Source organism: Rhodococcoides sp. S146-33 (genome assembly GCF_059489205.1).
On sequence record NZ_JCAJWY010000005.1, the window covers coordinates 228,143 to 281,354 of the forward strand.

Below are 53,212 nucleotides of genomic sequence, written 5' to 3' on the forward strand. Positions count from 1 at the left end.
CGGTGTCGGCACCACGTTCGTTCCGGGTACCGATCCGGCGGATTACGCTGCTGCGATCACCGATTCGACGAAACTCGTCTACGCCGAGATCATCGGCAACCCGTCGGGGGAGATCGCCGACCTCGAGGGCCTTGCCGCCGTCGCCCACGAGCACGGAATCCCGTTGGTGATCGACGCGACGATGGCGACCCCGTGGCTGAGCCGGCCCATCGAGTTCGGGGCCGACATCGTGATCCACTCGGCGACGAAGTTTCTCGGCGGGCACGGTTCGACGCTGGGTGGCGTGGTGGTCGAATCCGGTCGATTTGACTGGGGCTCAGGCAAATTCCCGCAGATGACCGAGCCTGTGGCCTCGTACGGTGGCCTGTCGTGGTGGGGCAACTTCGGCGAGTACGGCTTTCTGACCAAGCTGCGCAGCGAGCAACTACGCGATATCGGTGGTGCGTTGGCACCACAGTCGGCGTTCACTCTGATCCAGGGTGTCGAGACGTTGCCGCAGCGAATGGACGCTCACGTCGCCAATGCCCGGACAGTCGCCGAATGGCTCGAACAGGATCCGCGGATCGACTACGTGAGATGGGCTGGGCTGCACAGTCACCCGCATCACGAACGGTCCGAGAAATATCTGCCCGCCGGACCGGGTGCGGTGTTCGCGTTCGGAATCGACGGGGGTCGCGACGCCGGGCAGGCGTTCGTCGAAAGTGTTCGTGTCGCAAGCCATGTCGCCAACATCGGCGACGTGCGCACTCTCGTGATTCATCCGGCAAGCACCACCCACCGGCAGTTGAGCGACGATCAACTCCGCGGAGCAGGAGTCGGCCCGGAGTTGATCCGCATCAGCGTCGGGCTCGAAGACGTCGACGATATTCTCTGGGATCTGGATCAGGCCCTGACGCTGGCAACCGGAAAGGCACGCTCGTGAGTGGACGCACCTGGCAAGGCCCATCCGCCCAAGAGCGTCAGCGCATTCTGCGGGAAACCAAGACCGTCGCAATCGTCGGTGCGTCCAAGAACCCCTCGCGGGCATCCTATTTCGTCAACCGGTATCTGTCGTCGACGAGCAACTACGAGATCTTTCTCGTCAATCCGACGGTCACCGAGATCGAGGGGACGACGGTCTATCCGACGCTCGCAGACCTGCCGAAGCCCCCGGATCTGGTCGACGTCTTTCGTAAGTACGACGACCTTCCCGAGGTGCTCACCGAAACCATTGCTGTGCAGGCGAAGACGATCTGGCTGCAGCTGGGACTGTGGCACGAGCAGGTGGCCCACGACGCCGAAGCAGCCGGATTGAACGTCGTCATGGATCGCTGTCTCAAGATCGAGCACGCGCGATTCCACGGTGGATTGCATCTGGCCGGATTCGATACGGGAGTGATCGATTCGCGTCGTACACGCGGGTAGGCGCGCCTCACCACGCCAGGACGGTGTCGTCCTCGAATATCAGTCCGGTGGGTCCGTCGGCGTCGAGGGTGGTGAGCCGAATCGCAACGGCTGCACCCTCGTCCGGCGATCGTGTTCCGCGGAATCCATTGAAGTCGGTGGCGACGTGCCCGGGGGCTGCTCCGTTGACCTTGATCGGGGTATCGGCAAGGTCTCGGGCGTAATGAACGGTGAGGGCGTTCAGAGCGGTCTTCGAGCTCGAATACGCCATCGACGGCGTGCCCACCCATGCGCCGTCCTCGCCGATGGAACCGCGCTTGCTGGTGACGTTGACGATCCGACCTGCCGGGGACTTTCTCAATAACGGTAGGAATGCGTTTGTCACATCGACGACGGCAAAGACGTTGACGCCATAGACCTTTCGCAGATCCGACGAATTTTCCTCGGTAGGGCGGTGATACCCGACGTTGACGCCGGCGTTGTTGATCAGCGCGTCGAGGTGGCCCACTTCGGTGTCGATGTGTCGGACGGCCTCGTCGATGTCGTCGGCCGAGGTGACATCGAGCCGAATGGGGCGGATGTCTCCGTCGATCCCGGTGGCCGCTGCGACGCCCCCGGCGAGATCTCGCGAGCCCAAATAGACGACAAAGCCATGGGCGGCGAGGCCGCGGACGATGGCAAGGCCGATGCCTCGGTTGGCGCCCGTGACGAGAGCGGTGTGTGTTGTCATGTCAACACAATGCGCTCGGTTGTGTTGTCATGTCAACAGCAGGGTGGATAGGCTGGCGCAATGACGCTGTTGAACGAATCCGAGATGGCGCTGTGGCACGTATGGAAGCGGGCGCAGGACACCGTGTGGACTCGTGTCACGGCGGCGATTGCGGACGAAACTGGTTTGTCGGACCAGGACTTCGCGGTTCTGACCCGAGTGCACGAGCTAGGGCAGGGGGTGCTGCGGCAGAGCGCCTTGGCGGCGATGCTCGAGTGGCATCGCAGTCGGCTGTCGCATCATCTGACCCGAATGGCCGACCGCGGACTCATCACTCGGCGTCCGGTCGACGGGGGAGTGGAGGTAGTTCTCACTGCGGCAGGACGCGATGCCGTCGTACGTGCTCGGCCCATTCACGCCGAGGCGGTCCGACGGCATCTGCTCGACGCGATCCCGGCCTCCGAGCGAACGGAATTCGAGCGCATCCTCGTCGGTCTCACGCTGTCAGCAGGCGACCGCTGATCATCGTTGTCGGGCCGCACGCTCGTGTTGCGCGACCGTCGACCATTCGACGCGTGGCTCCCCGTTAGGTTGAGTGGCATGACCGAATACGACCTGCAACGCTTCGTGGACGCCCAAGACCCCGTCTGGAATGCAGTGACGAAGGAGCTGAAGGCGGGACGTAAGCAGACGCACTGGATGTGGTTCGTGTTCCCGCAGCTGGCGGGGCTGGGCCGCAGTGCAACTGCCCAGCACTTCGGTATCGCCGATCTGACCGAGGCGGAACTGTACTTGTCTCACGAGGTGCTGGGGCCACGCCTGAACAAGGCAGCTCGGCTGACCGTTGCTATCGAGGGCCGGACGGTCGACGAGATTTTCGGCTACCCGGACAATCTGAAGCTGCACTCGTCCATGACGCTGTTCGCCGAAGCTACCGAGGGCACGTCCATTTTCGACGAAGTGTTGCGCAAGTATTTCGACGGTGAATCCGATGGCAGAACACTCGACTTGCTCGACGAGCGGTACCGCTAGCATCGCACCATGACGACTCCACTCGCCGGATCCATTGCCTTCGTTCACGCCAGCTGGCACCTGGACATCGTCGACCGCGCGCGAGTGGGATTCGCCGCCGAACTCGAGCAGCTCGGTCACGATGCCACGGTCGACGTTTTCGAGGTGCCCGGCGCGTTCGAAATCCCGCTGCACGCGCAGCGGCTCGCCAGAACTGGGAAGTACTCGGCGATTGTCGCCGCCGCACTGGTTGTCGACGGCGGAATCTATCGACACGACTTCGTCGAGACCGCAGTCATCGACGGTCTCATGCGGGTGCAGCTCGATACCGACGTCCCGGTGTTCTCGGTGGTGCTCACTCCCCACCATTTCCACGAGCACGCCGACCACAACGCCTTCTTCACGGCGCACCTCGAAACCAAGGGCGCGGAGGCGGCGAGAGCTGTCGTCAAGACCCTGGCGTCGCTGGGAACCATCGGCTGAGCTGGTCGCCGCTCTGCTCCGCGGCTTCGTTCTTTACTCGCGGAACTCGAAGTGCAAGAACCGATCTTTCATTGCCGCGAGTGCGGCACTATGCGCGAAGACTTCGAGCGCCTGTCGGTCCTCGAGGATCGGTACTCGTCCGACCCCAACGCTCGGCTCGACTGGACTCGACGCGTGATGTGTGACGGATGGGCCGACCAATACCACGGACTGCCGACAGGTTTGCTTTCCCGAATCTTTATGCAGGGCAATAGTTTTCGATTCCACTATCATTGCCAGTCGAATACATGTTCGATACACTTCACCTCATGACCACCGCGATCTGGCAACTGAGCGAAGCAGAGCTCCTCGCCGCCGCCACCGCGGCCTCCCATGACATTCAAGTGCTCGAAGCCCACCGGATCGCGCTCGTCGCCGAAATCGACACCCGCGTCTCACGGGAGAAGCTTGGCTTCCCCGGACCCGCCGGCTGGCTCACCTCCACCACCCTGCTCAGCCCCGGTAAAGCCACCAAGATCGTCGCCCTCGCCCGCGGACTGAAGAACTTCCCCGACATCGCCGACGCCGTCAACACCGGCAGCATCTCCATCGACCACGCCGCCCTGATCCTCACCTTCGCCGAAACCCCACCGAAAAACCTCCCCCAAGAAGGCCAGGACCTCGCCCGAGCAGCACTGCTGACCGCCGCCACCGGACCCGAAGCCCGCACCGGACCACTGCGCGCCGCGATCACCACACTCCACGACACCTACGGCGACAAGAAACCACCCGACGACACCGACCGCAACGAACTCTTCGCCTCCACCACCCTCAACGGGCGTCTCGTGGCGAAGATGGATTTCGATGCGATCACCGGAGAAAAATTCCTCACCGCCCTCTCGCCGTTGACCGAACCTCGCCCCGCCACCGACGGCACCCCCGACGAACGCAGCCCCGCGAGGCGCCGAGCCGACGCCTTCGCACACATCCTCGACCGCTACCTCGCCTCCAGTAACCGGCCGACCGAGGGTGGAGAGAAGCCGCACGTCAACCTTCACATCACATTGCGCGACCTCACCAACCTGCGCCGCACCATGAACACCGACACCGACACCGACACCGACAGCGACTCTGACTCGAACTACGAGAACGACAGCACCGCAACCGAACCCGACTGCAGCGGCAGCGGCGGCGGTGATGATGATGATGGCGACGGCAGCAGCAGCGATGATTGCGGCAGCGGCAGCGGCGATGGTTGCGACAGTGGCAGCGGCAGCGGCGATTTTTGCGGTGGCGATGGATGCGACAGCTCGACCGGCCCCTCAGCGGACCGTGGCGCGTATCGCGACTTGTTCGGTGACGGCACCACCGTCGGATGGCTCCCCTGGATGGGACCGCTCTCCCGCGAGACCTCCCGCCAACTGGCCTGCGACTGCATCCTGACCGCCATTGTCATGGACGAGAACGGTTCCCCGATCAACCTCGCCCGCACCGCCCGCACCGTCAACGCGAAACAGAAACGCGCCCTCACAGCCCGCGATCACGGCTGCGCCTTCCCCGGCTGCGGCAAACCCGCCGCCTGGACAGAGGGACACCATATCTGGCACTGGACCGACGGCGGCCCCACCGACATGAACAACCTCGTCCTACTGTGCGGATTTCATCACCGACTCATCCATCACAGTGACTGGGAGGTGTTCATCGGTACCGACAACCATCCCTGGTTCATACCCCCGGCGACCGTCGACCCGTACCGACAACCCCGACAATCCCACGCTCGAGCCGGCCCCCACATCGCGTGAGACCACATAAAACAATTCAGGCCCGCACCGAGAACACGGTGCGGGGCTGGAAGAGGCTAGCGGTCAACCGATTTCGAGACCTAGCTCTCAGTCGTTGGCGTGCAACGCCGCATTCAGCTCGACGCCGGTGCCCTTCCACGGCACCACCTCGACCGCACCCGACAGCGAGTTGCGACGGAACAGTAGGTTGGACTTCCCGGTCAGCGTCGCCGCCTTCACCACAGTTCCATCCGGTCCGCTGACCTTCGTTCCCGCGGTGATGTAGAGACCCGCCTCGACGACGCAATCGTCACCGAGGGAGATGCCGAGTCCGGAGTTGGCACCGAGGAGGCAGCTCTTCCCGACAGAGATGACGTTCTTGCCACCGCCGGAGAGTGTGCCCATGATCGACGCGCCGCCGCCGACGTCGGAACCGTCGCCCACCACCACGCCTGCCGAAATCCGTCCCTCGACCATCGAGTTACCGAGCGTGCCTGCGTTGAAGTTGACGAAGCCCTCGTGCATGACCGTCGTTCCGCTGGCCAAATGGGCACCGAGGCGCACACGATCGGCGTCGGCGATACGAACTCCGGTGGGAACGACGTAGTCGACCAGACGCGGGAACTTGTCGACGCCGTACACGGTCACGTGGCCGCGTGCGCGAAGCTTCGCGCGCACCGTCTCGAAGCCGTCGACCGCCGCGGGGCCGAAGTTGGTCCATACAACATTGGCGAGCAGGCCGAACACGCCGTCCAGGTTCTGCCCGTGCGGCTGAATCAGCCGGTGCGAGAGCAGATGTAGTCGCAGATACGCATCGTGCGCGTCGATCGGGGCGTCGTCGAGGGAGGCGATGCTGGTGCGAACCGCAACGACCTCGACGCCGCGCGCGTCGTCCGGTCCGACGAGCGATGCGAACTCCTCGGGGATGTCGGCCCCCTCGAGCCGAGTGGTGCCGGTCTCGAAGCCCGACCCGAGCTCGGGGCTCGGAAACCAGGTGTCCAGAACGACACCCGACGTCGTGATGTTGGCAATACCTACTGCTGATGCTCCCTGTGCGCTCACGGCAGGAAGAATACGCGGTGGGTCTGGCGCGCGGGTTCACCCGTCGTCGCGGGTACGCGGACTGTTTCCGGATTCCGATCCTGATGCGGCGTCGGTTCGTTACCGATTCGACTGTCGAGTGTGATCGCATCGGGATACCGATGCCAGGGAAGGCGGCGGGGGAGCTGACAGAGTTTCACCGGTGATCACCCGTACCGGCTCGCGCAGCCGTGGAGCCGCCGCGGTGATGGTGGACGGCGTTTCCTTCACCGGATTGGTGACGACGCTGGCCACGACGATCATCCTCGGAGTCGCCCTCGGTTTGGTTGTCGCAGGCGCGTGGTAGACATGCCCATCGGCTGACAGGGGGTTGCCGAGTCTGGGGGGACGTCATGGGTTCGATCAAGTCCACACGTACGCGTTCGGCAGTGACGGTGATCGCTGCTGCGCTGATCGCCGCGAGCAGTGCCATCGTCGGTTCGGGCACCGCTGCCGCCGATCCCAACTGCGCCGGAGCCGGCGGTTCGTCCGCCGTCGTCGCGCGGATTCCCGGCGCAGCTCTCGAAGGCCTGGCCGTCGACGGGTCGGGACGCGCCTACGTCACCGACATCGTCTCCGGCCGCGTGTATCGCATCGATGCGCCAGGCCTTCCCGCGTACCCCATCGCGAAGGTGCCGAGCGGCGGCGGCGGAGCTCTGGCATGGATGCCCGACGGCACCCTGCTGGTCGGCTATGGCGCCGACCCTCGCGTCTTCGTGGGAGACGTCGTCAAGGCCGCGGGAATTGTGCGGCTCGACGTGAACACCCTTACCGTCACTCCTTTCGCGAAGGGTCTGAGTGCCGCCAACGGACTTGCCGTAGCCGGGGACGGAACCGTGTACGCCACCAACGACTTCGGCTCGCTCATCGGTCGAATCAGTCCCAGTGGATCCGTCGACCCGGCGTGGGCGCGCTTTCCGAGCGCGAACGGCGCAGTCCTCGATGCGGCCGGCCAGTACCTCTATGTCTCGCGAACCTTCAGCAACCCGGGAGTCAGCCGGATTCCGATCGCCAACCCGTCGGCACCGGAAAGCCTGCTCGACCTATCGGGACTGGGTTCCTTCGGAGCCCCGGACGGTCTGACACTCGATGCCGCCGGACGCCCCGTGGTACCGCTCAATGCCGGTGGTTCGGTCGTCCGCATCGATGCGCCGGGGGTCACGTGCGTCATCGGCACCGGTACCCGGTTGACCAGTGTTGTCGTCTACGGGCGCTCCGAACAGGGTTTTTCGAGCGGCCGATTGTTCGGCGCAGGCTTCGACGGCGTGGTCCGCGAGATTCCGGGACCCAAAGCCTAGGGTGGTCGGCGTGACGCTCGAACTGCATGCCGACCCGATAGATCTGACCGCTGCCCTGGTGGATATCCCCAGTGTCAGTGAGGACGAATCGCGCATCGCCGACGAGGTGGAGCAGGCGCTCCGCGAGCAGACCACGGGCTTCGAGATCATTCGGAGTGGCAACGCCGTTCTGGCCAGAACCAACCGTGGGCTGGGATCGCGGGTGATGCTGGCCGGCCATCTCGACACGGTTCCCATTGCCGACAATGTCCCCTCGCGGCGCGAGCACGACAGTGCCGAGGGGGACATTCTGCACGGGTGCGGAACCGTCGACATGAAGTCGGGTGACGCGGTGTTCCTGCATCTCGCGGCCACGATCGACAACCCCGCGCACGATCTGACGCTCGTCTTCTACGACTGCGAAGAGATCGCGGCCTCACGAAACGGTCTCGGCCGCATCGAGCGCGAACTGCCAGAATGGCTGAACGCCGACGTTGCGATCCTGGGCGAACCGTCCGGCGGTTTCATCGAGGCCGGGTGTCAAGGGACGCTGCGGGTTCGACTGACGGCGTCGGGAACGCGGGCGCACAGTGCCCGTTCCTGGCTCGGAGACAACGCAATTCACAAGTTCGGTGCCGTACTCAACCGGCTCGCTGCCTATCGAGCCCGCACCGTCGATATCGACGGCTGTGTGTATCGCGAAGGGCTGCAAGCAGTTCGGATCTCCGGCGGGGTTGCGGGAAACGTCGTTCCCGACGCCGCCGAACTCGACGTGAACTTTAGGTTCGCACCGGACCGCAGCGTCGACGAGGCCGTCGGGCACGTTCGTGAGGTCATCGACGGGCTCGATCTCGGTTTCGAGGTCACCGACTCGTCGCCGGGTGCCCTCCCCGGCCTGAATCGGCCCGCGGCTGCTGCGCTGATCGAGGCCGCAGGCGGGCAGTTCCGGGCGAAATACGGCTGGACCGACGTGTCCAGGTTCTCGGCGCTCGGCATCCCGGCGGTCAACTACGGTCCGGGCGATCCCAACCTTGCCCACAAGCGGGACGAACGCGTCCCCGTCGAGCAGATCACCCACGTCACACAGGTTCTCCGGGGCTACCTCTCTGCCGGATAGCCTGACGACATGAACAGTGATCAGGGTCCAGGTGGTGTCGAGGAGCACGGCACCGACAAGCCGGCCAAGCACAAGGGATCCGTCGTACTGCGGCGGGGCCGAAACACCGAGACGTCCACCTCGGATCAGCGCCTGCTCGACGAGCGAGGTCCAGGGAACTGGATTCACTCCGATACCTGGCGCGTGCTGCGTATCCAGAGTGAATTCGTGGAGGGATTCGGCGCGCTCGCCGAGGTGCCGAAAGCTGTGACGGTATTCGGCTCGGCCCGCACCCCCGTCGACCATCCCGAGTACGCACGAGCCCGGCAGCTCGGAGCCTCTCTCGCCGAGGCGGGCTTCGCCGTCATCACCGGCGGGGGCCCGGGCGTGATGGAAGGTGCCAACCGAGGCGCGAGCGAGGCCGGCGGCTACTCGATCGGATTGGGCATCGAATTGCCGTTCGAGCAAGGCCTCAACGAGTGGGTCGATCTGGGCATCAACTTTCGATACTTCTTTGTCCGAAAGACCATGTTCGTCAAGTACTCCCAGGCGTTCGTATGCCTGCCCGGTGGCTTCGGTACGCTCGACGAACTGTTCGAGGCCCTGACCCTGGTGCAGACCGCAAAGGTCACGAAGTTCCCGATCGTGTTGTTGGGCAAGGACTTCTGGTCGGGATTGCTCGATTGGATCAAGACGACTCTGGTGAAAGAAGGCAAGGTGTCCGAGAAGGACCTAGACCTCATCCACTGCACCGACAGCGTCGACGAAGCCGTGCGCATCGTCCGCGAGGCCCAACAGTGAGCGAGGATGCGTCGACCTCACGCCCGCTCAGCGTGTGCGTCTATTGTGCGTCGGGTCCCGTCGACTCCTCGTTCATCGAACTCGCTCGTGACGTCGGTACCGAGATCGGCCGACGTGGCTGGCAGCTCGTCTCGGGCGGCGGCAACGTCTCGATGATGGGCGCGGTGGCCGCGGCGACGCGAGCGGCAGGCGGGAACACCGTCGGCGTCATCCCGAAGGCGCTCGTGCACCGCGAGGTAGCCGACGTCGACGCAGACGAGCTGATCGTCACCGACACGATGCGCGAGCGCAAGAAGATCATGGAGGATCGCGCCGACGCGTTCATCACGCTGCCCGGTGGCATCGGAACACTCGAGGAACTGTTCGAGACGTGGACTGCGGGCTACCTCGGCATGCACAGCAAGCCGATGGTGATGCTCGATCCGTTCGGACATTTCGACGGGATGATGCAGTGGATCGACGGTCTGCGGGAAACCGGATTCGTGCAACAGCGAGCCCTCGACGCGCTGGTCAGGACAACGACGGTCGATTCGGCTCTGGATGCGTGCGCAACGTTGTGACAGGTCACGAACCTCGGCCACGGAGTGAGCTGCTCAAAGTTGTTACTCTCAAGTAGGGTAAGAAATCTCACACTGTCTTCGAAGGGGAGTTCATGGCTGTCGATGCCCGTCAGAAAATTGGAGTGACCGACCTCGCGGTCGCGTTGCCGAAAATGGTGACGGAGGTGCCGAGCCTGCTCAAGGGCCTGGCGGGATTCACCCGCAAGCCCGACCACAAGGTGTCGATCGGCCTGATCTTCCAAGAGGCCGCTGCCAAGAACAGCAGCCGCCCGTTCGTTCGGTTCGAAGGCGAGTCGACCTCGTACAAGGACGCCAACGAGCTCGTCAACCAGTACGCCGCAGTGTTCGCCGACCACGGAGTCGAGCGGGGTGACGTCGTCGGCGTGCTGAGCAAGAACCGTCCGGAGGCGCTGTTCGCCGCTCTTGCCGCCGTCAAACTCGGTGCCACCGCGGGCATGCTGAACTACAACCAGCGCGGCGACGTGCTCGAGCACAGCCTCGGGATTCTCGACGCGAAGGTGCTCGTACTGGACGAGAACGCGCAGGAAGCTCTCGATTCGCTCGACGGGGAGCCGAAGGTGGGAGCGGTGCTGCCACTGAAGAAGCTCACCGAACTCGCGGCATCGGCGTCCACGGCCAACCCCAAGGTCACCGCGCAGATCCAGGCCAAGGAGAAGGCGTTCTACATCTTCACCTCGGGCACTACCGGTATGCCGAAGGCCAGCCTGATGAGCCATTTCCGCTGGCTCAAGTCGATGTCCGGTCTGGGCAACATGGGTGTCCGGTTGCGCAGCAACGACGTCATCTACTGCTGCCTGCCGCTCTATCACAACAACGCGCTGACGGTGACGCTGTCCTCGGTGCTTGCCGGCGGTGCCACCATGGCCATCGGCAAGCAGTTCTCGGTGAGCAATTTCTGGGACGACATCCGGGTCAACAAGGCCACCGCGTTCACCTACATCGGTGAGCTGTGCCGCTACCTGTTGACGCAGCCGAAGAAGAGTTCCGATCGCGACAACTCGGTCAAGCTGATCGTCGGCAACGGACTTCGTCCGGAGATCTGGGAGGAGTTCACCGAGCGGTTCGGTATCTCCCGCGTCGCCGAGTTCTACGGTGCCAGCGAGTGCAACATCGCGTTCATCAACGCTCTCAACATGAAGAAGACCGCAGGCATCTGCCCGCTTCCGTACGCCGTCGTGCAGTACGACGAGGAGTCCGGCAAGGCCAAGCGCGGCCAGGACGGCAAGCTCCGCAAGGTCGGCAACGGAGAGATCGGACTGCTGCTGTCCAAGATCACCGATCGGGCACCGTTCGACGGCTACTCCGACGACAAGGCCACCGAGAAGAAGATGGTGCGCGACGGCTTCAAGGACGGAGACGCCTGGTTCGACACCGGCGACCTGGTCCGCAAGCAGGGCTGGATGCACGTCGCGTTCGTGGATCGTCTCGGTGACACCTTCCGCTGGAAGGGCGAGAACGTGGCCACCACCCAGGTCGAGGGTGCCCTCGGCGGACACTCCTCGGTCGATGGTGCCGTCGTCTACGGCGTCGACATCGACGGAACCGACGGTAAGGCCGGCATGGCGGCGGTCACTCTGCGTGAAGGCGAGACCTTCGACGGCAAATCGGTCGCCGAGCACCTCTACGACAAGCTGCCGAGCTACGCAGTGCCGTTGTTCGTGCGCGTCGTGGACAGCCTGGAGCAGACGTCGACGTTCAAGAGCCAGAAGGTGGCCTTGCGCAAGCTCGGGTACGAGGAAGACAGCGACAGCGATCTGTACGTGCTGCGCGGTAAGTCCGGTGGCTACGAAAAGGCGTACGACGGCTACGTCGACGAGGTCGCTGCAGGTAAGGCCCCCAAGGGCTGAGCACTCGAAATCCGCGGGCGTGCCACTATTGATTTCATGAGTACTCTCTGCGGCAAACCGGTCGCCGACGATCGCGCTCTGGTGATGGCCATCGTCAATCGCACCCCCGATTCGTTCTACGACGGGGGTGCGAACTTCACCGACGATGCCGCGATGGCGTCGGTGCATCGGGCCGTGGCCGAAGGTGCCGACATGGTCGACATCGGCGGTGTGAAGGCCGGTCCGGGCACCCTCGTCGACGCCGACGAGGAGATTCGCCGTGTCGTTCCGTTCGTCGAGGCGATCCGCGACGCCTATCCGGAACTGCTGATCAGCGTCGACACCTGGCGCAGCGAAGTCGCCAGGTTGGCCTGCGGAGTGGGCGCGGATCTGATCAACGACACCTGGGCCGGGGCAGACCCCGAGTTGGTGCGCGTCGCAGCGGCCGAGGGTGTCGGCATCGTCTGTTCGCACACCGGTGGTGCCGTTCCGCGAACCCGTCCGTATCGGGTTCGCTACGCCGATGTGGTGGCGGATGTGATCGCGGAAGTCACCGCAGCTGCCGAGAATGCTGTCGCGGAGGGGGTGAAAAAGGATTCGATATTGATCGATCCGACGCACGATTTCGGGAAAAACACCTATCACGGGCTCGAGTTGTTGCGGCGCGTGGACGATCTTGTAAACACCGGGTGGCCTGTGCTCATGGCGCTGAGCAACAAGGACTTCGTAGGCGAGACTCTAGGGGTAGAGCTCGCCGACCGGTTGGAGGGAACATTGGCAGCGACAGCATTGGCCGCAGCAGGCGGAGCCCGAATGTTCCGGGTGCACGAGGTTGCGTCGACCAGAAGAGTCGTAGACATGGTGGCAGCGATCCAGGGGCTGCGAACCCCGGCGCGGACGGTCAGGGGTCTGGCATGACACTCGCAGATCGAACGGACGTGACCATGGCATGGTCCGAGACCAACAGCTGGGACGTACCCGACTGGACCATCGCCGAACTGGAAGCCGCGAAGGCGGGCCGGACGGTGTCGGTGGTACTCCCGGCACTCAACGAGGAACAGACTGTCGCCGCGGTCATCGACACGATTCATCCCCTGCTCGGGGGACTGGTCGACGAGCTGATCGTGTTGGACTCCGGTTCGACCGACGAGACAGCCGTCCGCGCGACGGCAGCAGGCGCACGAGTCATCAGCCGAGAAGAGGCGGTCCCGGGGATCGACCCGGTGCCGGGCAAGGGCGAGGTGCTGTGGCGATCGGTCGCGGCGTCGACCGGTGATCTCATCGCCTTCGTCGATTCCGATCTGATCAATCCCGATCCGGCCTTCGTCCCGAAATTGCTCGGCCCTCTGCTGATGGGCGACGGTATCCACCTCGTCAAGGGTTATTACCGTCGTCCCTTGCGGGTCAGCGGGACCGAGGATGCCAACGGTGGTGGACGTGTCACCGAGCTCGTGGCCAGGCCACTGCTCGCCGCACTGCGGCCGGAGCTGACGGGTGTCATTCAACCGCTCGGCGGGGAGTACGCGGGCACTCGCGAACTGCTGTCCGCGGTGCCGTTCGCGCCGGGCTACGGAGTCGAGATCGGGCTGTTGCTCGATACGTACGACAGGCTCGGCCTGCAGGCGATCGGTCAGGTCAATCTCGGTGTGCGCAAGCACCGCAACCGTCCGCTGGTAGAGCTCGGGGCGATGAGCAGGCAGATCGTCGGAACAATGCTGAACCGGTGCGGCATGGTCGATTCCGGTGCCGGGCTGATGCAGTTCCGGGTCGACGGTGACTCGTTCGAGGCGTTCTCGACCGAGGTGTCGCTGATGGATCGACCGGCGATGAACTCGCTGAAGTAGGCGTGTCGTTCGGGCGTGACAAGATCGTGGCATGTTGACGCTGCTGATCTACGTTGTCGTCATTGCCGTCGTCGCTGCTGCATTGTTCTTCGTGGCGTCGGCGGTGTTCGGTCGCGGTGAGGAACTGGGCCCACTGGCCGAGGGAACCACCGCGACCGTGCTACCCGCGGAGGGTGTCACCGGTACCGACGTGCGCTCGCTGAAGTTCCAGCAGACTCTGCGGGGGTACAAGCCGAGCGAGGTCGATTGGGCACTCGAACGGCTCGGCGGCGAAATCGACATGCTTCGGTCCCGGTTGTCTGCCGCGGAGGCCGGGGAACGGTTGGGGTCGCAGTCTTCCGCAGTCCCGAAGCCGGGTGTCGCCGAACCGGACCAGCAGTGAGTGCTGTCGCCGGGCCGGACGGCAGGTTGCGCTGCCCGTGGGGTGCCACCGACGACGAGCTCTACCGGAATTACCACGACATGGAGTGGGGACAGCCGCTGCACGGACGCAACGAACTGTACGAGCGGCTGTGTCTCGAGGCGTTCCAATCCGGCCTCGCGTGGATCACGATCCTGCGCAAGCGCGAGAGTTTCCGCAGCGCGTTCGCCGGTTTCGACCCGGAACGAGTGGCCCTGTTCGGCACCGCCGATGTCGAACGGCTGATGAACGACGCGTCGATCGTGCGTAACCGCCTCAAGATCGACGCTGCGGTGAACAACGCTCGGGTCATTGTCGAACTGGACGACACCGACCTGGACACTCTGCTCTGGTCCTATGCGCCCGAACCCAGGCCCGCGCGGCTGACCGAGTCCTCCGACGTGCCTGCCTCGACCTCCGAGTCGAAGGCTCTGGCCAAGGAGCTCAAGCGTCGAGGGCTGCGGTTCGTCGGTCCGACGACGGCGTACGCCTTGATGCAAGCCACTGGAATGGTCGACGATCACCTGTCGGAGTGTTGTGTGCAGGTCACGAATACAGACTCCGTTTCCCGGTATCGAGGTCGATAGGGAAGAATAGGAGTCAACACCCGTCGCCCCGCGACGAATTTATCTTTTAGGCCGAGGCGCCGAGTTGGTGGGCGCAGATCTGGAGGGAGCAGAGGATGGCGGCGATGAAGCCCCGGACCGGGGACGGTCCCCTCGAAGCAACCAAAGAGGGACGAGGAATCGTCATGCGTGTCCCGCTCGAGGGGGGCGGCCGATTGGTCGTCGAATTGACCCCCGATGAGGCCGCAGCACTCGGAGACGAACTGAAGGGTGTCACCGGCTGATAGTCACATGGGTCGCTCGTCGCTCAGCCCCGCTCGCCGTACCGGCAAGCGGGGCTTTGTGTTGTGGCGACGAGTGTTGTGGCGACGAGTGTTGTGTCGACCGGTGGCGTTCGTTCCGGTGTGAGAGAGGTGCTCGATGCTGATCGATGTCGTCGATCTGCTGATCTGTCCGCAGTGTCGGGCGCGCGACGTCGAATCCGGCGTGGACTTCGGCGATACCGATCGCACGCTGTTGTGCGATCGAGGACATTCGTTCGACGTGGCTCGTCAGGGCTACGTCGGTTTGTCGACCGGAGACGGTGGCAAGTTCACCGGTGACTCGGCGGAGATGATCGCCGCTCGCGACGCGTTCCTGGGGAAGGGGCACTTCGACTCGATCGCGGCAGCGGTCTCGCACGCTGTCCCGTCGGACAGTGAGGTGGTACTCGACGTCGGTGTCGGCACCGGTCACTATCTTGCAGCGGTGCTCGACGCCCGTCCCGATGCGCGGGGCATCGGCGTCGACGTCTCGAAGTTCGCTGCGCGCCGTGCCGCGCGATCACACGCGCGTCTCGGGGCCGTGGTCGCAGACATCTGGAGTGGACTGCCGGTGCGGACGGCGAGCGCGTCTGCGGTGACCTGTGTGTTCTCTCCCCGCAACGCCGGAGAGTTCAGTCGAGTCCTGGGCACCGACGGCGTGCTCGTGGTCGTGACACCCACGGCGCGGCATCAGCACGAACTGCGGGGCCCGCTCGGCCTCATCGGAATCGAGGAGAACAAGACTCGCAGGCTCGGAGAATCGCTGTCCGGCCTGTTCGAGCCGGTGGCGGAATCTCCGCTCGAGTACTCGATGACGCTGTCGCGCAACGACATCGAGACGCTGATTGGAATGGGCCCGTCGGCGCGACACGGTGACCCCGAGGCGCGATCGGCGGCGCTGGCGCAGCTACCGGACGGCATCGAGGTCACCGCGTCGGTGACCGTGTCGACCTATCGTCGACGGGCCAACGCTGCTTCGTAGACCGCGAGGGTCTGCTGCGCAATCGATGCCCACGAGAACTCGGCGACGGCGCGCTCGCGTCCTGCCTTGCCCATTGCCGTCGCGAGTGTGGGGTCGAGGGCGACTGCGTTGACGGTGTCGGCCAAGTGTCGCTCGAATACGTCGGGTTCGTAGGAGTTGTAGTGCACCAAGCGCCCGGTGCGGCCGTCGTCGACCACCTCGGGGATTCCGCCGACGTCCGATGCCACGACGGCGGTTTCGCAGGCCATTGCCTCGAGATTGACGATGCCGAGCGGCTCGTATACCGACGGGCACACGAATACCGCTGCTGCAGTCAGTATTTCGCGGATCTTGTCGGTGGGAAGCATGTCCTTGACCCAGAAGACGCCGCCGCGCTGTTCGGCGAGCAGTGCCACCGCGCGCTCGGTTTCCGCAGCGATCTCGGGGGTATCGGGCGCGCCCGCGCACAGGACGAGCTGGATGGACGGATCGAAGTGGTGAGCGGCTGCGATCAGGTGTCCGACGCCTTTCTGCCGGGTGATGCGCCCGACGAAGGCGACGATCGGCTTGCTTCGATCCACGCCGATCTCGTCGAGGGTCGAGGTGCCGTGATCGGCAAACCAGCGCTCGGTGTCGATTCCGTTGCGCACCACATGAACCCGGCTCTTGTCGAGTCGCGGATAGGCGTCGAGCACATCTTTGGCCATGCCCTCGCTGACAGCAATGACGGCGTCGGCGTATTCCACGGCGTTGCGCTCGGACCACGACGAGATGCGGTATCCGCCGCCGAGCTGTTCGGCCTTCCACGGCCGGCGCGGTTCGAGCGAGTGCGCGGTGAGGATATGGGGAACGTCGTACAGCTCGGCCGCGAGGTGACCCGCGAAGCCGGTGTACCAGGTGTGTGAATGCACCACGTCCGCGCCCGATGCCGCGTTCGCCATCCGTAGTTCGGCAGACAACGTCGTCAACGCAGCGTTGGCTCCGGCGAGAGCAGGATCCGGGTCGTGCACCTGCGCAGTGTCGCGGGGCGCGCCCATACAGTGGATGTCCACGTCGCACAGCGATTTCAGCTGCGCGGACAACTCGGTGACATGAACTCCTGCGCCACCGTAGATCTCCGGGGGATATTCCTTGGTCATCATTGCTACGCGCACGTGAACGAACCTACATTCCCCAGCAGTTGTGCGTGTACTGCTCGCAAGGTTCTCTCGGTGCGGATAGGTTGAGTGGGTGAGGACACAACCGCACGTACTAGGGATCGTGCTTGCCGGCGGTGAGGGTAAACGTCTGTACCCGATGACCGCCGACCGAGCCAAGCCGGCCGTTCCCTTCGGGGGCGCCTATCGACTCATCGACTTCGTGCTGAGCAATCTCGTCAACGCCGGTTACCTCCGGCTCTGCGTGCTCACCCAGTACAAGTCCCATTCACTGGACCGCCACATCTCGCAGACGTGGCGGCTGTCCGGGTTCGCCGGGGAGTACATCACTCCGGTGCCGGCGCAGCAGCGACTCGGGCCTCGGTGGTACACCGGCAGCGCCGACGCCATCTTCCAGTCACTGAACCTGGTCTACGACGAGGACCCCGAGTACATCGTGGTGTTCGGTGCCGACCACGTGTACCGAATGGACCCCGAGCAGATGGTGCAGCAGCACATCGATTCCGGTGCGGGCGTGACCGTGGCGGGCATCAGGGTTCCACGCAGCGAGGCATTCGCGTTCGGCTGCATCGACTCCGACGCCGACGGCAAGATCACGCAGTTTCTCGAGAAGCCCGCGCAACCGCCGGGAACACCGGACGACCCGGACGTCACCTACGCCTCCATGGGGAACTACGTGTTCACCACCAAGGTGCTCGTCGACGCCATCAAGGCCGACTCCGAGAACTCCGACTCGGATCACGACATGGGCGGCGACATCATTCCGGCGCTCGTCGAAGCGGGCGTCGCGTCGGTCTACGACTTCAACGACAACGTCGTTCCCGGTGCCACCGAACGTGATCGCGGCTACTGGCGAGACGTAGGCACCATCGACGCGTTCTACGACGCCCACATGGACCTGGTGTCGGTGCACCCCATCTTCAATCTGTACAACCGCCGCTGGCCCATCCGTGGATCGGCCGAGAACCTGCCACCCGCAAAATTCGTTCAGGGCGGCCTGGCTCAGGAGTCGGTGGTCGGTGCCGGCTGCATCCTGTCGGCGGCCACCGTGCGCAACTCGGTGCTCAGCTCCAACGTGATGATCGACAGCGGCGCGACGGTCGAGGGCAGTGTCCTGATGCCCGGCGTCCGGATCGGCAAGGGTGCCGTCGTGCGGCACGCGATCCTGGACAAGAACGTCGTCGTGGGCGACGGGGAGATCGTCGGTGTCGACCACGAACGCGATCGTGAACGATTCAACGTCAGCGCCGGGGGAGTGGTCTCGGTGGGTAAGGGCGTCTGGATCTAGAGCCTGCGGCATGTGACTGGTAATTCGTAGCCCGCTACGAATTACCAGTCACATGCGGCGCAGCCGCTCAGGCTCTCGACGCGCAGATCAAACCGTCGCCGAGGGGCAGCAGCACCGTCGTGAGCCGTTCGTCCTCGGCGATCGCCCGCGCGGCGGAGCGAACGGCCACTGCTGTGGCGTCTCGTTGAGTCGGATCGGCAACTCGTCCGCCGAGCAACGCGTTGTGCAGCACCAGAACTCCGCCGGGTCGAAGCAGACGCACACTCTCGGCGACGAAGTGCGGGTGGTCTGCCGGACTGGCGTCGATGAACACGAGATCGTACGTATCGTCGGCCAATCGGGGGAGCACGTCCAGTGCCCAGCCGTTGATCAACCGGGTTCTCGAGGGCGCAATTCCTCCGGCGCGGAACGCTTCTCGCGCTGCGCGCTGGTGCTCCGGCTCGGTGTCGATCGTGGTGAGAACGCCATCCGCGCGCATCCCGTCGAGCAGCCACAGGCCGCTGATTCCTGCGCCCGTTCCGATTTCGACGACCGTCTTGGCCCCGAGCATCTGGGTGAAGATGCTCAGGATCGCCCCGACCGACGGCGGTACCGGGGCCGCACCGAGATCGATGGCGCGCTCTCTGGCTGCGATGAGAACCTCGTCCTCCTGAGCGGAGTCTTCGGCATAAGCGAGCATCTTCTCGGCGTTGGTCGGCACGCCCCGAGGTTATCGTGCCGAGAGCTGGATCTCACGCGCACATTCTCAGGTGGGCCTCAGCTGATTCATACCGCACCCACACGCGGGTCGGTCAGGCTATGGAGGAATCGAAGGTCCGTCTCGATTGCGAAGTGTGAGCTGGAACATCCGAGGGTAGTCGTCGGTTGAATCAGAAGGACGTACGCAGTCCTGAGCAGGAGGATCCAGCTATTTACAAGATCAACGGCGATCGCGACACCGCGCGTCTACCCGAGTCCGTACCCGCGCCCGAGGACCTCAGCGGAACCGCAGTGTTCGATGCGACCGGCGAGGACTCCACCATGCCGTCCTGGGACGAGCTGGTTCGTGAGCACGGCGACCGCGTCTACCGTCTGGCCTACCGCCTATCCGGCAATGCTCAGGATGCCGAAGACCTGACTCAGGACACGTTCATCCGGGTCTTCCGCTCCCTGTCCAACTACCAGCCCGGCACTTTCGAGGGCTGGCTCCACCGCATCACCACGAATCTGTTCCTCGACATGGTCCGTCGCCGTAGCCGCATCCGCATGGAGGCACTGCCCGAGGACTACGACCGCGTCCCCTCCGACCGGCCGAACCCCGAGCAGATCTACCACGACGCGCGCCTGGACCCCGATCTGCAGTCTGCGCTCGACTCGTTGGCACCCGAGTTCCGCGCCGCAATCGTGCTGTGCGACATCGAAGGACTGTCGTACGAAGAGATCGGTGCGACACTGGGCGTCAAGCTCGGAACAGTCCGCAGTCGCATTCACCGTGGACGCCAGGCGCTACGCGAGTACCTTCGAGTGCACGGGAAGGTCGACTCCGGTCACGCAAGTGTCCACTAGCTACGAGGAGGGTTGGATGACGCAGGCGCGCAAGCCCCGGCAGTTCAGCTCCACCGAACATCTGGCCAGTGAGGCCGTTGCGGCGTACGTGGACGGCGAATTGCGCATGCCCGCGTATCTTCGTGCTGCCCACCACCTCGCAGAGTGCCCGGAATGCGCAGCCGAAGTCGAAGCGCAGCAGCAGGCGCGTCGGGCATTGCGCGGGGCGGGCGAGATGTCGATGCCGCACTCACTTCGTGGCCTGCTCAGTCAGATCCCCTCCTGCGCCGGCGAGGATCGGCCGGCCCACACCAAGCGAACCTTCATGTCGTCCGTCGCCGCTGTGCGTCGTCGCCGACGCTGATCGCACCGAGATCCGGCCGACGTCTCACCTGCATCGAGCCGAGCCGACCGCTCGAGTGATACTGAACTCTCACACCGACGTATGCGAGGGGTAACCGGACGCGTGACATCGAATTCGACCAGCACCGAGACCGCAGGCATCGACCCGTCGGATTTCGAGGCCGCGCAGAACGGTCCGGATGGTCCGCGGTTGCCACCTCGCCCGGTGTATCGGCCCTCCGTCGATCCGGTGTCGGCCTCGGTGTTCGGACGACCCGACGACGTCGACGGCTCGTTCTCACCGCGCCGATCCGGCGAGCAATTGCCGTCGCGGGTATCGGTGCGACCACCCGATCCGATCCTGGCCGAGGCATTCGGACGTCCGGAAGACGCGCAGGAATCGATCCAGCGTGACCCCGACGCCCAAAACGACAGTGACACCGCCGCGTCGGAACCGGCCGATCCGTGGCGCGATCCCGAGTCCAGAGTGTCTCTCGGCAGCGCAGCGGTCGACTCTCCACCGCCCCCTGTACTTCCTCCCGGAACCAAGCTCGGTGTACGCGACGTGTTGTTCGGACGGTCGGTATCGACTCGGGCCCTCGTTGTACTCGGTGTCCTCGCGCTCGTCATCGGGCTGGTCGGTGGCCTCTTCGGCCGCCTGACCGCCGAGGTGACCGGCGCACTGACCAGCCAGAAAGTGACCCTGACCCAATCCAGCGGTGACGACATCCCGCGCGGGCAGATCAGTAAGGTCGCCGACGCCGTACTGCCGTCCGTCGTGTCGATCCAGGTGACGCTCGGGGAGACCGGGGGCACGGGCTCGGGCGTCGTGATCAGCGGTGACGGCTACATCGTGACGAACAACCACGTGATCTCCCTGGCCGCATCCGACCCCGACAACTCGACACTCGAAGTCACCTTCTCCGACGGCACCAAGGTGCCCGGCCGCATCGTCGGCCGCGACACCAAAACCGACCTCGCCGTCCTCAAGACCGAAGTCGGCAACCTCACCGAGGCTCAGCTCGGTAGCTCCGGCGACGTTCGCGTCGGCCAGGATGTCATCGCCGTCGGATCGCCCCTGGGATTGAACAAGACGGTCACCTCCGGCATCGTCAGCGCCCTCGACCGTCCCGTCGCGCTGTCGGGTGAGGGCACCGACACCGATGCCGTCATCGACGCCGTGCAGACCGACGCCGCCATCAATCCCGGCAACTCCGGCGGCCCGCTCATCGACTTCGAGGGTCGCGTCATCGGGATCAACTCGGCGATCCGAAGCGAGAGCGGTGGATCGGTGGGCCTGGGCTTCGCGATTCCGGTCGACGTGGTCACCGAGGTGGCACAGAGTCTCATCCGGGACGGCGTCATGAAACACCCGGACTTCGGTATCAACGCCCGCTCGGTCATCAACGACACCTCGGCCGGTGCCGAAGTCGCCAACGTGCGCACCGGCGGTCCGGCTCAGCAGGCGGGAATTGTCGAAGGGGACGTCATCACCAAAGTGGGCGATCGCGCAGTGGGAGATGCAGACGAGCTGGTGGTCGCGGTGCAGGAGACCACGATCGGCCAGGCGGTTCCGGTGCAACTCGTCCGTTCCGGACGGCTGGTGGACGTCTCCGTCACGCCGGTTTCGGACTGACGACGTAGGCTGGCAGGCGTGTTCGGCAACATTGGTTGGGGAGAGCTCGTCATTCTCCTCGTAGCAGCTCTGGTCATCCTCGGCCCGGATCGCCTTCCCGGCGCCATCAGCTGGGTGTCCAAGTCCATCCGCCAGGTGAAGGACTACGCCAACGGCGCGAGTCAGCAACTCAAGGACGAGCTGGGTACCGACTTCGAGGACCTTCGCAAACCGCTCGCCGACCTCAACCAGCTCCGGGGAATGACCCCTCGAGCAGTCATCACCAAGCACTTGCTCGACGGCGACGATTCGATCTTCAAGAACCCCTTGGACGACACCTTCAAGGGCAAGCCATTCGAGACGAAGCCGAAGAACCTCGGCGGACCGACGCCGCAGACCGGTACTCCTCAGGGTGGGGTGTCGATGAGCAAGGACGCACCGAAGCTCGCGGCGGGCGATACTCCGCCGATCGACGCCGACGCCACGTAAGTACATCCGTCAGCCGGCCTTCAGGCCACCCCGACTGCTGGTACCACCCTCCCGACCCCGCCTCCGCCGCGGATGAATGCGGGATTCAGTCGCTCTGAGTGCAACAAAGGCGCATTCATCCGGGACGGGTGTAGCTGGGGGCGCGGGGCTAGAGCACCTTGTTCAGGAAGTCCTGGGTACGGGGGTTCTGTGGATTACCGAACAACTCGTCGGGGGTTCCCTCCTCGACTATGACTCCCTCGGCCATGAAGATCACTCGATCAGCGACTTCGCGTGCGAAGCCCATCTCGTGGGTGACGACGACCATCGTCATACCGCCCTTGGCGAGGTCGCGCAGCACCTGCAGTACCTCGCCGACCATCTCGGGGTCGAGTGCGCTGGTGGCCTCGTCGAACAGCATGATCGACGGGCTCATGGCCAGTGCTCGCGCGATGGCGACGCGCTGCTTCTGCCCGCCCGAGAGGTTGGCGGGCTTGTAGTCCGCACGCTCGGACAGGCCGACTTGTTCGAGCAACTGCGCAGCTGCTTCCTTTGCCTGCGACTTCGACATCTTCTTCGTCTCGACGGGTGCGAGCATGACGTTCTCGAGGGCGGTCATGTGCGGGAAGAGATTGAAGTGCTGGAACACCATGCCGATGTTCTGGCGCACCTTGTCCAGGTCGACGTTCTTGGCAGTGAGGTCGGTGCCGTCGACGACGACCGATCCGGCGGTGATGTCCTCGAGCTTGTTGAGGCAGCGTAGAAACGTACTCTTGCCCGAGCCCGAGGGGCCGATCACACAGACCACTTCACCGTTGGCGATCTCGGCGTCGATGCCTTTGAGAACTGTGTTGTCGCCGAACGCCTTCTGCAGGCCCTTGATCGAGATCTTCGTTCCCGGACCTTGGTCGACCGGCAGGTCCTTGGTCAGTTCGGTGCTCATTTGTTGATCCTCTTCTCGAGCCGGTTCGACAGCTTGGTGAGAGCCATGATGATGATGAAGTACAGGACGCCGACGATGAGCCACATGTTGAACGACTCGAAGTTGCGAGCGATGATCAGACGACCCGTCTGCGTCAGCTCGGCGAGGCCGATGACCGAGAGCAGCGACGTGTCCTTGAGCGTGATGACGAACTGATTGATGTACGACGGGATCATCGTGCGAATTGCCTGTGGCATCACCACTTTTCGCATCGACTTGAGGTAGCTGATGCCGAGGCTGCGCGAGGCCTCCATCTGTCCCTTGTCGACGGCGAGGATGCCGCCGCGGACGATCTCGGCCATGTACGCACCGGCGTTGAGCGAGAGCGTGATGATACCGGCGGTGAACGCCGACATCTGGAAGTTCAGCGCGGCGGGTACGCCGAAGTAGATGAAGAATGCCTGCACCAGAAGCGGTGTGCCACGGAAGATGTCGACGTAGGTGGTACCGATGCCGCGCAGCACGATGTTGGTCGAGACGCGGAAAAGACCGAAGATGCCGCCGAGTACCAACGCGATGGCGATGGAGATGACGGTCAACACGATGGTCAGCCACAAACCCTCGAGCAGCAACTGCCAGCTGCTGGCGATCAGGCCGGGGATGGACGTGTCTGCGGTGGAGGCGTCGGCATTGAGATAGGTGTCGAGAATTTGGTCGTATTGGCCGTTGGCGCGCAGGTTCTCCAGCCCGGTGTTGAACTGCTCGAGCAACTGCGCGTTGGTGCCCTTGGCGACGGCGAATCCGTAACTGGCACCGGCCTCTTTCTCGGTGACGGTCTTGAACCCGTTGCCCTGGGTGATGCCGTAGGCGAGCACCGGGTAGTCCTCGAAGGCGGCCGCCGAGTTGCCGGTGCGCACTTCCTCGAACATGGTCGCGGAGTCGTCGAAGCTGCGAATGGTGAAGCCGTACTGATCGGCGATCGACGCGGCGAAGGTAGCGCCCTCGGTTCCGTTCTTGACCGCGACCGACTTACCGCGGAGATCCTCGTAGCCCGTGATCTCGTCGTTGGAATCCAGAATTGCCATCTGGACACCGGAATCGAAGTACGGCTCGGAGAAGTCGAAGGTGGCCTTGCGCTCGTCGGTGATCGACATGCCGGCGATCATTCCGTTGAACTGGCCGCTGGTGACGCCCTGGAGCGCGGTATCGAAACCGACCTGCTCGACGGTGTACTCGAACCCCTGGTCGACGGCGATGGCCGCGAGCAGGTCCATGTCGATTCCGACGAGTTTGCCTGTCTCGTCCTGGAATTCGAAAGGCGCGAAGGTGGTGTCCGTCGCGATCGAGTAGTTCTGCGCGGGCGGGGCGGGTTGTGCGGACGCCAGGGCGGGACCGAGTACGGATCCCAGCAGGGTCATCAGCAGTGCGATCAGAACCGGAACGACGACCGGCCTGATCCGATGCGGCTTCTTCATGAAGGCCACTCTCTATCGACAGTAGGATTGAAGGCAAATCCTAAGGCTTCGACCCTGTTTCCCGCGTCGTTTATCGGGTATAAGCGCGTGCCTTACAGTTTCCGGGCCGTGTCGATTCCCAGCGACATTCCCACCAGCCCGCGCTCGCGCACCGCCAGCTTTCCGGCGACTGCCTCCAAGGCTTGTGCCGCAGGCGATTCTGGGTTGCTCAGCACGATCGGCGTCCCGGCGTCACCACCCTCGCGGACGGCGGTGTCGAGCGGAATCTGGCCGAGAAGGGGAACGCTGGCACCCACTGCCTTGGTGAGTCTGTCCGATACGTCCTGTCCACCACCGGATCCGAAGATGTCCATACGGGTGCCGTCGGGTAGTTCGAGCCAGGACATGTTCTCCACCACGCCGGCAACACGCTGACGGGTCTGCAGAGCAATTGCTCCGGCTCGCTCGGCCACCTCGGCCGCTGCCTGCTGCGGAGTGGTGACGACGAGGATCTCCGCGCTCGGAATGAGCTGTGCGACAGAGATTGCCACGTCTCCGGTGCCGGGGGGAAGGTCGAGCAGCAACACGTCCAGGTCACCCCAGAAGACGTCGGCCAGGAATTGCTGTAATGCGCGGTGCAACATCGGTCCACGCCAGACGACCGGGGTGTTGCCCTGCGTGAACTGGGCGATCGAAATGAACTTCACGCCGTGCGCCTGCGGCGGCATGATCATCTTCTCCACCTGGGTGGGCCGCGCATCGTTGCCGAGCATGCGTGGCACGGAGTGGCCGTAGATGTCGGCGTCGAGCACGCCTACCGACAGCCCCCGCGCAGTCAGTGATGCCGCGAGATTGACCGTCACACTGGACTTGCCCACGCCGCCCTTGCCCGACGCCACCGCGTATACGCGCGTCAGCGATCCGGGTTGCGCAAAAGGAATGATCGGCTCGGCAGAATCGCCGCGCAGAGACTTGCGTAGTTCGGTGCGCTGCTCGTCGTTCATGACGTCGAGCTCGACGGTCACGGTGCCCACACCTGCGACGTCGGCGACGGCGTTCTTCACACGATCGCTGATCTCGGTCTTCATCGGGCAACCGGAGGTGGTGAGGTAGATGCCGACACCGACGGAACCGTCGGCGGATACATCGATGCTCTTGACCATCCCGAGGTCGGTGATGGGCTTGCGGATCTCGGGGTCGATGACCTTCGTCAGCGCGGTCCGAACGTCGGATTCGGTCAGTACAGCCATTGCTTCATGCTAGGCGGTGCGCCGACTCCCGATGAACAGCAGGGCAGCGCGATCCAGTGCTGCGTCCGATTCGGTGCAGTGTTCGATTCAATGAATGCGCGGCAGCTGGTCCGACGTCGGGATGATGCCGGTGGCGTATCCGGCCGACCATGCCAGCACGTTCGCCACGTAGGCCATCGAGTTGTTGTAGCGCAGGATCGCTCGGGTGGTCGAGGCCAGGTCGCGCGCATTGGTGCCGTCGTCGCACAGGTACATGCCGGTGGCCAGGGCTGCGTCGTACAGGTTCTGTGGGTCGGAGACTCCGTCGCCGTTACCGTCGGCGTGATAGAGGTTCCACGTCGAGGGCAGGAACTGCATCGGTCCCACTGCGCGGTCGTACTGGGTGTCGCCGTCGAGAGCGCCGCCGTCGGTGTCACGGATCACCTGATTACCGGCGAGAGTGCCGTTCAGAACCGGTCCGAGGATGGGCTCGTGCAATTCGCCCGAGTCGTCGACCTTGCCGTTGTTCGCGTGGGTGGACTCGACGCGGCCGATGCCGGCGATGACGGTCCAGCTGATGCCGCAGCCGGGCTGCTGCTGGGCCAGGATCCGCTCGGCGTTCTTGTACGCGGCGACGTTGACCACCGGAATCGCGATGGGACTGACGGCCAGGTTGGTAGGGAGCTCCGGTGTGGGCGGGATCTCGGGGACCGGGGCGGGTGCGGGGACCGGGGCCGGTACCGGAAGCTCGGCCTGAGCAACCGGCTGAGCCTGCTGGTCCTGGGCGATCGGCTGCGGGGTCTCGACCACCGAGTTCGATTCCTGGGCTGCAGGCGAGGTTTTGGCGCTCACGAAGGGGATGTATTCGGTGGCTCCGGCGCTGGTGGCGGCGGTGACGAGTCCTGCGGGGACGAGACCTGCCAGAGCAATCACCGAATTCCGTCGAACCTTGGAAGTCGATGCTTTTCTGTGACGACCCACGCGTGCTGTACCTCCTGATTTCCCCGGACGACGTCCGAGGCCCGACCTGATGACCGGGATCGAGGGTACCTGATTCGAGACTGTTCTGTTATCGGGCTGTTACCAGCGGGGATACCGTGCGGTCAGGACAACGGATCGATATCGGACGCGTCCGGCACACCGCCGTCGTCCTGCACCCGCGCGGCTGCCTTCTTGCGCGCTTTCTTCGGTGATGTGACCGGCTGACCCGTCGCCTGCTCGAGCAGTGCCTTGATCTCGTCGAGTTCGCGGCGCAGGTAGTCGCGGGTGGCGACCTCACCGACGGCGATGCGCAGCGCAGCGAGTTCGCGGGCCAGGAATTCGGTGTCGGCCTTGGTCTGTTGGGCGCGGGAGCGATCCTCCTCGAGGGAGACGCGGTCGCGGTCGTCCTGCCGGTTCTGGGCCAACAGAATGAGCGGCGCGGCGTACGCAGCCTGCGTGGAAAACGCAAGGTTGAGCAGGATGAAGGGATACGGGTCCCACTGCAGATTGACCGCAACGACGTTGAGGAAGATCCACACGATGACGATGCCGGTCTGAATGGCCAGATAGCGCCCGGTGCCGAGGAACCTGGCGGCCTTCTCGCCCGACTTGCCGAGATCGAAGTCGAGATTGACGTTGAACATCCGCGATCCGCGCGGAGTGTCCATTCTCTGGCGTGCTGTTTCTTTCACTGTCCGGCCACTTCCTGATCTCGCCAGTCCTCGGGCAGCAGGTGATCGAGGACGTCGTCCACGGTCACGGCCCCGACCAGGTGGTCCTCGTCGTCGACCACCGGGCCACAGACGAGGTTGTACGTCGCGAAGTATCGCGTCACGGCGGTGAGGCTGTCGTCGGGAGACAACCGTGGAAGAGCGCTGTCCACGACTCCGCCGACCAGGCTCGCCGGGGGTTCTCGCAGTAGCTGCTGCAAGTGGACGCAGCCGAGGTAAGGCCCGGTCGGTGTCGCGGTCGGCGGCCGCACGACGAACACCAGTGATGCCAGCGCAGGCGTCAGGTCGGGGTTGCGCACCCGAGCGAGAGCCTCGGCCACGGTCGTCGATGCGGTGAGCACGACCGGTTCGGGTGTCATCAGACCACCGGCAGTGTCGGGGGAGTGCTCGAGCAGGCGTCGGACAGGCGCGGAGTCTTCCGGATCCATCAGGCGCAGAAGCGATTCCGCTTCGGTCTCGGGCAGCTCGCCCAGGAGGTCGGCAGCGTCGTCGGGGTCCATGGCCTCGAGCACGTCGGCACCACGGTCGACACCGAGGTAGTGCATCAACTCCACCTGATCGTCGTCCGGTAATTCCTGGACGACGTCCGCGAGCCGCTCGTCGTCGAGAGCCCGTGCCACCTCCATGCGGCGTTTGACGGGCAATTCGCGCATCGCGTTCGCCACGTCGGCCGCGCGAAGATCCTCGAACTGCATGAGTAGCTGCGCCACACCCTGATCGGGCATCGACAGCTCGTTCTGGGTGAGTCCCTGCACGTGCTGCCAGTCCACGACGTGGATAGCGCCGCGGCGCGCGAGCCGTTGACGCTGCTTGCGCACAGCTACCCGGGCCACCACCCAATCCCGTGTTCGGGTGAGCTCGAGACCGAGGTCGACGACGATCGAATCGGCGTCGTGCAGCTCGTCGAGCTCGGGGTCGTCGACGCGCACCTTGGAGTCGAGGATCTGCGCGAACACCAGGATCTCGTTGGCGCGCTGGGTGAATCGACGCAGACTGACGTTACCGGTCGTCAGTTGAACGGAGTTGGGCTCGATGCTGGTCACGCGGAGCATCGGCACGAAAATTCTTCGGCGAGTTGCCAATTCGACCACCAGGCCGAGGACTCTCGGTTGCGCTCGGCCGACGCGCATCGAGATGACCACGTCGCGAACCCGGCCGATCGATTCGCCGTCGGGGCCCAGGACGCCCAGGCCCGCGAGCCTGGCCGCGAATACCTTGCTCAGTGCTGCCATGATGGCAAGGTTAGAGGCTGGGCAATACAGAACATGAATCAGACAGGGGTTGTGCTGCGGTGAATGCGTCGGGCCTACGGCGATCGGTACTGGCTGTTCCGGGTAGTTCGGACAAGATGATCGCCAAGGCCAAGCGTCTGCCGGCCGACGCGATCTTCCTCGATCTCGAAGATGCCGTCGCCCCGATCGCGAAAGTCGAGGCTCGGGCTCGCATCGTCGATGCGCTGAACTCCGACGGTTGGGGCGATCAGATCAAGGTCGTGCGCGTCAACGATTGGACGACGCAGTGGACGTACGGCGATGTCATCGACGTCGTCTCGGGCGCAGGCCGCAATCTCGACGCGATCCTGTTGCCGAAGGTCGAGTGCGCCGCGCACGTTCAGGCGTTGGATCTTCTTCTCTCTCAGCTCGAGAAGGAACACGGTCTCGATGTCGGCGGCATCGGGATCGAACCGCAGATCGAGAGTGCACGCAGCCTGCGCAACATCGACGAGATCGCGACCGCGAGTCCCCGGGTTCAGACGTTGGTGTTCGGGCCTGCGGATCTGATGGCCAGCGTGAACATGCGCACCCTCGTCGTCGGCGAGCAGCCGGTGGGATACGACACCGGCGACGCCTATCACCACATTCTGATGACCATTCTGCTCGCTGCACGGACCCACGGACTGCAGGCGATCGACGGCCCCTACCTGCAGATTCGCGATCTGGACGCCTTTCGTCGGGCCGCCGGCCGCACGGCCGGTCTCGGTTTCGACGGCAAGTGGGTACTGCATCCGACGCAGATCGAGGCCGCCAACGAGATCTTCGCGCCGCGCCAGTCCGACTACGACAAGGCCGAGATGATTCTCGACGCCTACGAGTTCCATACCTCCGCGGCGGGCGGAGGTCGCGGCGCGGTGATGCTCGGCGACGAGATGATCGACGAGGCGAGCCGCAAGATGGCGCTTGTGGTCTCTGCGAAGGGGCGTGCGGCCGGTCTGACACGTACGACGACGTTCGAGCCGCCCACCTCCTGATCCACGCCGTGTTCGCGGACAGGACAATGGGTGTGACCGTGTCCGTTTCGGGGCACAATGGAGCCATGACCAATCCCCTCTCACAGCCAGGTCGCCCAGGGCAGGGACTGCCGACGCCGCCCTCCGGTTGGCCCATCGGTTCGTACCCCACCTATGCCGAGGCGCAGCGCGCCGTCGACTATCTCTCCGACGAAGAGTTCTCGGTGCAGGACGTCACGATCGTCGGCGTCGACCTGATGCAGGTCGAACGTGTACTCGGCCGCCTCACCTGGCCCAAAGTCATTGGTGGAGGCATCGTTTCGGGTGCGTGGCTGGGTGTGTTCCTCGGCCTGGTGCTCGGCATCTTCAGCGAGAACATCTTCGGAGCGCTGCTCATCGGCGTCGGCGGCGGCATCATCTTCGGTCTGATCTCGGCGTCCATTCCGTACGCGGCCACCAAGGGTCAGCGAGATTTCGCGTCGAGCATGCAGTTGGTGGCGGGCCGATACGACGTCATCTGCGAGCCTCGAACTGCCGAGAAAGCGCGCGATCTGCTCGCTAAACTGTCGATCTGATCACACCTGCTGGACGACCAGGCAACCGGCAGGTAACGGAATAGCCCCAAATCGCCCTCGATGCCAGTGAGTTCGGTTACGTTTCTTTCGTGCACGGCAGTCCCACACAGTGTGCTGCGCGAGTAACTGAACGTACGGAGGCGGAAAGTGCCGAGACATCGTGGTCGTAGGCGTCAAAGAGCGACGAGAATAGGGGTGTTGGCAGCAGCGGCTCTGGTCACGAGTCCGTTGCTCGCAGCGTGTGGTTCGTCCGACAGTTCGGTTCCGGTTCTGAGTTTCTACACCGCCGCAGACGGCGCAGAGCAGTACGCCGCTGCGGCACAAGTGTGTTCGGATGCCTCGAATGGTCGATACCGCGTGGAGCAGCGGACTCTTCCCAAGAGTGCGAACGATCAGCGTCTCCAGCTCGCGCGGCGGCTTGCCGGAAACGACAAGACTCTGGACCTGATGACGCTCGACGTGGTGTGGACGGCCGAGTTCGCCGAGGCCGGATGGGCATTGCCCGTCCCGGAGGACCTGTCCGCGAAGTTGCGCGACGGCTCCACACTCGAAGGGCCGCTCGCCACCGCGGAATGGCAGGACCAGCTGTACGCCGTTCCGCTCAACTCGAATACTCAGTTGCTCTGGTACCGGCCGGACGAGGTGCCGGGCGGCACCCCGCCACAGACGTGGGACGAGTTGATCGACGAGGCCGAGGCCAATGCGGCCGCGGGTAAGCCCGCCCAGATCGGCGTCCAGGCCAAGCAGTACGAGGGCTTCATGGTGTGGTTCAACTCGTTGCTCGAGAGCGCGGGTGGGTCGGTCGTCGCGGAAGACGGAACGACGGTGACGCTCAACGACACTCCCGAGCACCGCGCCGCCACCGAGAAGGCCCTCGAGATCATCAAGCGGGTGGCCACTGCCGACGGCCACGATCCGTCGGTCTCCCAGAGCGACGAGGCCACGGCCCGGCTCGGCATGGAATCGGGACGGATGGCTTTCCAGGTCAACTACCCGTTCGTGCTACCCGGTCTGAAGGAGAACGCCATCGCCGGTGCCGTCTCGTTCCTGAACCTGGCCGGTGTCCCTGCCGATCAGCAGGACGCGAGGATCGCCGAGGTCTTCCGTAGTGCTCCCTATCCGGAGGTGAATCCGGGTGAGCCCGCCAAGGTCACCATCGGCGGGTTCAACATCGGCGTCGCGAAGACCACCCAGCACGAGGACCTCGCCTGGGAGGCCGTCGAATGCCTCACCAATGAAGAGAATCAGCGCAACAACGCTGTCAACGGTGGTGTGCCGCCGGTGCTGAAGTCGCTGTACTCCGACCCCGAGTTCCAGTCCGTCTATCCCGCATGGGAAGGGGTTCTCGGTTCCATCGAATCGGCGGCAGTTCGACCTGTTTCGCCTGCGTACCAGAGTATTTCGATTCTGCTGACCGATGCGCTCAACCCGCCGCAGGACATCGATCCGGTAGCCGACGTGGACAAGCTCGCAGATCTGGTCACCAAGGCCGTCAATTCCGAAGGGTTGATTCCATGAGTGCTCCTACAGAGTCACAACCCCAGTCGCAGCCTGTGGACAAGCAGGCAGCCCTGAAGAACGTCTCCGACGGCAAGAAGGCAGAACGTCGCCTGGGATTGCTGCTCGTCGCACCAGCGGCGATCCTGATGATCGCGGTTACCGGCTACCCGATCATCTACGCGTTCTGGCTCAGCCTTCAGAAGTACAACCTCGCGTTCCCCGAGGACCGTGAATTCGTCGGCATCTCCAACTACGTCACCGTCCTGTCCGACGGTTACTGGTGGACGGCGTTCAGCGTCACGGCGGGAATCACGATCATCTCGGTCATCATCGAGTTCATCCTCGGTCTCGCGGTGGCACTGGTCATGCACCGCACCATCTTCGGCCGTGGACTGGTACGCACCGTCGTGCTCATCCCATACGGCATCGTGACCGTCGCCGCCGCGTACAGCTGGTACTACGCGTGGACTCCCGGCACGGGTTACCTCGCGAATCTGTTGCCCGACGGTAGTGCTCCACTCACCGAACAGTTCCCGTCACTGGCGATCGTCGTGTTGGCCGAGGTGTGGAAGACGACGCCGTTCATGGCGCTGTTGCTGCTGGCCGGTCTGGCTCTCGTGCCGGACGACCTGCTCAAGGCGGCCGAGGTCGACGGTGCAGGTGGCTGGACCCGGTTGATGCGCATCACGATCCCGTTGATGAAGCCGGCCATCCTCGTCGCGGTGCTCTTCCGCACTCTCGACGCGTTCCGCATCTTCGACAACATCTACGTGCTCACCCGAGGTAGCAACGAAACCGGATCGGTCTCGATTCTCGGTTACGACAACCTGTTCGGTGCGTTCAACCTCGGACTCGGGTCGGCCATCAGCATTCTGATCTTCTTCTGCGTCGCGATCATCGCGTTCGTGTTCATCAAGTTGTTCGGTGCCTCGGCACCGGGATCCGACGACGGAGGCCGCAAGTAATGACCACTGTTACGCCTCGCAAGAAGGTCGGTTGGACGGTAGTCAACGTCCTCGTCCTGCTCTACGCACTGGTTCCGCTGCTGTGGATCATCAGCCTCTCGTTCAAGTCGACGGCCACCATCGCAGACGGCAACTTCATCCCGCGCGCATTCACGTTGGAGAACTACAAGGGCATCTTCTCGACCAATCAGTTCACCTCGGCGCTGGTCAACTCCATCGGCATCGGTCTGATCACCACGGTGATCGCCGTGGTGATCGGCACGATGGCCGCGTACGCCGTCGCTCGCCTGGACTTTCCGGGAAAGAAAGCTCTCGTCGGCGCAGCGCTGCTGATCGCGATGTTCCCCCAGATCTCCCTCGTCACACCGCTGTTCGACATCTCCCGTTCGCTGGGGCTGTTCGACACCTGGCCGGGTCTGATCATTCCGTACATCACGTTCGCGTTGCCGCTGGCGATCTACACCCTCTCGGCGTTCTTCCGCGAGATTCCGTGGGAGCTCGAAAAGGCAGCGAAGATGGACGGGGCTACGCCCGCACAGGCATTCCGCAAGGTCATTGCCCCGCTGGCCGCGCCCGGTATCGTCACCGCCGCCATTCTGGTGTTCATCTTCGCCTGGAACGACCTGCTGCTCGCCATCTCGTTGACGGCAACGGAACGTTCGGTCACCGTCCCGGCGGCCATTTCGCAGTTCACCGGTAGCTCTCAGTTCGAGGAGCCCACGGGATCGATTGCGGCGGCAGCAGTCGTCATCACGATCCCGATCATCATATTTGTGCTCTTCTTCCAACGACGTATCGTGGCGGGCTTGACGTCCGGCGCAGTGAAGGGATAACCGTCATGGCCGAAATAGTTCTCGACAAAGTCACCAAGCTCTACCCCGACGGCGCGGCTGCAGTCAGCGACGTCGACATCACCATCGCCGACGGCGAATTCATCATCCTCGTCGGGCCGTCCGGTTGCGGAAAGTCCACCACCCTCAACATGATTGCCGGTCTCGAGGACATCTCCTCGGGCGAGCTGCGTATCGCGGGGGAGCGCGTCAACGAGCGCGCACCGAAGGATCGCGACATCGCCATGGTGTTCCAGTCCTACGCGCTGTACCCGCACATGACGGTGCGGCAGAACATCGCCTTCCCGCTCACGTTGGCGAAGCTCTCGAAGTCCGAGATCAACACCAAGGTCGAGGAGGCAGCCAAGATCCTCGACCTCAGTCAGCACCTCGACCGGAAGCCGGCCAACCTCTCCGGTGGTCAGCGACAGCGAGTTGCCATGGGCCGCGCCATCGTTCGTACTCCCAAGGCCTTCCTGATGGACGAGCCGCTGTCCAACCTCGACGCGAAGCTGCGCGTGCAGACGCGCGCCGAGATCTCGCGGTTGCAGAAGCGGCTGGGCACCACCACCGTGTACGTCACTCACGATCAGACCGAGGCCATGACGCTCGGCGACCGCGTCGTGGTGCTGCGCGGCGGATTGGTACAGCAGATCGGTTCCCCGCAGGAGCTCTACGACAAGCCGCGAAACCTGTTCGTGGGCGGCTTCATCGGATCGCCCTCGATGAATTTCGTTCCCGGACAGCTCACTTCGAACGGAGTGTCCACCGCGCTCGGTGAGATCGACATCCCGCTCGAGCGGATGGACGCGATCAAGGCCAAGAACCCGGGCCGTGAGGTGGTCGTCGGCATCCGTCCCGAGCACTTCGAGGACGCGGCCCTGATCGACGGCTACCAGAAGATGAGCGGTGCCACCTTCACGGCCACCGTCGACGTGCTCGAGTCGATGGGCAGCGACAAGTACGTCTACTTCACGCTGAAGGGCGCCAAGGTCGAGTCCAGCGAATTGCAGGAGCTCGCGGCCGACGCGGGTATCGCCGATCTCGGTGGTGCACAGGTGGTCGCACGACTGGCCGCCGAGTCCAAAGCAGCCGAGGGTGGTCAGGTGGAACTGTGGTTCGACCCGGCGAAGATCTCGGTGTTCGACCAGGCCTCGGGTGCCAATCTGACGCTGTAGAGCGCTACGCGCATGTGAGCGGAACTTCGTAGTGGGCTACGAAGTTTCGCTCACATGCCGCAGGCTCAGAGTGGCACGTTCGACGTGGTGTTCGGTTCGGACTCGGCCACTTTCACCGAGTCCCGACTGGCCGGCGTGCTCCTGATGGCCAAGGCCGCGAGTACGACGACGAGGCAGGCCACCGCCCCTGCGACAAAGGCTGCGGTGTACACACTTTCGCGCGCAACAGCTGTCCCGTCGCTGGTGAACATGGCGAGAACGGTGGACAGCGTGGCGCTGGCAATCGAGGTACCGACCGTCCGGACGATCGAGTTGACGCTGTTCGCCACCCCGGTGTCCGATGCGCTGACCTCGGCCATGAGCAGGTTCGGCAGGGCAGCGAACGCGAGGCTGACGAACATGTTGATGACGATGCCTGCGGTGATCAGCTGCCAGGTGTGATCGTGAGCGAGTGCGACGAAGACGAATCCGACCAGCCCGATGACGGCTCCCGCGATCAGCACTCGGCGCGGTCCGAACGACCGGATGAGGCGGCCGCTGACGACGGCCGCTACTACTCCTACGGCGGCACCGGGTAGTAGATAGACGACGCTCGCTTCGAGAACGTTCGCGGTGAAGCCGTAGCCGGCCACGGCGCGTGGTGTCTGCACGAAGTACGAGCAGGCGAGGAAGTTGACGAACATCCCGATGCCGACGAACAGGGTGGCGACATTGGTGGCGAGCAACGGTCCGTGGGTGAGCATGCGGGGTGCGACGAGCGGCTCGCCGACGCGCTTCTCGAAGTTCCACCAGACTGCACCCGCAACGACACCTACGACCGCGCAGCCGATGGTGGCAATCGAACCCCACCCCCACGTGCGGCCCTGGGTCAGGGCGAGGAAGAGCAGCAGCAGAGTCACTGCGAGCAGAGCAGCTCCCCACCAGTCGACGGTGCCGCCGCTTGTTCTCGGACGCGCCGGTACGCCGAACCAGGCGATCGCGAGGGCAATCACGACGAACGCGACAGTGAGCCAGAACACGCGGTGGTAGTCGGCACCATTGGCCGTCAGCAGCCCGGTCAACACCAGCCCGAACCCGCCGCCGACGCCCAATGTGCCGGACAGGACGGCCATCGAGCCGACGAGTTTACGAGGAGGCATCTCGTCACGAAGGACGGCGAGCGCGATGGGGAACAGTGCGTAGGACACGCCCTGCAGGACCCGTCCGACGATCAGCCACAGCAACGAGTCGGTCAGGGCTGCGAGTAGCGATCCGGCAAGGACCACGGTGAGCACACCGATCAGCACCGGACGCTTGCCGTGCAGGTCGGCGAGCCTACCGATGACCGGGGTGGCGATCACTGCTGCGAGAAGATTGGCCGTCAGTACCCATCCGGCGGCGGTGGTGCCGACTCCGAGTTGGGTGCCGATTGTCAGCACGATGGGGACCACCATCGTCTGCAGAACGGCGAGAGTCATGACGATGAAACAGAGTCCGGGCAGCAGGATGCGGCGGGTGGACATGGAAGAACTACCTCGTTACGTATCGACTATGCGGTGAAACCGAAGAATTAAAATGATGAACGCATCTAATTAACTATCAGACATCGGTGCACCAGGGAAGTGAGCCTGGGCCGCCGCGGCCGCCGAGCATCGACGCGGGCTCTACTGCGGCCGGATGGGTTTGCCCAGAGCCTTCTGCCGGAGTTCGCTGACGATCTCGTCGTTCCAGACGTGTTCGCGTACCAGGCGGTAACGCTCCCGGCTCATCCAGAGGTACGCCTCGGCGTCCGTGCGATCTTCGAGGATTTCGGCCGCGCGCACCATGCGCACCACGGGCAGGTACTCCTCACCGAACCAGCGCCGCGCGACGGTACCGCGGTCGACGAATTCGCCCACCTCCTGCATCAAGCGAAAGCCCCAGGCCTCCACCGATTCACTGAGCTGGGCGTAATCGAACGGATCGGTCACCTTCACGGCCTCGCGGGCCTTGCCCACCAACGGCACACGACCGAGGAAGATGCGGCGGTGATCCTTGATCAGCAGATCGCCGCGTCGGGTGATGCCCTCGGGGGAGATGCGCGTGATGATCTCGGTGACAACTGCGTCGATCGACGTTCGGTGCATCGCGAACGCGATGGACACCCGATGATGGCCGTCGACGACGAAGTGCATGCCCCCGATGCGGTACACCTGGATCGGGGGCATCGCCTCGCCGCGGCGTTGGGCGGCGGCCAGTCGCTGCCAGCGTTCACGGATGCGCGCCGACGTCGGACGAAAGAAGCGATCGAAATCCCGCGTACGGTCGACGCTGCCTACGATGGTCTCGACGCGAATGACCTGCAGGCCGAGGTGACGCTCGCCCACCTTGCCGAGCGCGGCAACCACCTCGTCGAACGGCAGGATGGTGTTGACGTCGTCGGGTTGACGCCGGAGCCATCCGACCAGACGGGCGACGTCGGCGCGTCGACGCTGGCGGGTGAAGTCGTTCTCCGCATCGGCGGCCGGAAATCCGGTGTCACGTGCCATGCCTGCGCCTCACGATCCTCGGTGCCTCGAATTCGGCTCTCTGTCCGCCCGGTTCGATCTCGAGCAGCGTGTACCCGACGGTGTTGATCACCGCTGCGCCGTGCAGTGTCAGATCCTCCGGCGTAGCGCCGTGCGGATGAATATGGCCGTGCACCAACAACTGTGGGGCGAGTCTGCGCGTCACTTCGTCGAGGCAGTCGAAACCGATGTGGGCAGGGTCGGTGTCGTCTCCGACACCGAGCGGCGGACTGTGGGTCAACAGAATGTCCAGGGGTCGAGAGTCGTTGCGGACGTTGCGATGCCACGCGAACGTCCGGGTCAGGGTGCGTGAACGCCGACGCTGCTGCCGCTGGGTCCATTGGTTGGGCCCACCGTTGTAGCGGATGGACCCGCCGAGGCCGGCAATCCGCAGGCCCGCAACCGAGACGATTCGGCGGTCGGCGTTGACAGCACCGACAGGTCCGGGCCAGGTGGTGGGGAGCCCGGCGCGCATCCATCCCGCACGTCCGGCCGAGTAGCCGGTGAGGTCTGCGTCGTGGTTACCGGGCACGAACACGCACGGCGCGTTCAAAGCATCGGTGAGGTATTCGAGGTAGTCGAACGGCAGGTCGCCTGCGCCGAGAACGAGGTCGACTCCGAGCGACTTCACCTGCGGACTCCACAGGGATTCGATCGTTTCGTCGGACACTGCAAGAACGGAGACCACGGGTACGACGGTACCTACCTCCGTTGCGTGGCACCTCCGAACGGACTTCTCGGGCATCGGTGGTGTTGGATGGATCAGGTGAGCGACAGTGTTGGATGGACCTCGTGAGCGACAGTGTCATTGCAGCGGTACGCGCACACCTGCTGACCGAGATCGGCGACGAGAACCCGTCGTCGGCGTCGGTGACGTTCCTCGGCCTCGAGCCGTTGGACGTCTTGAGATTCGGCGCGCACTCCGACGTGGTTCGCTACGTCAGTCTCGGCTGTTCTCGTCATCCCATGGCCGACCCCAACGAACTCGTCGCAGATCCCTCGCGCGGCCCCCGGGCCGAACTGGTGCTGACTCTCCGAGGTGGTGCAGGCGTGGCGTCGGGCGTGCACAAGAGCGTGGCCGTCCTCGCTGCGTCACCCGCGGTGGAGGGCGTCGTACTGGTCGAGGACGCGCTGCTCGATCTGAGTGAGCCACTGTGGACCAACGCGCCGTTCACCGCCGTGCTGCTCGGGGAGAGTGACATCGCAGAACTGACACTGCCCGAGCCCTACGATCCGGTTCGCTTTCTGGCCGCCGTCCCGCTCACGGGCACCGAGGCGGCCTGGGTGCGGTTGCGCGGAGCCGACGCGCTGCGCGAGGCATGGACAGAAGCGGGAATCGACGTCCGAGACCCGAACCGGTCCGCAGCCAGCCTCTGATCCGGCGCTACCGCGCATAGGACGCCAGCTCGGGTTCGGCGTCCACCGAGTCGTTCTCGAAATGTTGGGGAACACCGAGGCCGTAGGCAAATCCGGAGATCGACGATTTCAGTGTGTAGCGCAGATTCGGCATCGTCGTGGTGAAACAAAGGTTCTTCGAAATACGTTGCCGCACAGCGGGTCCGTCGTGCTCTAGGGCATCGAGCACGATGTTGTACGCGACGTTGTCACCGAGAATGCCGAAGTGCTCGACCGGCCGCAGCGGACAGACGTCCTGCACTGCGATGTTCGCGGCCCCTTCGAGGGTGCTGGCGCGAGGCTGCGGATAGATCAATTCGTCGAATCGCGTGAAGATCGACGTGTAGCCGGGACCCTGCGGTAACGGACGTGCGGAAAGCGCAGTGAGGAAGTGCGACCCGGTTGCGATCTGCCAGTTCGCCGGCGGGCACTTCTGCGCGTCGTCACATCCCGAGCGCGCCGAGTCGGTCCCGTTGTACGGGGTGGCGAGCGAGATGACATCCGACACCAGCGCAGGCAGGTCCGGCCAGAACGTCAGAGCCCACAGTTCGTCCAAGGGGCCGTGCTGGTGGCCCATCATGACGACCTTGCGGCCACTGTCGGCGGCCATCGTCCGAACTGCGTGTACGACGTACTCCGCCGAGATCTGTAGGTCTCCGTAGCCCTCGTCGGGGAACGACAGGCTGCACACCGGGATTCCGATGGCAGGCAGCGACTGCAAGTAGTTCCAGCCGAACGATTGCTGATCGGTGGCGAAAGCCGGGGTGAGCAGAACCGGATCGCGGGTGGCGTCGTGCAGATCCGTGGTGCATGTCAGCGCCTTGTCCAGATCGGCTTGCGCGACGGTCAGCGGTGGGCCGGTGGGATCGGCGTGAGCAGGCTCAGCCGACGCCGCCCCCGGTGCGGACGAACAGATCGCGGCGGCGACGACGGCCAGTACCAGTGTGCGGATTCTCATCGTTACCTTCCGAAATGAACTGCAGGTCTTGTGCAGTGTCATCCGGTCAGGGCCGGTGGGCTCAACACCTGTGGAGCTTCGGGGGAATCACCAACGATCGCGTCCGCTTGTTGGGCGATGTCCAAGGTGCCGTGTGGCCGCTAGAGCCAATTGTTCTTGTGGAACGTGCGCCACATGCCCACGCACACGCAGGCCACGATCGCGACGATCGTGTGATAGCCGTACGTCCAGTGCAACTCGGGCATGTTGTCGAAGTTCATGCCGTAAATTCCGGCCACCATCGTCGGCACGGCGGCGATCGCCACCCACGCCGAGATCTTGCGCATGTCCAGGTTCTGCTGCATCGTCACCCGGGCCAATGCGGCATCGACCAGCGAACTGAGTACTTCGTCGTATTCCGAGATCCGCTCGGCCACGGTGGTGTGGTGGTCCTGTACGTCGCGCAGATACCGTCGTACGGCCTTGGGCACACTCGGTTCCTGCACCAGACGGGCCAGCGGCGTCGACAGCGGCGTCACCGATCGGCGTAGCTCGACGACCTCGCGCTTGAGCAAGTAGATGTTCTCGATGGGCACGTGATGGTGCGGAGAGAAGACTTCCTCCTCCATACCGTCGACGTCCCGCTCGATCGACTCGGTCACCGCCAGATACTCGTCGACGACGTGGTCGGCCACCGCGTGCAGCACCGCCGACGGCCCGAGTGCGAGCTGCTCCGGGTTCGCTTCCAGGCGCTGCCTGACGCCGGCCAAACCCGAATGTTCCCCGTGCCGGACGGTGATGACGAAGTCGCTGCCGACCATCACCATTATCTCGCCGCTCTCGACGATCTCGTTGGCGGTGGTCACCGACTCGTGCTCTACGTACTTCACCGTGCGCAGCACCAGGAACGCGACGTCGTCGTAGCGCTCGAGTTTCGGTCGCTGATGTGCGTGCACGGTGTCTTCGACCATCAATTCGTGCAACCCGTAGCACTGCGCGATCGCGTTCATCTGATGGTCGTCGGGCGCATGCAGGCCGACCCACACGAAGCCTTCGCCGCGCGAACGCACCTCCGCGATCGCCGAGGTGTGAGTGAATCTGCCGGGCAATCGGGAGCCGTCGACGTACACCGCGCAATCGACGATCGCACGCGCCGTGGGCACCGGAATTCTCGGACCGGCATCGGGTGCGGCCTTGGGTCCTCGTCGATGCAGTGACGGTAGCGACGGTCGAGGTGGAAGGGACGGCATGGCGGGCAATCGTACGCCAGCAAAACGACGAGAGGGCGAGCCTGGAACACTGTCGAGGTGCTCATCGATCTTCATACCCACTCGACGGCGTCCGACGGTACCGACAGCCCGGCCGAGCTGGTCCGTGCAGCGTCGGCGGCGGGGCTGTCGGTGGTGGCGCTGACCGACCACGACACCACCTCGGGCTGGGACGAAGCGGCTGCGGCCGTTCCTCCCGGTCTGACGCTCGTGCGCGGTATGGAGCTCTCCTGCACCGGACGAGGTGAGGACGGCGAGCCGGTTCCTGTGCACCTGCTCGCGTACCTCTTCGATCCCGAGAACGAAGCGTTCGCGGCGGAGCGCGCGCGTCTGCGCGGCGAACGGGTGACGAGGTTGCGAGCCATTGCCGAGAAGATGGCGGCCAACGGTTTGCCGATCGATCCCGACGCAGTCTTGGCCTCGGCCGGGGCCGCAGCCGGGCGTCCCCATCTCGGCCGTGCACTGATCGATGCCGGCTACGTCCCGGACATGAACGCCGCGTTCGCCGGGCCGTTGGCGACCGACGGCAAGTACTACGTGGAGAAGGTGGACACTCCGCTCGAGTCCGCGGTACAGATGATCGCGGCAGCAGGCGGGGTGAGCGTGCTCGCGCATGCTCGGGCCCGCGCGCGCGGTCGCATCCTGGACCTGAACCAGATTCGGGAACTGACGCCCTTGGGGTTGGGCGGAGTCGAGGTGCATCACATGGACCATTCGCCGGAGGACACTGTGGTGATGGCCGATCTCGCCGCCGAACTGGACCTGATCGTCACGGGCTCCTCGGATTACCACGGGACCAACAAGACGGTGCAACTCGGCGAATACACCACCGCCCCGGAGCACTACGACCGAATAGTCGCGGCGGCTCGCTCATGACCTTCGATGTGACGCTCTACCTGACGGTGCTCATCACCCTGTTCGTCATCATGGATCCGCCGGGCGCTATCCCGGTGTTCCTGTCCCTGGTGGGCCGCAAGAGCAAGGAAGCTCGCAACAAGGCCGCGTGGCAGGCACCCGCCGTCTCGTTGACCGTCATCTCGGTGTTCGCCATCGGCGGTCAGGCGATCCTGAGCTACCTGCACATCGGCATTCCCGCTCTGCAGGGCGCGGGCGGATTACTGCTCCTGCTCATCGCCCTGTCGTTGCTCACCGGCAAGGGTGCGGGCGGGGACTCCGCGGCGGAGGACGTCAACGTGGCCCTCGTGCCGCTCGGAACTCCGCTGATGGCAGGTCCCGGCGCCATCGCCGCAGTGATCGTCTACGTCAGCCAGGCCGACGGTGATGCGAGCTCCTTGCTGGCGATTGCGCTGGGCATCATCACCATTCACGTGCTGTTCTTCCTGGTCCTGCGATTCTCGACAGTGTTGATCCGTCTGCTCGGCGAAGGTGGCATCTCGCTGCTGGCGCGCATCGCAGGTTTGCTGCTTGCCGCCATCGCGGTGCAGTTGATCGCGGATTCGGTCCGCGGATTCGTGGCCGGCGGATGAGCGGGGCCGGAGCGGGAGCGGGGCTCCGCTTCCTGCGCGGGTTCAGTGGTGTCGTCACCGCCGGACTGGTGGTGCTCGCGATCGGTGTGGCCGTCACTCAGTATCTCGGGCACTCCCGCGGCTTCCCGGGGCCCGGGGCTCTGTCCGTCGCTGCACACATCGCCGCCGCCGTGGTGGCCGTCGTCGCCCAGCGCATCGCAGATCATCGGCGTGGCTTCTCCGCGTTCGCCGGTGCACTTGTCGTCTTCGTCGTCACGGCCCTCGTGCTGTGGACGCAATGGTGGCAGTGAGGACACTTCTGACTCTGTGGTCAGGTAGCTGGGCGGTGTGGCACACTGGGGCCACCGATCGGGCTACAGCCCGTCGCTGACCGTGTCGGCACACCCGCCGCACCTGCGAGACACGCTTTCGGCAGTTTGCAGCCAGCACTGGCGCACTCCGAGCACTCTCGATTCCCAGAACCACTCACTTCGTCGACACGCGTCGCCTTGCTGGTCGAGGTCGACAGTGCAAGGAGCTTTCACCGTGACGGCAGTCGAAGACACCACAGCACCGAACTCGGCAACGGCAGTGCCGGCCGCGATCACCGACGAGGAGATCTTCGCCGGCCATCTCGGCGGAAAGCTGTCGGTCGAGTTGGCCGCGCCGCTCGAGACCCAACGGGATCTGTCCATCGCCTACACCCCCGGGGTAGCCCAGGTCAGCCGCGCCATCGCGGCCGATCCGTCGCTCGCCAAGCGCTACACCTGGACCGATCGCCTCGTCGCCGTCATTTCCGACGGTTCCGCAGTGCTCGGCCTGGGCGACATCGGTCCTCGCGCATCGTTGCCGGTGATGGAGGGCAAGGCAGCACTGTTCAAGAAGTTCGCGGGCCTCGACTCCATCCCGATCGTTCTCGACACCAACGACGTCGACGACATCGTAGAGACGATCGTGCGGCTGCGGCACAGTTTCGGTGCCGTGAACCTCGAAGACATCTCGGCCCCGCGCTGCTTCGAGATAGAGCGACGCGTCGTCGACGCGCTCGAGTGCCCGGTCATGCACGACGACCAGCACGGCACCGCCATCGTCGTGCTGGCCGCGCTCAACGGGGCCGCGAAGGTTCAGGGCCGCAGTACCGCAGAACTGAAGGTCGTGATTTCCGGAGCCGGGGCAGCAGGCGTGGCGTGTGCCAACATGCTCCTCCTGGCCGGCACCCGGGACGTGATCGTGCTGGACTCGAAGGGGATCGTCTCCGCTGATCGCCAGGACCTCACCAGCGTGAAGACCGATCTCGCGGCGCGCACCAACCCCCGTGGGCTGTCCGGCGGAGCGGGCGACGCCCTGGCCGGTGCAGACGTGTTCCTGGGTCTGTCCGCGGGCAAGGTCGACGAGGCCTACATCGCCTCCATGGCCCCGGAGGCCATCGTGTTCGCGCTGTCGAACCCCGATCCCGAGATCCACCCGGAGGTGGCGAGGAAGTATGCCGCCATCGTCGCGACCGGACGTAGCGATTTCCCAAACCAGATCAACAATGTTCTCGCCTTCCCCGGTGTGTTCAAGGGCGCGCTCGACGCGGGTGCCCGCCGCATCACCGAAGGCATGAAGCTCGCCGCTGCCGAGGCAATCCTCTCGGTTCTCGGCGACGAGTTGGCTGCGGACAAGATCGTGCCCAGCCCACTCGATCCTCGTGTCGCCCCGGCCGTTGCGGACGCAGTAGCGGCAGCAGCGCGAGCCGAGGGCGTCGCGTAGGTAAACGGAAGAAACACCGGCGAACCCAGCCCCACCCGGGCCAGCGGTTCGCCGGTGTCTTTCGTTCGAAGGCTTCTTCGCTCTGGTCGGTCAGACCTTCGCCAGTCCGGTCGGCATCCGCCGCAGCCGGCCGGTTCCCGGAACCGATGTCCAGACCGCAAGAGCGAGCAGACCGTCGACGACGAGAGTCAGCACGGCTACCAGAATTGCGCCGACCAGCACCCGTTGGTAGTCGTACAGCGCCAGGCCGTCGAAGATGTAGCGGCCGAGTCCGCCGAGGTTGACGTAGGCGGCGATCGTCGCAGTGGCGATGATCTGGAGAGTGGTGTTGCGCAGCCCGCCGAGGATCAGGGGGAGTGCGTTCGGAATCTCGACCCGAAGCAACACCTGGGTTTCCGTCATCCCCATGGCACGGGCGGCGTCGACCACGTTCGCGTCGACGTTGGCGATGCCGGAGTACGTCCCGGCCAGTAGCGGCGGAATGCCGAGCAGCACCAGCGCGATGATCGGCGGCACCAGTCCCAACCCGATCACCAGAACCAGGAACACCAGGATGCCGAGGGTGGGCAGCGAACGTAATGCGTTGACGAGGCCCACGATCACGGCTTCACCGCGTCGTAGATGGCCGATCAACAAGCCGATGGGTATGGCAATCGCTGCCGAGACCAGTACTGCCAACAGGCTGTACCACATGTGCTCGATCAGTCGTGCGCCGATTCCCGTTGGGCCGGACCAGTTTCCGCCGTCGAAAATGTACGAGAACGCCTCCGAGAACAGATTCATGCGCGTGCCTTCTTGTTCGACGAGCCCGTGCCGAGGCGCGTCCACGGGGTGAGTCGACGACCCAGCAAGAACAGGGCTGCGTCGAACACCAACGCCAGGAACACGATCGAGATGATGCCCGCGAATATCTGGTCGGGATAGTCACGCTGGTAGCCCTGCGTGAACAGTTGACCGAGGCCGCCGATACCGATCACCGAGCCCACCGAGACCAGTGAGATGTTCGTGACCGCGACCACCCTGATGTTGGCGATGAGTACCGGAAGTGCCAGGGGCAGTTCGACGGTCACTGCTCGTCGCAGTGTCGAGTAGCCCATGGCCTCGGCGGAATCGACCACGGCAAACGGTACCGAGTCGAGTGCCTCGGGTACCGCGCGCACCAGCAGTGCCGTCGAGTAGACGGCCAGAGCGATCACGACGTTCAGCGGATCGAGAACGGGGAGACCGATCACTGCCGGGATGGTGACGAACAGCGCCAGCGACGGAAGGGTGAACGCAATACTGGCCACCGTCAACGTGATTCGACGAACCCAGCGGGTGTTGCGAATGACGGTGCCCAACGGGATGGCGATCAGCAATCCGACGAACAATGGAACGAGCGAGAGATACAGGTGTGTCTTCGTGTAGCCGAGTACGACATCGAAATTGTCGAACAGCCAGGTCACTGGTCGTCCTTGCCGAGCGTCACAGGATTGTCGGGGCGATGTGCCTCGAAGTGGTGCCGGTTGCGCTCCGCGTCTTCCGACTTGCGTTGTACGGCAAGGTTTTCGAGTATTTCCGCGCCGTCGACACTGCCGACGGCCGCCCCGGACGAATCGACCGCGACGCCGATGCCCGACGGCGACGAGATCGCGGAGTCGAGTGCCTGCCGCAGATCACCGCCCTCGAGGAACAACGACCCGCCTGCAGCTGTGCTCTCGTCGATACTGCGGCCGTCGCGCACTTTCTCGACGCCGGTTGCATCGATCCATCCGAACGGACGTCGTTGCGAATCGACCACCAGAACCCACTGACCCTGGTCGAGCCGAAGACTGCTCACCTCGTCCTGCGTGGCCGTCTCGATCGGGTGCATCGTCACCGATTGCGCCGAGCGGAACTGCAGACCTCGGTAACCGCGGTCGCGACCGACGAAACCGGCCACGAACGGCGTGGCAGGTGCCGCGAGGACGGTCTCGGGCTTGTCGTACTGCTGCAGGCGGCCCTGTGGTCCGAAGACCGCGATGTGATCACCGAGCCGAACGGCTTCGTCGATGTCATGGGTGACGAAGACGATCGTTTTCTTCAGATCGGCCTGCAGGCGCAGCATCTCGGTCTGCAGTTCCTCGCGAACCACCGGGTCCACGGCGCTGAAGGGCTCGTCCATCAACAGGATGGGCGGGTCGGCGGCCAAAGCTCGCGCCACGCCCACCCGCTGTTGCTGCCCACCGGACAGTTGCGCCGGATACCGCGAGGCGAACGCCGGGTCCAGGCCGACACGTTCGAGGACGTCGAGTGCAGCCGTGCGTGCTGCGCGACGAGATTGGCCGTTGAGCACGGGCACAGTGGCGACGTTGTCGACGACAGTGCGATGCGGGAGCAAACCGGCACTCTGAATGACGTAGCCGATTCCTCGGCGCAATTTCACGGCATCGATGTCCGCGATGTTGCGACCGTCCACCGTGATCACGCCCGAGGTGGGTGTGATCATGCGGTTGATCATCCGCATCGAGGTGGTCTTACCGCAGCCGGACGGCCCCACGAACACGGTGAACGAGTGTGGCTCGATCACCAGGTCCAAGGAGTCGACCGCCGTGGTGCCGTCCGGATAGGTCTTGTTGACGTGCTCGAAGGTGATCATCAGCTGACCGGCTGGTCCAGACCCTTCTCCTTGACCCAATCCGCCGCTGCTGCCGCGGGTTCGACCTTCTCGTCACCGGACACTCGCGTGTTCAGCGCAATCAGTTCCTCGGTGGTGATCTGCGCCGACACGGCGTCGAGCACCTGAGTGAGCTTGTCCGACTGCTTGGACGTGCGCAGCACCGGAATGATGTTCTGCGCAGCGAAGTTGTTCTCCGGATCCTCGAGCACGACGAGATCGTTCTGTGCGATCGAGGGCGCGGTGGTGAAGATGTCCGCGGCGACGACCTGACCGGAAACCAGCGCCTCGACGGTGGCCGGGCCGCCCCCGTCGGAGATCGGGATGTAGTTGCCGGGCGAGATGTCCAGACCGTACTTATCGCGCAGACCGGGCAGGCCGCCGGTGCGTTCCTGGAATTCCGGGGTACCGGCAAAGGTCACCTCGGAGGAAAACGGAGCGAGGTCGCCGATAGTGGTGAGGTTGCGCTCGGTGGCTGTCTGGCGAGTGACGACGACGGCATCCTTGTCCTCGCCGGGGGCCTGCGCCGTCACGGCAAGGTCGTCGCCCAGTGCCGCAGGCAGGGCCGCGAGGACGTCCTCGGAGGACGTGGCCGTCGCGGACTCGTCCAAGTACTGCAGAAGGTTGCCGGTGTAGTCGGGGATCATGTCGATCGACCCGTCCCGCACGGCGGGAATGTAGGCCTCACGGCTACCGATGTTGAGCTTGGTGCTCACCTCGAAGCCATTGGCGCGCAGAGCCTCGGCGTAAATGTTCGCCACCGTCTCGGACTCGGGGAAGTTGGCGGAGCCGACGATGATGGAGTTGGTGTCGCTGTTGGTCTCGCCGCCACCGCTCGAGAGTGGTTCCGAATTGCCGCCGCAGGCGGTCAGAGCGGTGACCGAGAGAGCGAGCGCGGCAACAGCTGCCACTGCCCTCGGAGCGGAGAACGCACGCGTGAGTCGGGAGGTGGTCATGGTGTCCTTCCATCGGTTCGGGCACAGTCCTACCCATCTCCGCCGATCGGCCCCGGGGGCATCGGCAGAACCAGGACTCGGGCTGCTCGGGATGGTAGTCGAAATAGCCGTGCCCATAAGGTTGGTTCGACTACCGTCTCGTTCGCACTAGTGCCCCGCGGTCGGGATCGGTAAACCACACGGGCAATGAACAGGAGAAAATACAGTGCGCTCGTCGGTTCTGGCCACGGCTGTGGTGGTGTCGATCGCCGGACTCCTCGTCGGCTGCAGTGCCGTGACCGAGCCTGCTACCGGTCCTGTCGTCGTCGGATCCGGCAGTTCGGACATGTCCCGGTTGCTCGCGCAGATCTATGCCGGTGGCCTGCGGTCGACGGGAGCGGACGTCGAGGTGAAGGAAAACCTGGGCGACCGTGCCGACTATCTCGGAGCGCTGGACCGCGGTGAGGTGACGATGGTTCCCGACCTGACCGGAGACCTGTTGCGCACCTACGACACTCTGTCCGCGGCAACCGAGGCCGAGGACGTCTACACGGATTTGAACCGCTCACTGCCCGCCGGACTGTCGGTCGGGGACTACGCGACGGCCGAGGATCGAATCGCCATCGCTGTGGCGTCGGGTGGTGAATCGGACGACGAGACGGTGACGGAGTTTCTGGGTCGTGAGGAAAGAACGGTGGGTATCGTCGACGGCCAGGTCGATCCGATGGACGTCTTTGCGCAGGGTATGAGGAGTCCCACGTTCACGGGGGCGTCGTTCACCGATGTGACCCCGTACGCCGATGCGCAGGCCGCCTTCGACGGGGTGAGTGCCGGGGAGGTCGACGTGCTGGCGATTCGTACCGCATCGTTCGGCCCGCTGGCGAAAGATCTGACAACCCTGCCCGACGACGATCACGTCTATCCAGCGCAGAACGTCGTTCCGCTCTACCGCAACGGAGTGATCGGCGATAGTGCCTCGAGGTCGTTCTCGGTGGTGGCGGGGGAGCTGACGACAGCGGACCTCGCCGACATGATCGGCGAGGTCCGCAGTGGTGCTTCGTCAGGCGATGTCGCTGGCCGCTGGCTCGGTGAGCACAACCTGTGAGCCGCTGTTCGCAGAGGCCCTGACCTTGCGGCCCAGATACGCGCCCATGTGCTGGACGGCCTGAGCGGCCTCCCGCAGAATCGACGCCTGCAGATGAGCCACGTGCCAGAGCTTCTTGTACTCGACGTGTTCGAGTTCTGCTCCGGACAGGCGCAGCTTGTCCGCGAACGCGGTGATCTGTGCGTACAGGACCTCGTCGGTGCCGACGTGCATGACGATCGGCGGCAGGCCGTCCAGGTTTCCCAGGAGCGGCGCAAAGCCCTGATCCATCGGATCGCCCGCGCCGAGGTAGGCGTCGGCCGAGCTGTAGGACCAGCCGGTGTTGACCACCAGATCGCGGTCCTTGGGAGCGTCCCGTGCGCCGGGATCGACCCACGGCGAGATCAGTCCGAGGGCGGCAGGGCTCGTTCCGTCGTCCACCAGACGACGGGCGGTAGCCACCGTCAGACCGCCGCCGGCCGAATCGCCCGCGATGGCGATGCGATCGGCAGTAAAACCGTGTGATCGGACCAGCTCACGGAATGCGGCCACCGCGTCGTCGAGTGCGGCCGGGTACGGGTTTTCCGGTGCCAACCGGTAGTCGAGGACGTAGACGGCACTCGCCGATTCCCGGGCCAGGTGCGCAGCCAAGGAGCGGTGCGTGTTGATCGATCCGATCGTGTAGGCACCGCCGTGGAGATACAGAATCGCGGTGTCGCGTTCGGTCGCACCGACGGTGACCCGCTCGGCTTTGCGGCCCGCGAGGGTCATCTTCTGCGCGACGGTTCCGTGCGGAAGCGTCTGCGCCGGAGCCGCGGCCTCGAGGAAGCGGCGCTGCATCCGAAACGACAACCGCGGATTGAGGGCGGCTCGGTAGAACGGCTTGAGCGCTGCCGCAACGATGGGCAGGGGAACGTAGAAGGACTTCATGGTCGGTGCTCGCCTACTTCTTCGTTCGCGGCAGCGCGCGCTTGGACACTGCGGCGATCAGGCCCTGGTAGCGCGAACCGGTGATGCGCTGCAGCAGATCCAGGGCAATGGCGTCGGAGCCGATGAGTACTCGGCCCTTGCCCTTCTCCACGCCCTTGAGGATCGTTTTGGCCGCGTCGATCGGGGTGGTCTTGGCGAGCTTGGTATCGAAGAACTTGGCGAAATCGGCCTGGTCGTAGTTCTCCGCGACGGTCGCGTTGCGGGCGATTGCGGTCTTGATGCCACCGGGGTGCACCACGGTCACCTTCACCGGAGCCTTGGAGATCAGCATCTCGATGCGCAGGGATTCGCTGAACCCGCGAACGGCGAACTTCGCCGCGTTGTACGCCGACTGTGAAGGGATGGCCAGCAGGCCGAAGAGGCTGGAAATGTTGATGATGTGGCCGTCGCCGGAGGCCTGGATGTGCGGTAGGAAAGCCTTGGTGCCGTTGACGACTCCCCAGAAATCGACGTCGACGATGCGCTCGATGTCCTTGAACGAGGACTTGTCGACGTCACCGTGGTACGCAATACCGGCGTTGTTGTAGATCTGGTTGACCTTGCCGAAGTGCGCAACGACGGCCTCGGCGTAGTCCAGCACGGTCTCGCGCTGGGAGACATCCAAGAAATCCGACTTGACCTCGGCACCCAATGCCTCGACGCGTCGGACCGTCTCGTCGAGTCCGGCGGTGTCGACGTCGGACAGTGCCAACTTCGCTCCTCGGCCGGCCAGCTCGAGAGCCAGTGCCCGGCCGATGCCCGAACCTGCGCCGGTGACGACGGCTACCTTGCCAGTGAATGTGCTCATCGAGCGGCCACCTTGTCTGTGTTGTTGCCCGCGGTCTTCGCCGAGGTTCCGGAAGTGATGTCTGCCGTGGCGACGCTACGGTACGCATCGAGATCGAACTGCTTGGTGATTCTGCGGAACTCGAAAGTGAAGCCCGGCCACAATGTCGTGTTGTTGCCGTGCTTGTCGAGGTACCAGCTTGCGCAGCCGCCGTTCATCCACACGCTCTTGGACAGCTGGTCCTGCAGGGTCACGTTGTACTCGTCCTGCACGTCCTTACGCACTTCGATGACGCCGATGTCGTGCTTGTCGATGGTGTTCAACGCGTCGACCAGGTAGTTGATCTGCGATTCGATCATGAAGACCATCGAGGTGTGTCCGAGGCCCGTGTTGGGGCCCACCAGGAAGAACATATTGGGGAAGTTCGCAACGGCCGCACCCTTGTAGCCCTGCTGGCCACCGTCTTCGAAGGTGTCGGCCAGTGTGCGACCGTCCTTGCCGACGATGCCCTTGTAGGCAGGCGAATCGGTGACGTGGAAGCCGGTGGCGACGACGAGTGCGTCGATCGGCCGCTCGGTGCCGTCCTTGGTCACGATGGATCCCTTGCGGACCTCCGCGATGCCGTCGGTGACGAGGTCGACGTTGCTCTGGGCGAGAGCGGGGTAGTACGCGTTCGAGATCAGCATGCGCTTGCAGCCGATGCGGAAGTTCGGCGTCACCTTCGCGCGGAGCGCCTTGTCCTTGATCTGGGTGCGCAGGTGATTCTCCGCCGCCCACTGCAGGGGCTTCATGAAGGCCTGCGCCTTGGCCAGTCCGACGACCTGAGTCTCACGCATCGCGTAGATGCCGGCGCGAGAGAGGCGCTGGAAGCCGGGCACGTGCTTGAAGGCGAAGCGCTCGAGCTTGGTGTACGGGCGATCGGCGCGGGGAAGGATCCACGGCGCCGTGCGCTGATACACGTCGAGGTGCTGCACCTGGCCCGCGATGGCGGGCACGATCTGGATTGCCGACGCGCCGGTGCCGATGACGGCGACGCGCTTGCCTGCGAGCGACACGTCGTGATTCCACTGCGCCGAGTGGAAGACGTCACCCTCGAAGTCGTGAATGCCCTTGATGTCGGGCAGGTTCGGCTCGCACAGTGCACCGACGGCCGAGACGACGATCTTCGCGGTGTAGTTGCCCGAGGTCGTCTCGACGTCCCAGCGGTTGGACTCGGCGTTCCAGCGAGCCGAGGTCACGTCCGTGCCGAACACGTGCTTGTCCATGACGCCGTACTTGCGCGCCACCCCGGCGATGTACTTCTGGATCTCGGGCTGTGTGGAGAACGACCGGGTCCAGTCCGGATTCAGCGCGAACGAGTACGAGTACAGGTGCGACGGCACGTCGCAGGCGGCACCGGGGTAGGTGTTGTCGCGCCAGGTGCCGCCGACGTCGTGGCCGCGTTCGATGACGACGAAGTCCTGCTTGCCTGCCTTCGTCAGCTTGATTGCGGCACCGAGGCCGGCGAATCCGCTGCCGATGATCAGCGTATCGACGTGACGCGGCGTCGTTGCACGGTCCGAAGTGTCTGTTACGGGAAGACTCATGTAGGGGAGCGTAGAAGCTTATTGAGTGTGAGTCAATAGTTATTGACTAATATTCAGTAGGGTGGTTGCATGGCGATCGTGAACAGCCCCGGCGCGACGACGAAGAGGACCAGACTCAGTCCCGAGCAACGCCGAGCTCAGCTGATCGAGCTCGGCACCGAGATGCTCGCCGACCGGCCACTCGAACAGATCTCCGTCGAGGACATCGCTGACCAAGCAGGAGTTTCGCGAGGCCTACTGTTCCACTATTTTTCGTCGAAGCAGGAGTTTCACCTCGAAATCGTTCGCGAGGCCTCCCGATCGATGATCGAACGCACCGCACCTGACCCCGGCCTCGAACCCTTCGAGATTCTCCGCGACTCCATCGCCAACTACGTCGACTACGTCACCGAGAAGCGCGACACCTTCATCTCCCTGCTCCGGGGCACCGCAAGCGGAGACCCTCTGATGCGCGAGGTTTTCGAGCAGACCCGCACCACCATGGCCGAGCGCACCCTCGTCCAACTCGCCAACCTCGACATGGAGGTGACCCCCACCATCGACCTCGCCGTCCGTGGCTGGATCGCTTTCGTGGAGGAAGCAACCATCACCTGGCTGCGGGATCCCCACATCAGTCGTGACGAACTCATCGACCTCAATGTCAACGCCCTGCCTGCCGTCGCCCTGGCGCCGAGCATGATCTCCGCACTCCTGGGTGGCGACGCTGACGCCTGATCGCCCGCTCGCCCCGCCCCCGCCCCCCGCCCCCCGCCGGGGCTCTCGCTGCCCGGGTCTGGATCAATGCGCCATTGTTGCAGTCTGACTGAC

At 64.4% G+C, this 53,212-nt stretch carries 58 protein-coding genes (1 of these 58 only partly in view); 36 read left to right on the forward strand and 22 right to left on the reverse strand.

All coding sequences use genetic code 11. The features are described from left to right. Together AC5WEY_RS20715 and AC5WEY_RS20720 are read left to right on the forward strand one after the other, a co-directional pair. Window positions 1-922, forward strand: partial view of an O-acetylhomoserine aminocarboxypropyltransferase/cysteine synthase family protein gene (locus AC5WEY_RS20715; RefSeq protein WP_495647319.1) — the 3' portion only. 377 nt of this gene lie to the left of the window's left edge; 922 of the gene's 1,299 nt are visible here — the last part of the coding sequence; the start codon falls outside the window, past its left edge; the stop codon is at window positions 920-922. Next, the gene (locus tag AC5WEY_RS20720; RefSeq protein ID WP_057475362.1) at window positions 919-1,404 is read left to right on the forward strand and encodes a CoA-binding protein; all 486 of its coding nucleotides are present in this window, start codon (window positions 919-921) and stop codon (window positions 1,402-1,404) included. The genes AC5WEY_RS20715 and AC5WEY_RS20720 overlap by 4 nt, the downstream gene beginning before the upstream one ends. 7 nt (window positions 1,405-1,411) lie before the next feature. Here the strand turns inward: AC5WEY_RS20720 and AC5WEY_RS20725 are convergent, their stop codons facing one another. Continuing rightward, window positions 1,412-2,113 (reverse strand): SDR family oxidoreductase, encoded by a 702-nt coding sequence (locus AC5WEY_RS20725; protein WP_495647320.1) that lies wholly within the window; start codon window positions 2,111-2,113, stop codon window positions 1,412-1,414. Window positions 2,114-2,173: 60 nt separating this feature from the next. Between AC5WEY_RS20725 and AC5WEY_RS20730 the strand changes: the two genes are divergently transcribed. The 4 genes from AC5WEY_RS20730 (at window position 2,174) to AC5WEY_RS20745 (ending at window position 5,367) form a co-directional block, all read left to right on the forward strand. Beyond that, a complete protein-coding gene (locus tag AC5WEY_RS20730) occupies window positions 2,174-2,614 on the forward strand; it encodes a MarR family winged helix-turn-helix transcriptional regulator (protein ID WP_495647321.1) in 441 nt (146 codons plus the stop codon). Window positions 2,615-2,692: 78 nt separating this feature from the next. After that, window positions 2,693-3,124: a DUF1810 domain-containing protein gene (locus AC5WEY_RS20735; RefSeq protein ID WP_495647322.1), complete on the forward strand. Its 432-nt coding sequence runs from the start codon at window positions 2,693-2,695 to the stop codon at window positions 3,122-3,124. Window positions 3,125-3,133: 9 nt separating this feature from the next. Next, window positions 3,134-3,586, forward strand: coding sequence for a 6,7-dimethyl-8-ribityllumazine synthase (locus AC5WEY_RS20740; RefSeq protein ID WP_057475366.1), 453 nt, complete (start codon window positions 3,134-3,136; stop codon window positions 3,584-3,586). 308 nt (window positions 3,587-3,894) lie between these two features. Next, window positions 3,895-5,367, forward strand: coding sequence for an HNH endonuclease signature motif containing protein (locus tag AC5WEY_RS20745; protein WP_495647323.1), 1,473 nt, complete (start codon window positions 3,895-3,897; stop codon window positions 5,365-5,367). A gap of 87 nt (window positions 5,368-5,454) precedes the next feature. Here the strand turns inward: AC5WEY_RS20745 and dapD are convergent, their stop codons facing one another. Then, a complete protein-coding gene (gene dapD / locus AC5WEY_RS20750) occupies window positions 5,455-6,408 on the reverse strand; it encodes a 2,3,4,5-tetrahydropyridine-2,6-dicarboxylate N-succinyltransferase (protein WP_495647324.1) in 954 nt (317 codons plus the stop codon). 181 nt (window positions 6,409-6,589) lie between these two features. Here dapD and AC5WEY_RS20755 point away from each other — a divergent pair, with 181 nt between their 5' ends. From AC5WEY_RS20755 to AC5WEY_RS20810, 12 genes are all read left to right on the forward strand, one after another. Continuing rightward, window positions 6,590-6,733: a hypothetical protein gene (locus AC5WEY_RS20755; RefSeq protein ID WP_156399346.1), complete on the forward strand. Its 144-nt coding sequence runs from the start codon at window positions 6,590-6,592 to the stop codon at window positions 6,731-6,733. Between the two features lie 46 nt (window positions 6,734-6,779). Continuing rightward, window positions 6,780-7,724 carry an SMP-30/gluconolactonase/LRE family protein gene (locus AC5WEY_RS20760; RefSeq protein WP_495647325.1) on the forward strand — a complete coding sequence of 315 codons (945 nt, stop codon included), beginning with the start codon at window positions 6,780-6,782 and terminating at the stop codon, window positions 7,722-7,724. A 10-nt stretch (window positions 7,725-7,734) separates the two neighbouring features. Beyond that, window positions 7,735-8,820 carry a succinyl-diaminopimelate desuccinylase gene (dapE, locus tag AC5WEY_RS20765; RefSeq protein WP_200936482.1) on the forward strand — a complete coding sequence of 362 codons (1,086 nt, stop codon included), beginning with the start codon at window positions 7,735-7,737 and terminating at the stop codon, window positions 8,818-8,820. Window positions 8,821-8,829: 9 nt separating this feature from the next. Continuing rightward, window positions 8,830-9,600 carry an LOG family protein gene (locus AC5WEY_RS20770; protein WP_057475371.1) on the forward strand — a complete coding sequence of 257 codons (771 nt, stop codon included), beginning with the start codon at window positions 8,830-8,832 and terminating at the stop codon, window positions 9,598-9,600. Beyond that, entirely contained in the window at window positions 9,597-10,160 is a 564-nt protein-coding gene (log, locus tag AC5WEY_RS20775) for a cytokinin riboside 5'-monophosphate phosphoribohydrolase (protein WP_495647326.1), read from the forward strand. The genes AC5WEY_RS20770 and log overlap by 4 nt, the downstream gene beginning before the upstream one ends. 92 nt (window positions 10,161-10,252) lie before the next feature. Beyond that, on the forward strand, window positions 10,253-12,028 hold the full coding sequence (locus AC5WEY_RS20780; RefSeq protein WP_057475373.1) for a long-chain-acyl-CoA synthetase: 1,776 nt from the start codon (window positions 10,253-10,255) through the stop codon (window positions 12,026-12,028). A gap of 36 nt (window positions 12,029-12,064) precedes the next feature. After that, window positions 12,065-12,925: a dihydropteroate synthase gene (gene folP, locus AC5WEY_RS20785; RefSeq protein ID WP_495647327.1), complete on the forward strand. Its 861-nt coding sequence runs from the start codon at window positions 12,065-12,067 to the stop codon at window positions 12,923-12,925. Next, entirely contained in the window at window positions 12,922-13,851 is a 930-nt protein-coding gene (locus AC5WEY_RS20790) for a glucosyl-3-phosphoglycerate synthase (RefSeq protein WP_495647328.1), read from the forward strand. Before folP ends, AC5WEY_RS20790 begins: the two co-directional genes overlap by 4 nt. A gap of 31 nt (window positions 13,852-13,882) precedes the next feature. Beyond that, window positions 13,883-14,233 carry a DivIVA domain-containing protein gene (locus tag AC5WEY_RS20795; RefSeq protein WP_495647329.1) on the forward strand — a complete coding sequence of 117 codons (351 nt, stop codon included), beginning with the start codon at window positions 13,883-13,885 and terminating at the stop codon, window positions 14,231-14,233. After that, the gene (locus AC5WEY_RS20800) at window positions 14,230-14,838 is read left to right on the forward strand and encodes a DNA-3-methyladenine glycosylase I (protein ID WP_495647330.1); all 609 of its coding nucleotides are present in this window, start codon (window positions 14,230-14,232) and stop codon (window positions 14,836-14,838) included. The genes AC5WEY_RS20795 and AC5WEY_RS20800 overlap by 4 nt, the downstream gene beginning before the upstream one ends. Window positions 14,839-14,933: 95 nt before the next feature. Then, window positions 14,934-15,101 carry a DUF3117 domain-containing protein gene (locus AC5WEY_RS20805; protein WP_008714277.1) on the forward strand — a complete coding sequence of 56 codons (168 nt, stop codon included), beginning with the start codon at window positions 14,934-14,936 and terminating at the stop codon, window positions 15,099-15,101. A gap of 136 nt (window positions 15,102-15,237) precedes the next feature. Then, window positions 15,238-16,101, forward strand: coding sequence for a methyltransferase domain-containing protein (locus AC5WEY_RS20810; protein WP_495647331.1), 864 nt, complete (start codon window positions 15,238-15,240; stop codon window positions 16,099-16,101). Here AC5WEY_RS20810 and glgA read toward each other — a convergent pair. After that, on the reverse strand, window positions 16,071-17,234 hold the full coding sequence (gene glgA, locus AC5WEY_RS20815) for a glycogen synthase (RefSeq protein ID WP_495647332.1): 1,164 nt from the start codon (window positions 17,232-17,234) through the stop codon (window positions 16,071-16,073). The two genes, AC5WEY_RS20810 and glgA, sit on opposite strands and share 31 nt — an antisense overlap. Before the next feature lie 76 nt (window positions 17,235-17,310). Here glgA and glgC point away from each other — a divergent pair, with 76 nt between their 5' ends. After that, window positions 17,311-18,525: a glucose-1-phosphate adenylyltransferase gene (glgC, locus tag AC5WEY_RS20820; protein ID WP_057475379.1), complete on the forward strand. Its 1,215-nt coding sequence runs from the start codon at window positions 17,311-17,313 to the stop codon at window positions 18,523-18,525. 67 nt (window positions 18,526-18,592) lie between these two features. Here the strand turns inward: glgC and AC5WEY_RS20825 are convergent, their stop codons facing one another. Next, complete coding sequence (locus AC5WEY_RS20825) at window positions 18,593-19,204, reverse strand: O-methyltransferase (protein ID WP_032375949.1); 612 nt, start codon at window positions 19,202-19,204, stop codon at window positions 18,593-18,595. Window positions 19,205-19,443: 239 nt separating this feature from the next. On the opposite strand from AC5WEY_RS20825, the gene sigE reads away from it, so the two are divergent. The 4 genes from sigE (at window position 19,444) to tatB (ending at window position 22,495) form a co-directional block, all read left to right on the forward strand. Then, window positions 19,444-20,070 carry an RNA polymerase sigma factor SigE gene (gene sigE / locus AC5WEY_RS20830; protein WP_052058682.1) on the forward strand — a complete coding sequence of 209 codons (627 nt, stop codon included), beginning with the start codon at window positions 19,444-19,446 and terminating at the stop codon, window positions 20,068-20,070. A gap of 16 nt (window positions 20,071-20,086) precedes the next feature. After that, window positions 20,087-20,413: a zf-HC2 domain-containing protein gene (locus tag AC5WEY_RS20835; protein WP_057475531.1), complete on the forward strand. Its 327-nt coding sequence runs from the start codon at window positions 20,087-20,089 to the stop codon at window positions 20,411-20,413. 81 nt (window positions 20,414-20,494) lie between these two features. Then, the gene (locus tag AC5WEY_RS20840; protein WP_495647333.1) at window positions 20,495-22,027 is read left to right on the forward strand and encodes a S1C family serine protease; all 1,533 of its coding nucleotides are present in this window, start codon (window positions 20,495-20,497) and stop codon (window positions 22,025-22,027) included. An 18-nt stretch (window positions 22,028-22,045) separates the two neighbouring features. After that, window positions 22,046-22,495, forward strand: coding sequence for a Sec-independent protein translocase protein TatB (tatB, locus tag AC5WEY_RS20845; protein WP_057475380.1), 450 nt, complete (start codon window positions 22,046-22,048; stop codon window positions 22,493-22,495). Between the two features lie 148 nt (window positions 22,496-22,643). Here the strand turns inward: tatB and AC5WEY_RS20850 are convergent, their stop codons facing one another. The 6 genes from AC5WEY_RS20850 to AC5WEY_RS20875 form a co-directional block, all read right to left on the reverse strand. Beyond that, complete coding sequence (locus tag AC5WEY_RS20850) at window positions 22,644-23,417, reverse strand: amino acid ABC transporter ATP-binding protein (RefSeq protein ID WP_057475381.1); 774 nt, start codon at window positions 23,415-23,417, stop codon at window positions 22,644-22,646. Continuing rightward, the gene (locus AC5WEY_RS20855; protein WP_495647334.1) at window positions 23,414-24,871 is read right to left on the reverse strand and encodes an amino acid ABC transporter substrate-binding protein/permease; all 1,458 of its coding nucleotides are present in this window, start codon (window positions 24,869-24,871) and stop codon (window positions 23,414-23,416) included. The genes AC5WEY_RS20850 and AC5WEY_RS20855 overlap by 4 nt, the downstream gene beginning before the upstream one ends. A gap of 92 nt (window positions 24,872-24,963) precedes the next feature. Then, window positions 24,964-26,100, reverse strand: a complete 1,137-nt coding sequence (locus AC5WEY_RS20860; protein WP_057475383.1) for an Mrp/NBP35 family ATP-binding protein — start codon at window positions 26,098-26,100, stop codon at window positions 24,964-24,966. Between the two features lie 87 nt (window positions 26,101-26,187). Continuing rightward, complete coding sequence (locus AC5WEY_RS20865) at window positions 26,188-27,060, reverse strand: lytic transglycosylase domain-containing protein (protein ID WP_495647335.1); 873 nt, start codon at window positions 27,058-27,060, stop codon at window positions 26,188-26,190. A 122-nt stretch (window positions 27,061-27,182) separates the two neighbouring features. Continuing rightward, a complete protein-coding gene (locus AC5WEY_RS20870; RefSeq protein ID WP_057475385.1) occupies window positions 27,183-27,728 on the reverse strand; it encodes a DUF1003 domain-containing protein in 546 nt (181 codons plus the stop codon). A gap of 20 nt (window positions 27,729-27,748) precedes the next feature. Further along, entirely contained in the window at window positions 27,749-29,023 is a 1,275-nt protein-coding gene (locus tag AC5WEY_RS20875; RefSeq protein WP_037171529.1) for a magnesium transporter MgtE N-terminal domain-containing protein, read from the reverse strand. A 59-nt stretch (window positions 29,024-29,082) separates the two neighbouring features. On the opposite strand from AC5WEY_RS20875, the gene AC5WEY_RS20880 reads away from it, so the two are divergent. From AC5WEY_RS20880 to AC5WEY_RS20905, 6 genes are all read left to right on the forward strand, one after another. Then, window positions 29,083-30,039, forward strand: a complete 957-nt coding sequence (locus tag AC5WEY_RS20880) for an HpcH/HpaI aldolase/citrate lyase family protein (RefSeq protein ID WP_495647336.1) — start codon at window positions 29,083-29,085, stop codon at window positions 30,037-30,039. A 65-nt stretch (window positions 30,040-30,104) separates the two neighbouring features. After that, the gene (locus AC5WEY_RS20885) at window positions 30,105-30,593 is read left to right on the forward strand and encodes a YflT domain-containing protein (protein WP_057475533.1); all 489 of its coding nucleotides are present in this window, start codon (window positions 30,105-30,107) and stop codon (window positions 30,591-30,593) included. 195 nt (window positions 30,594-30,788) lie between these two features. Beyond that, a complete protein-coding gene (locus AC5WEY_RS20890; RefSeq protein WP_495647337.1) occupies window positions 30,789-32,111 on the forward strand; it encodes an ABC transporter substrate-binding protein in 1,323 nt (440 codons plus the stop codon). Next, window positions 32,108-33,058, forward strand: a complete 951-nt coding sequence (locus AC5WEY_RS20895; RefSeq protein ID WP_495647338.1) for a carbohydrate ABC transporter permease — start codon at window positions 32,108-32,110, stop codon at window positions 33,056-33,058. The genes AC5WEY_RS20890 and AC5WEY_RS20895 overlap by 4 nt, the downstream gene beginning before the upstream one ends. Further along, entirely contained in the window at window positions 33,058-33,891 is an 834-nt protein-coding gene (locus AC5WEY_RS20900; protein ID WP_057475389.1) for a carbohydrate ABC transporter permease, read from the forward strand. The genes AC5WEY_RS20895 and AC5WEY_RS20900 overlap by 1 nt, the downstream gene beginning before the upstream one ends. A gap of 5 nt (window positions 33,892-33,896) precedes the next feature. Continuing rightward, window positions 33,897-35,066, forward strand: coding sequence for an ABC transporter ATP-binding protein (locus tag AC5WEY_RS20905; RefSeq protein ID WP_057475390.1), 1,170 nt, complete (start codon window positions 33,897-33,899; stop codon window positions 35,064-35,066). Window positions 35,067-35,131: 65 nt separating this feature from the next. Here the strand turns inward: AC5WEY_RS20905 and AC5WEY_RS20910 are convergent, their stop codons facing one another. The 3 genes from AC5WEY_RS20910 to AC5WEY_RS20920 all read right to left on the reverse strand — a co-directional run bounded on the left by AC5WEY_RS20910 (window position 35,132) and on the right by AC5WEY_RS20920 (window position 38,279). After that, entirely contained in the window at window positions 35,132-36,568 is a 1,437-nt protein-coding gene (locus tag AC5WEY_RS20910) for an MFS transporter (RefSeq protein ID WP_495647339.1), read from the reverse strand. A 141-nt stretch (window positions 36,569-36,709) separates the two neighbouring features. Continuing rightward, the gene (locus tag AC5WEY_RS20915; protein WP_495647340.1) at window positions 36,710-37,573 is read right to left on the reverse strand and encodes a chromosome partitioning protein ParB; all 864 of its coding nucleotides are present in this window, start codon (window positions 37,571-37,573) and stop codon (window positions 36,710-36,712) included. Continuing rightward, window positions 37,563-38,279, reverse strand: a complete 717-nt coding sequence (locus tag AC5WEY_RS20920; RefSeq protein WP_495647341.1) for a metallophosphoesterase family protein — start codon at window positions 38,277-38,279, stop codon at window positions 37,563-37,565. The genes AC5WEY_RS20915 and AC5WEY_RS20920 overlap by 11 nt, the downstream gene beginning before the upstream one ends. 95 nt (window positions 38,280-38,374) lie before the next feature. On the opposite strand from AC5WEY_RS20920, the gene AC5WEY_RS20925 reads away from it, so the two are divergent. Beyond that, window positions 38,375-38,968, forward strand: coding sequence for a suppressor of fused domain protein (locus AC5WEY_RS20925; RefSeq protein ID WP_495647342.1), 594 nt, complete (start codon window positions 38,375-38,377; stop codon window positions 38,966-38,968). 7 nt (window positions 38,969-38,975) lie between these two features. On the opposite strand, the gene AC5WEY_RS20930 is transcribed toward AC5WEY_RS20925, so the two are convergent. Both AC5WEY_RS20930 and AC5WEY_RS20935 read right to left on the reverse strand, forming a co-directional pair. Continuing rightward, window positions 38,976-39,944, reverse strand: coding sequence for an esterase/lipase family protein (locus AC5WEY_RS20930; RefSeq protein ID WP_495647343.1), 969 nt, complete (start codon window positions 39,942-39,944; stop codon window positions 38,976-38,978). A gap of 140 nt (window positions 39,945-40,084) precedes the next feature. Then, a complete protein-coding gene (locus AC5WEY_RS20935; RefSeq protein WP_057475395.1) occupies window positions 40,085-41,173 on the reverse strand; it encodes a magnesium and cobalt transport protein CorA in 1,089 nt (362 codons plus the stop codon). 57 nt (window positions 41,174-41,230) lie between these two features. On the opposite strand from AC5WEY_RS20935, the gene AC5WEY_RS20940 reads away from it, so the two are divergent. The 4 genes from AC5WEY_RS20940 (at window position 41,231) to AC5WEY_RS20955 (ending at window position 44,409) form a co-directional block, all read left to right on the forward strand. Continuing rightward, the gene (locus AC5WEY_RS20940) at window positions 41,231-42,067 is read left to right on the forward strand and encodes a PHP domain-containing protein (protein ID WP_495647344.1); all 837 of its coding nucleotides are present in this window, start codon (window positions 41,231-41,233) and stop codon (window positions 42,065-42,067) included. Beyond that, the gene (locus tag AC5WEY_RS20945) at window positions 42,064-42,678 is read left to right on the forward strand and encodes a MarC family protein (RefSeq protein ID WP_057475397.1); all 615 of its coding nucleotides are present in this window, start codon (window positions 42,064-42,066) and stop codon (window positions 42,676-42,678) included. The genes AC5WEY_RS20940 and AC5WEY_RS20945 overlap by 4 nt, the downstream gene beginning before the upstream one ends. After that, window positions 42,675-42,968 (forward strand): hypothetical protein, encoded by a 294-nt coding sequence (locus AC5WEY_RS20950; RefSeq protein WP_057475398.1) that lies wholly within the window; start codon window positions 42,675-42,677, stop codon window positions 42,966-42,968. The genes AC5WEY_RS20945 and AC5WEY_RS20950 overlap by 4 nt, the downstream gene beginning before the upstream one ends. 235 nt (window positions 42,969-43,203) lie before the next feature. Further along, window positions 43,204-44,409, forward strand: a complete 1,206-nt coding sequence (locus AC5WEY_RS20955) for an NAD(P)-dependent malic enzyme (protein WP_495647345.1) — start codon at window positions 43,204-43,206, stop codon at window positions 44,407-44,409. Window positions 44,410-44,499: 90 nt separating this feature from the next. Here AC5WEY_RS20955 and AC5WEY_RS20960 read toward each other — a convergent pair whose 3' ends face one another. Genes AC5WEY_RS20960 through AC5WEY_RS20975 form a run of 4 tightly spaced genes read right to left on the reverse strand, consistent with a single transcriptional unit; the run spans window position 44,500 to window position 48,000 of the window. Beyond that, on the reverse strand, window positions 44,500-45,192 hold the full coding sequence (locus tag AC5WEY_RS20960) for an ABC transporter permease (RefSeq protein ID WP_057475401.1): 693 nt from the start codon (window positions 45,190-45,192) through the stop codon (window positions 44,500-44,502). Then, complete coding sequence (locus tag AC5WEY_RS20965) at window positions 45,189-45,854, reverse strand: ABC transporter permease (RefSeq protein ID WP_495647346.1); 666 nt, start codon at window positions 45,852-45,854, stop codon at window positions 45,189-45,191. The genes AC5WEY_RS20960 and AC5WEY_RS20965 overlap by 4 nt, the downstream gene beginning before the upstream one ends. Beyond that, window positions 45,851-47,026 carry an ABC transporter ATP-binding protein gene (locus AC5WEY_RS20970; protein WP_495647347.1) on the reverse strand — a complete coding sequence of 392 codons (1,176 nt, stop codon included), beginning with the start codon at window positions 47,024-47,026 and terminating at the stop codon, window positions 45,851-45,853. Before AC5WEY_RS20970 ends, AC5WEY_RS20965 begins: the two co-directional genes overlap by 4 nt. Then, window positions 47,026-48,000, reverse strand: a complete 975-nt coding sequence (locus AC5WEY_RS20975) for an ABC transporter substrate-binding protein (protein WP_495647348.1) — start codon at window positions 47,998-48,000, stop codon at window positions 47,026-47,028. Before AC5WEY_RS20975 ends, AC5WEY_RS20970 begins: the two co-directional genes overlap by 1 nt. Before the next feature lie 205 nt (window positions 48,001-48,205). Here AC5WEY_RS20975 and AC5WEY_RS20980 point away from each other — a divergent pair, with 205 nt between their 5' ends. Then, window positions 48,206-49,084 carry a glycine betaine ABC transporter substrate-binding protein gene (locus AC5WEY_RS20980; protein ID WP_495647349.1) on the forward strand — a complete coding sequence of 293 codons (879 nt, stop codon included), beginning with the start codon at window positions 48,206-48,208 and terminating at the stop codon, window positions 49,082-49,084. Here AC5WEY_RS20980 and AC5WEY_RS20985 read toward each other — a convergent pair. Genes AC5WEY_RS20985 through AC5WEY_RS20995 form a run of 3 tightly spaced genes read right to left on the reverse strand, consistent with a single transcriptional unit; the run spans window position 49,040 to window position 52,405 of the window. Continuing rightward, window positions 49,040-49,993, reverse strand: coding sequence for an alpha/beta hydrolase (locus tag AC5WEY_RS20985; protein WP_495647350.1), 954 nt, complete (start codon window positions 49,991-49,993; stop codon window positions 49,040-49,042). The two genes, AC5WEY_RS20980 and AC5WEY_RS20985, sit on opposite strands and share 45 nt — an antisense overlap. 13 nt (window positions 49,994-50,006) lie before the next feature. Next, a complete protein-coding gene (locus AC5WEY_RS20990; RefSeq protein ID WP_032394119.1) occupies window positions 50,007-50,840 on the reverse strand; it encodes an SDR family NAD(P)-dependent oxidoreductase in 834 nt (277 codons plus the stop codon). Then, window positions 50,837-52,405, reverse strand: a complete 1,569-nt coding sequence (locus tag AC5WEY_RS20995; protein WP_495647351.1) for a flavin-containing monooxygenase — start codon at window positions 52,403-52,405, stop codon at window positions 50,837-50,839. Before AC5WEY_RS20995 ends, AC5WEY_RS20990 begins: the two co-directional genes overlap by 4 nt. 69 nt (window positions 52,406-52,474) lie before the next feature. Between AC5WEY_RS20995 and AC5WEY_RS21000 the strand changes: the two genes are divergently transcribed. Further along, a complete protein-coding gene (locus AC5WEY_RS21000; RefSeq protein WP_495647352.1) occupies window positions 52,475-53,119 on the forward strand; it encodes a TetR/AcrR family transcriptional regulator in 645 nt (214 codons plus the stop codon). The last annotated feature ends 93 nt before the right edge of the window (window positions 53,120-53,212 follow it).

Coding starts and splice junctions, on each gene's coding strand:
- AC5WEY_RS20745 (WP_495647323.1), top strand. CDS start 3,895: ATGACCACCGCGATCTGGCAACTGAGCGAAGCAGAGCTCCTCGCCGCC.
- AC5WEY_RS20905 (WP_057475390.1), top strand. CDS start 33,897: ATGGCCGAAATAGTTCTCGACAAAGTCACCAAGCTCTACCCCGACGGC.
- AC5WEY_RS20900 (WP_057475389.1), top strand. CDS start 33,058: ATGACCACTGTTACGCCTCGCAAGAAGGTCGGTTGGACGGTAGTCAAC.
- AC5WEY_RS20760 (WP_495647325.1), top strand. CDS start 6,780: ATGGGTTCGATCAAGTCCACACGTACGCGTTCGGCAGTGACGGTGATC.
- AC5WEY_RS20885 (WP_057475533.1), top strand. CDS start 30,105: ATGACCAATCCCCTCTCACAGCCAGGTCGCCCAGGGCAGGGACTGCCG.
- AC5WEY_RS20730 (WP_495647321.1), top strand. CDS start 2,174: ATGACGCTGTTGAACGAATCCGAGATGGCGCTGTGGCACGTATGGAAG.
- AC5WEY_RS20810 (WP_495647331.1), top strand. CDS start 15,238: ATGCTGATCGATGTCGTCGATCTGCTGATCTGTCCGCAGTGTCGGGCG.
- AC5WEY_RS20740 (WP_057475366.1), top strand. CDS start 3,134: ATGACGACTCCACTCGCCGGATCCATTGCCTTCGTTCACGCCAGCTGG.
- AC5WEY_RS20895 (WP_495647338.1), top strand. CDS start 32,108: ATGAGTGCTCCTACAGAGTCACAACCCCAGTCGCAGCCTGTGGACAAG.
- AC5WEY_RS20915 (WP_495647340.1), bottom strand. CDS start 37,573: ATGGCACGTGACACCGGATTTCCGGCCGCCGATGCGGAGAACGACTTC.
- folP (WP_495647327.1), top strand. CDS start 12,065: ATGAGTACTCTCTGCGGCAAACCGGTCGCCGACGATCGCGCTCTGGTG.
- AC5WEY_RS20835 (WP_057475531.1), top strand. CDS start 20,087: ATGACGCAGGCGCGCAAGCCCCGGCAGTTCAGCTCCACCGAACATCTG.
- AC5WEY_RS20935 (WP_057475395.1), bottom strand. CDS start 41,173: ATGCCGTCCCTTCCACCTCGACCGTCGCTACCGTCACTGCATCGACGA.
- AC5WEY_RS20780 (WP_057475373.1), top strand. CDS start 10,253: ATGGCTGTCGATGCCCGTCAGAAAATTGGAGTGACCGACCTCGCGGTC.
- AC5WEY_RS20735 (WP_495647322.1), top strand. CDS start 2,693: ATGACCGAATACGACCTGCAACGCTTCGTGGACGCCCAAGACCCCGTC.
- AC5WEY_RS20945 (WP_057475397.1), top strand. CDS start 42,064: ATGACCTTCGATGTGACGCTCTACCTGACGGTGCTCATCACCCTGTTC.
- AC5WEY_RS20795 (WP_495647329.1), top strand. CDS start 13,883: ATGTTGACGCTGCTGATCTACGTTGTCGTCATTGCCGTCGTCGCTGCT.
- AC5WEY_RS20825 (WP_032375949.1), bottom strand. CDS start 19,204: ATGCTCGCTTATGCCGAAGACTCCGCTCAGGAGGACGAGGTTCTCATC.
- AC5WEY_RS20975 (WP_495647348.1), bottom strand. CDS start 48,000: ATGACCACCTCCCGACTCACGCGTGCGTTCTCCGCTCCGAGGGCAGTG.
- AC5WEY_RS20995 (WP_495647351.1), bottom strand. CDS start 52,405: ATGAGTCTTCCCGTAACAGACACTTCGGACCGTGCAACGACGCCGCGT.
- AC5WEY_RS20910 (WP_495647339.1), bottom strand. CDS start 36,568: ATGTCCACCCGCCGCATCCTGCTGCCCGGACTCTGTTTCATCGTCATG.
- AC5WEY_RS20770 (WP_057475371.1), top strand. CDS start 8,830: ATGAACAGTGATCAGGGTCCAGGTGGTGTCGAGGAGCACGGCACCGAC.
- AC5WEY_RS20860 (WP_057475383.1), bottom strand. CDS start 26,100: ATGGCTGTACTGACCGAATCCGACGTTCGGACCGCGCTGACGAAGGTC.
- AC5WEY_RS20990 (WP_032394119.1), bottom strand. CDS start 50,840: ATGAGCACATTCACTGGCAAGGTAGCCGTCGTCACCGGCGCAGGTTCG.
- AC5WEY_RS21000 (WP_495647352.1), top strand. CDS start 52,475: ATGGCGATCGTGAACAGCCCCGGCGCGACGACGAAGAGGACCAGACTC.
- AC5WEY_RS20960 (WP_057475401.1), bottom strand. CDS start 45,192: ATGAATCTGTTCTCGGAGGCGTTCTCGTACATTTTCGACGGCGGAAAC.
- AC5WEY_RS20930 (WP_495647343.1), bottom strand. CDS start 39,944: ATGAGAATCCGCACACTGGTACTGGCCGTCGTCGCCGCCGCGATCTGT.
- AC5WEY_RS20970 (WP_495647347.1), bottom strand. CDS start 47,026: ATGATCACCTTCGAGCACGTCAACAAGACCTATCCGGACGGCACCACG.
- AC5WEY_RS20840 (WP_495647333.1), top strand. CDS start 20,495: ATGCGAGGGGTAACCGGACGCGTGACATCGAATTCGACCAGCACCGAG.
- AC5WEY_RS20870 (WP_057475385.1), bottom strand. CDS start 27,728: ATGGACACTCCGCGCGGATCGCGGATGTTCAACGTCAATCTCGACTTC.
- AC5WEY_RS20875 (WP_037171529.1), bottom strand. CDS start 29,023: ATGGCAGCACTGAGCAAGGTATTCGCGGCCAGGCTCGCGGGCCTGGGC.
- AC5WEY_RS20805 (WP_008714277.1), top strand. CDS start 14,934: ATGGCGGCGATGAAGCCCCGGACCGGGGACGGTCCCCTCGAAGCAACC.
- AC5WEY_RS20855 (WP_495647334.1), bottom strand. CDS start 24,871: ATGAAGAAGCCGCATCGGATCAGGCCGGTCGTCGTTCCGGTTCTGATC.
- AC5WEY_RS20725 (WP_495647320.1), bottom strand. CDS start 2,113: ATGACAACACACACCGCTCTCGTCACGGGCGCCAACCGAGGCATCGGC.
- AC5WEY_RS20790 (WP_495647328.1), top strand. CDS start 12,922: ATGACACTCGCAGATCGAACGGACGTGACCATGGCATGGTCCGAGACC.
- AC5WEY_RS20950 (WP_057475398.1), top strand. CDS start 42,675: ATGAGCGGGGCCGGAGCGGGAGCGGGGCTCCGCTTCCTGCGCGGGTTC.
- AC5WEY_RS20985 (WP_495647350.1), bottom strand. CDS start 49,993: ATGAAGTCCTTCTACGTTCCCCTGCCCATCGTTGCGGCAGCGCTCAAG.
- AC5WEY_RS20850 (WP_057475381.1), bottom strand. CDS start 23,417: ATGAGCACCGAACTGACCAAGGACCTGCCGGTCGACCAAGGTCCGGGA.
- AC5WEY_RS20925 (WP_495647342.1), top strand. CDS start 38,375: ATGGACCTCGTGAGCGACAGTGTCATTGCAGCGGTACGCGCACACCTG.